The 57,099-nt window shown below is 70.1% G+C and carries 47 protein-coding genes, 1 tRNA gene and 1 pseudogene (1 of these 49 cut by a window edge); 24 read left to right on the forward strand and 25 right to left on the reverse strand.

All coding sequences use genetic code 11. The annotated features are described in order from the left end of the window. Window positions 1-546, reverse strand: partial view of a transcription-repair coupling factor gene (gene mfd, locus ABFX81_RS23720; RefSeq protein WP_346138619.1) — the 5' end (the start) only. The gene continues 3,012 nt to the left of window position 1, outside the view; the window shows 546 of its 3,558 coding nt (coding positions 1-546); it begins with the start codon at window positions 544-546; the stop codon falls past the left edge of the window. A 296-nt stretch (window positions 547-842) separates the two neighbouring features. Here mfd and ABFX81_RS23725 point away from each other — a divergent pair, with 296 nt between their 5' ends. Then, entirely contained in the window at window positions 843-2,279 is a 1,437-nt protein-coding gene (locus tag ABFX81_RS23725) for a DUF2079 domain-containing protein (protein ID WP_086854877.1), read from the forward strand. Window positions 2,280-2,383: 104 nt separating this feature from the next. Here the strand turns inward: ABFX81_RS23725 and ABFX81_RS23730 are convergent, their stop codons facing one another. Together ABFX81_RS23730 and ABFX81_RS23735 are read right to left on the reverse strand one after the other, a co-directional pair. After that, window positions 2,384-4,963: an FtsX-like permease family protein gene (locus ABFX81_RS23730; RefSeq protein ID WP_086854878.1), complete on the reverse strand. Its 2,580-nt coding sequence runs from the start codon at window positions 4,961-4,963 to the stop codon at window positions 2,384-2,386. Then, window positions 4,960-5,748 (reverse strand): ABC transporter ATP-binding protein, encoded by a 789-nt coding sequence (locus ABFX81_RS23735; protein ID WP_086854879.1) that lies wholly within the window; start codon window positions 5,746-5,748, stop codon window positions 4,960-4,962. The genes ABFX81_RS23730 and ABFX81_RS23735 overlap by 4 nt, the downstream gene beginning before the upstream one ends. A 530-nt stretch (window positions 5,749-6,278) precedes the next feature. On the opposite strand from ABFX81_RS23735, the gene ABFX81_RS23740 reads away from it, so the two are divergent. The 4 genes from ABFX81_RS23740 (at window position 6,279) to ABFX81_RS23755 (ending at window position 10,523) form a co-directional block, all read left to right on the forward strand. Then, window positions 6,279-7,772, forward strand: coding sequence for an MFS transporter (locus ABFX81_RS23740; RefSeq protein ID WP_086854880.1), 1,494 nt, complete (start codon window positions 6,279-6,281; stop codon window positions 7,770-7,772). A 20-nt stretch (window positions 7,773-7,792) separates the two neighbouring features. Further along, window positions 7,793-8,314, forward strand: a complete 522-nt coding sequence (locus ABFX81_RS23745; protein ID WP_086854881.1) for a GNAT family N-acetyltransferase — start codon at window positions 7,793-7,795, stop codon at window positions 8,312-8,314. A 152-nt stretch (window positions 8,315-8,466) separates the two neighbouring features. Then, complete coding sequence (locus ABFX81_RS23750; protein ID WP_086854882.1) at window positions 8,467-8,913, forward strand: DUF485 domain-containing protein; 447 nt, start codon at window positions 8,467-8,469, stop codon at window positions 8,911-8,913. After that, on the forward strand, window positions 8,910-10,523 hold the full coding sequence (locus ABFX81_RS23755) for a sodium:solute symporter family transporter (RefSeq protein WP_086854883.1): 1,614 nt from the start codon (window positions 8,910-8,912) through the stop codon (window positions 10,521-10,523). The genes ABFX81_RS23750 and ABFX81_RS23755 overlap by 4 nt, the downstream gene beginning before the upstream one ends. Before the next feature lie 293 nt (window positions 10,524-10,816). Here the strand turns inward: ABFX81_RS23755 and ABFX81_RS23760 are convergent, their stop codons facing one another. The 4 genes from ABFX81_RS23760 to ABFX81_RS23775 all read right to left on the reverse strand — a co-directional run bounded on the left by ABFX81_RS23760 (window position 10,817) and on the right by ABFX81_RS23775 (window position 16,413). Continuing rightward, window positions 10,817-11,704: a cellulose-binding protein gene (locus ABFX81_RS23760; RefSeq protein ID WP_346138620.1), complete on the reverse strand. Its 888-nt coding sequence runs from the start codon at window positions 11,702-11,704 to the stop codon at window positions 10,817-10,819. Window positions 11,705-11,848: 144 nt separating this feature from the next. Next, a complete protein-coding gene (locus ABFX81_RS23765; RefSeq protein WP_086844341.1) occupies window positions 11,849-12,310 on the reverse strand; it encodes a carboxymuconolactone decarboxylase family protein in 462 nt (153 codons plus the stop codon). A gap of 150 nt (window positions 12,311-12,460) precedes the next feature. Continuing rightward, window positions 12,461-15,400 (reverse strand): SUKH-4 family immunity protein, encoded by a 2,940-nt coding sequence (locus ABFX81_RS23770; protein ID WP_346138621.1) that lies wholly within the window; start codon window positions 15,398-15,400, stop codon window positions 12,461-12,463. Window positions 15,401-15,408: 8 nt separating this feature from the next. After that, window positions 15,409-16,413 carry an HNH endonuclease gene (locus ABFX81_RS23775; RefSeq protein WP_086855389.1) on the reverse strand — a complete coding sequence of 335 codons (1,005 nt, stop codon included), beginning with the start codon at window positions 16,411-16,413 and terminating at the stop codon, window positions 15,409-15,411. 378 nt (window positions 16,414-16,791) lie between these two features. Here ABFX81_RS23775 and ABFX81_RS23780 point away from each other — a divergent pair, with 378 nt between their 5' ends. Next, window positions 16,792-17,382: a YwqJ-related putative deaminase gene (locus ABFX81_RS23780; RefSeq protein WP_346138622.1), complete on the forward strand. Its 591-nt coding sequence runs from the start codon at window positions 16,792-16,794 to the stop codon at window positions 17,380-17,382. Window positions 17,383-17,460: 78 nt separating this feature from the next. Then, a complete protein-coding gene (locus ABFX81_RS23785) occupies window positions 17,461-17,955 on the forward strand; it encodes an SUKH-3 domain-containing protein (RefSeq protein ID WP_346138623.1) in 495 nt (164 codons plus the stop codon). 43 nt (window positions 17,956-17,998) lie between these two features. Here the strand turns inward: ABFX81_RS23785 and ABFX81_RS23790 are convergent, their stop codons facing one another. Then, window positions 17,999-19,297 carry a histidine kinase gene (locus ABFX81_RS23790; RefSeq protein ID WP_086853507.1) on the reverse strand — a complete coding sequence of 433 codons (1,299 nt, stop codon included), beginning with the start codon at window positions 19,295-19,297 and terminating at the stop codon, window positions 17,999-18,001. A 168-nt stretch (window positions 19,298-19,465) separates the two neighbouring features. Between ABFX81_RS23790 and ABFX81_RS23795 the strand changes: the two genes are divergently transcribed. The 8 genes from ABFX81_RS23795 to ABFX81_RS23830 all read left to right on the forward strand — a co-directional run bounded on the left by ABFX81_RS23795 (window position 19,466) and on the right by ABFX81_RS23830 (window position 25,979). After that, window positions 19,466-20,338 (forward strand): hypothetical protein, encoded by an 873-nt coding sequence (locus ABFX81_RS23795; RefSeq protein ID WP_086853509.1) that lies wholly within the window; start codon window positions 19,466-19,468, stop codon window positions 20,336-20,338. A 6-nt stretch (window positions 20,339-20,344) separates the two neighbouring features. Beyond that, window positions 20,345-20,415 (forward strand) — tRNA-Gln (locus tag ABFX81_RS23800). Between the two features lie 123 nt (window positions 20,416-20,538). After that, complete coding sequence (gene glmU, locus ABFX81_RS23805) at window positions 20,539-21,984, forward strand: bifunctional UDP-N-acetylglucosamine diphosphorylase/glucosamine-1-phosphate N-acetyltransferase GlmU (protein ID WP_086855299.1); 1,446 nt, start codon at window positions 20,539-20,541, stop codon at window positions 21,982-21,984. 135 nt (window positions 21,985-22,119) lie between these two features. Further along, window positions 22,120-23,100 (forward strand): ribose-phosphate diphosphokinase, encoded by a 981-nt coding sequence (locus tag ABFX81_RS23810; protein WP_059415896.1) that lies wholly within the window; start codon window positions 22,120-22,122, stop codon window positions 23,098-23,100. A 195-nt stretch (window positions 23,101-23,295) separates the two neighbouring features. Further along, entirely contained in the window at window positions 23,296-23,889 is a 594-nt protein-coding gene (locus tag ABFX81_RS23815) for a 50S ribosomal protein L25/general stress protein Ctc (RefSeq protein ID WP_086855298.1), read from the forward strand. A gap of 67 nt (window positions 23,890-23,956) precedes the next feature. Then, window positions 23,957-24,559 (forward strand): aminoacyl-tRNA hydrolase, encoded by a 603-nt coding sequence (gene pth / locus ABFX81_RS23820; RefSeq protein ID WP_086855297.1) that lies wholly within the window; start codon window positions 23,957-23,959, stop codon window positions 24,557-24,559. A gap of 42 nt (window positions 24,560-24,601) precedes the next feature. Beyond that, window positions 24,602-25,105 (forward strand): hypothetical protein, encoded by a 504-nt coding sequence (locus tag ABFX81_RS23825; RefSeq protein ID WP_086855296.1) that lies wholly within the window; start codon window positions 24,602-24,604, stop codon window positions 25,103-25,105. 172 nt (window positions 25,106-25,277) lie between these two features. Further along, window positions 25,278-25,979, forward strand: a complete 702-nt coding sequence (locus tag ABFX81_RS23830; RefSeq protein WP_086855295.1) for an LPXTG cell wall anchor domain-containing protein — start codon at window positions 25,278-25,280, stop codon at window positions 25,977-25,979. 65 nt (window positions 25,980-26,044) lie between these two features. Here ABFX81_RS23830 and ppc read toward each other — a convergent pair whose 3' ends face one another. Beyond that, window positions 26,045-28,777: a phosphoenolpyruvate carboxylase gene (ppc, locus tag ABFX81_RS23835; protein WP_346138624.1), complete on the reverse strand. Its 2,733-nt coding sequence runs from the start codon at window positions 28,775-28,777 to the stop codon at window positions 26,045-26,047. A 318-nt stretch (window positions 28,778-29,095) separates the two neighbouring features. On the opposite strand from ppc, the gene ABFX81_RS23840 reads away from it, so the two are divergent. Then, window positions 29,096-30,112: a fatty acid desaturase gene (locus ABFX81_RS23840; RefSeq protein WP_086849990.1), complete on the forward strand. Its 1,017-nt coding sequence runs from the start codon at window positions 29,096-29,098 to the stop codon at window positions 30,110-30,112. After that, window positions 30,109-30,786: a TetR/AcrR family transcriptional regulator gene (locus ABFX81_RS23845; protein WP_086849988.1), complete on the forward strand. Its 678-nt coding sequence runs from the start codon at window positions 30,109-30,111 to the stop codon at window positions 30,784-30,786. The genes ABFX81_RS23840 and ABFX81_RS23845 overlap by 4 nt, the downstream gene beginning before the upstream one ends. On the opposite strand, the gene ABFX81_RS23850 is transcribed toward ABFX81_RS23845, so the two are convergent. After that, window positions 30,783-31,142: a VOC family protein gene (locus tag ABFX81_RS23850; protein WP_086855668.1), complete on the reverse strand. Its 360-nt coding sequence runs from the start codon at window positions 31,140-31,142 to the stop codon at window positions 30,783-30,785. The two genes, ABFX81_RS23845 and ABFX81_RS23850, sit on opposite strands and share 4 nt — an antisense overlap. Beyond that, complete coding sequence (locus ABFX81_RS23855) at window positions 31,142-31,960, reverse strand: trans-aconitate 2-methyltransferase (protein ID WP_346138625.1); 819 nt, start codon at window positions 31,958-31,960, stop codon at window positions 31,142-31,144. The genes ABFX81_RS23850 and ABFX81_RS23855 overlap by 1 nt, the downstream gene beginning before the upstream one ends. A gap of 157 nt (window positions 31,961-32,117) precedes the next feature. Here ABFX81_RS23855 and tamR point away from each other — a divergent pair, with 157 nt between their 5' ends. Then, window positions 32,118-32,615, forward strand: a complete 498-nt coding sequence (gene tamR, locus ABFX81_RS23860; protein WP_059416014.1) for a MarR family transcriptional regulator TamR — start codon at window positions 32,118-32,120, stop codon at window positions 32,613-32,615. On the opposite strand, the gene ABFX81_RS23865 is transcribed toward tamR, so the two are convergent. Beyond that, window positions 32,574-33,341: a LuxR C-terminal-related transcriptional regulator gene (locus tag ABFX81_RS23865; protein ID WP_086841396.1), complete on the reverse strand. Its 768-nt coding sequence runs from the start codon at window positions 33,339-33,341 to the stop codon at window positions 32,574-32,576. The two genes, tamR and ABFX81_RS23865, sit on opposite strands and share 42 nt — an antisense overlap. Before the next feature lie 305 nt (window positions 33,342-33,646). Here ABFX81_RS23865 and ABFX81_RS23870 point away from each other — a divergent pair, with 305 nt between their 5' ends. The 3 genes from ABFX81_RS23870 (at window position 33,647) to ABFX81_RS23880 (ending at window position 35,967) form a co-directional block, all read left to right on the forward strand. After that, the gene (locus ABFX81_RS23870; RefSeq protein ID WP_086841398.1) at window positions 33,647-34,105 is read left to right on the forward strand and encodes a GNAT family N-acetyltransferase; all 459 of its coding nucleotides are present in this window, start codon (window positions 33,647-33,649) and stop codon (window positions 34,103-34,105) included. Window positions 34,106-34,249: 144 nt separating this feature from the next. Then, the gene (locus ABFX81_RS23875; protein ID WP_086841400.1) at window positions 34,250-34,897 is read left to right on the forward strand and encodes a hypothetical protein; all 648 of its coding nucleotides are present in this window, start codon (window positions 34,250-34,252) and stop codon (window positions 34,895-34,897) included. After that, window positions 34,897-35,967, forward strand: coding sequence for a hypothetical protein (locus tag ABFX81_RS23880; protein ID WP_086841422.1), 1,071 nt, complete (start codon window positions 34,897-34,899; stop codon window positions 35,965-35,967). Before ABFX81_RS23875 ends, ABFX81_RS23880 begins: the two co-directional genes overlap by 1 nt. A 62-nt stretch (window positions 35,968-36,029) precedes the next feature. Here ABFX81_RS23880 and galK read toward each other — a convergent pair whose 3' ends face one another. Genes galK through galT form a run of 3 tightly spaced genes read right to left on the reverse strand, consistent with a single transcriptional unit; the run spans window position 36,030 to window position 39,254 of the window. After that, window positions 36,030-37,205, reverse strand: a complete 1,176-nt coding sequence (gene galK, locus ABFX81_RS23885; protein WP_086841403.1) for a galactokinase — start codon at window positions 37,203-37,205, stop codon at window positions 36,030-36,032. Window positions 37,206-37,233: 28 nt separating this feature from the next. After that, window positions 37,234-38,196, reverse strand: coding sequence for a UDP-glucose 4-epimerase GalE (galE, locus tag ABFX81_RS23890; RefSeq protein WP_086841405.1), 963 nt, complete (start codon window positions 38,194-38,196; stop codon window positions 37,234-37,236). Then, the gene (gene galT, locus ABFX81_RS23895) at window positions 38,193-39,254 is read right to left on the reverse strand and encodes a galactose-1-phosphate uridylyltransferase (protein ID WP_086841407.1); all 1,062 of its coding nucleotides are present in this window, start codon (window positions 39,252-39,254) and stop codon (window positions 38,193-38,195) included. The genes galE and galT overlap by 4 nt, the downstream gene beginning before the upstream one ends. A 164-nt stretch (window positions 39,255-39,418) precedes the next feature. On the opposite strand from galT, the gene ABFX81_RS23900 reads away from it, so the two are divergent. Both ABFX81_RS23900 and ABFX81_RS23905 read left to right on the forward strand, forming a co-directional pair. Further along, entirely contained in the window at window positions 39,419-41,098 is a 1,680-nt protein-coding gene (locus tag ABFX81_RS23900) for a sodium:solute symporter family transporter (RefSeq protein ID WP_086841409.1), read from the forward strand. 18 nt (window positions 41,099-41,116) lie between these two features. After that, window positions 41,117-41,431, forward strand: a complete 315-nt coding sequence (locus ABFX81_RS23905; protein ID WP_086841411.1) for a hypothetical protein — start codon at window positions 41,117-41,119, stop codon at window positions 41,429-41,431. Between the two features lie 58 nt (window positions 41,432-41,489). Here the strand turns inward: ABFX81_RS23905 and ABFX81_RS23910 are convergent, their stop codons facing one another. Next, complete coding sequence (locus ABFX81_RS23910; RefSeq protein WP_346138626.1) at window positions 41,490-42,059, reverse strand: ATP-binding protein; 570 nt, start codon at window positions 42,057-42,059, stop codon at window positions 41,490-41,492. A gap of 63 nt (window positions 42,060-42,122) precedes the next feature. Between ABFX81_RS23910 and ABFX81_RS23915 the strand changes: the two are divergent. Continuing rightward, a pseudogene (locus ABFX81_RS23915) lies at window positions 42,123-42,230 on the forward strand (IS5/IS1182 family transposase); the annotation flags it as partial. On the opposite strand, the gene ABFX81_RS23920 reads toward ABFX81_RS23915, so the two are convergent. The 9 genes from ABFX81_RS23920 to ABFX81_RS23960 form a co-directional block, all read right to left on the reverse strand. Beyond that, window positions 42,229-42,882: an SMI1/KNR4 family protein gene (locus ABFX81_RS23920; RefSeq protein ID WP_086841412.1), complete on the reverse strand. Its 654-nt coding sequence runs from the start codon at window positions 42,880-42,882 to the stop codon at window positions 42,229-42,231. The pseudogene ABFX81_RS23915 and the gene ABFX81_RS23920 sit on opposite strands and share 2 nt — an antisense overlap. Before the next feature lie 56 nt (window positions 42,883-42,938). Next, on the reverse strand, window positions 42,939-43,352 hold the full coding sequence (locus ABFX81_RS23925; protein WP_086841414.1) for a hypothetical protein: 414 nt from the start codon (window positions 43,350-43,352) through the stop codon (window positions 42,939-42,941). A gap of 7 nt (window positions 43,353-43,359) precedes the next feature. Then, window positions 43,360-43,782: a hypothetical protein gene (locus ABFX81_RS23930; protein ID WP_086841416.1), complete on the reverse strand. Its 423-nt coding sequence runs from the start codon at window positions 43,780-43,782 to the stop codon at window positions 43,360-43,362. A 292-nt stretch (window positions 43,783-44,074) separates the two neighbouring features. Further along, window positions 44,075-44,740 (reverse strand): hypothetical protein, encoded by a 666-nt coding sequence (locus ABFX81_RS23935; RefSeq protein ID WP_086841417.1) that lies wholly within the window; start codon window positions 44,738-44,740, stop codon window positions 44,075-44,077. Between the two features lie 2 nt (window positions 44,741-44,742). After that, entirely contained in the window at window positions 44,743-49,677 is a 4,935-nt protein-coding gene (locus ABFX81_RS23940; protein ID WP_086841419.1) for an RICIN domain-containing protein, read from the reverse strand. A 446-nt stretch (window positions 49,678-50,123) separates the two neighbouring features. Further along, complete coding sequence (locus ABFX81_RS23945) at window positions 50,124-50,816, reverse strand: helix-turn-helix transcriptional regulator (RefSeq protein ID WP_346138628.1); 693 nt, start codon at window positions 50,814-50,816, stop codon at window positions 50,124-50,126. Between the two features lie 240 nt (window positions 50,817-51,056). Then, window positions 51,057-53,021, reverse strand: a complete 1,965-nt coding sequence (locus ABFX81_RS23950) for an outer membrane protein assembly factor BamB family protein (protein WP_346138629.1) — start codon at window positions 53,019-53,021, stop codon at window positions 51,057-51,059. A gap of 64 nt (window positions 53,022-53,085) precedes the next feature. Further along, window positions 53,086-54,849 carry an outer membrane protein assembly factor BamB family protein gene (locus ABFX81_RS23955; RefSeq protein ID WP_346138630.1) on the reverse strand — a complete coding sequence of 588 codons (1,764 nt, stop codon included), beginning with the start codon at window positions 54,847-54,849 and terminating at the stop codon, window positions 53,086-53,088. 191 nt (window positions 54,850-55,040) lie between these two features. Next, on the reverse strand, window positions 55,041-56,849 hold the full coding sequence (locus tag ABFX81_RS23960; protein ID WP_346138631.1) for an ABC-F family ATP-binding cassette domain-containing protein: 1,809 nt from the start codon (window positions 56,847-56,849) through the stop codon (window positions 55,041-55,043). Between the last annotated feature and the right edge of the window lie 250 nt (window positions 56,850-57,099).

Consider the following 57,099-nt stretch of genomic DNA (forward strand, 5'->3'; position numbering starts at 1 on the left):
CTCGCCGCGCTTCTCCACGAGCTCCACGCGCGCGTACGCGGCGGCCGCGAGGGCCTCGACGATTTCGCCGAGGTCGGCGGTCTGGCCCGTCCTCAGGGCGACCGGCTCCAGGTCTCCGAGACCCTTGACCTGCGGCTGGAGCACGGACCGGACGGGCGCCACGACGACGGAGACCGGGCCGGTCTCGGGGTCGTCGGGGCGGGGGTGGGCCAGGCGGCGCAGCACGGCCAGGCGGCGGCCGACGGTGTCGCTGCGGGGGCTGAGCCGCTCGTGCGGGAGCGTCTCCCAGGACGGGTACTCCACGATCCCCTCCGGCGGAAGGAGGGAGCGCAGGGCCGCGGCCAGGTCCTCCGCCTCACGGCCGGTCGCCGTCACGGCCAGCACCGGGCGGCCCGTGTCACGGGCCAGGGCGGCGACCGCGAAGGGGCGGGCCGCAGGGGGGCCGACCAGGTCGACGTGCATGCGGTTGCCGTCTGCGGCCGCGTTGATCGCTTCCGCGAGGGCGGCGTCCTTACTTACGGCGTCGAGCAGACCGTGCAGGCTCATTCGGGGTGTTTTCCGTCCAGGGTGGGCAACACGACGGGCCCGACGCGCGTCGCGGGCCGGGGGTCTCCAGCGTACGACGACGCGCGCCCGCGCGCCGGGGCTGTGGATGACGCCCGTTCTCCGCGAGGCCCGCCCGGTCGCCTGCCCCCATGTGCGGCTGGACGAGAGAGTTGCGCCGCCGGACAAGATCGGAACCAGCCGCCCAATCTTCACAAGTTCACCTCCACCCGTTGATTTCGCCACGGCATGATCGATCCGGTCCCCCGAGCGGTACCCCCCACCCGTAAGGCCCGGCCATGCCTGCCCCCGCCCTCCCGGTCGTCTCGAAGGCCCGCATACCGACGCCGGTCGCCCCTTCCGGCGGCGACCGGCACCCGGATCGCGCGCGGTGGGACCCCTGGGTCCTGGCCGCGGCCCTCTTCGCCGCCTACACGGCCGTCTCCGTCGGCCGCTACCGGCACATGACGACCCTCTCCTGGGACCTGGGCATCTTCGAGCAGGCCGTGCGGGCGTACGCGCATCTGCGGGCGCCGGTGTCCGACCTCAAGGGGCCCGGTTTCGCCATCCTGGGTGACCACTTCAGCCCGGTGACGGCGCTGCTCGCGCCGGCGTACCGGCTGTTTCCCTCACCGGTCACACTGCTGGTCGCCCAGGCCGCGCTCTTCGCCCTGTCCGCCGTGCCCGTCACCCGCGCCGCAGCCCGGCTCCTCGGCCGTCGCCGCGGCCTGGCGCTCGGCCTCGCCTACGGCCTGTCCTGGGGTGTCCAGCGCGCCGTCGACTTCGACTTCCACGAGATCTGCTTCGCCGTCCCGCTGATCGCCTTCTCCCTGGAGGCGCTGCTCGCGGACCGCCGCCGCGCGGCCCTGTGCTGGGCGCTTCCCCTGGTGCTGGTGAAGGAGGACCTGGGGCTGACGCTGGCCGCGATCGCGCTCGTGGTCGCCTGGAGGGCGCGCGGGGCGTCACCCCGGACGGTTCCGTACGCGCTCGGTGCCGCTGTGTTCGGCATGGCGGCGGCACTGCTCGTCCTCACGGTGGTCATCCCGTCGTTCAACACCGCCGGTACCTACGACTACTGGAACAAGGTCAGCGAGTCGGGCAGCCCCGTCGACGGCCTCGGCACCAAGCTCCGCACCCTCGCCTGGCTGCTGATCCCCACCACCGGACTGCTCGCCCTGCGTTCCCCGCTGCTGCTGGTGGCCCTGCCGACGCTCGGCTGGCGCTTCCTGTCCGGCGACGACCACTACTGGGGCACCGACTGGCACTACAGCGCGGTCCTGATGCCGGTCGTCTTCCTCGCCCTCGCCGACGCCCTCACGACCGCGCGCCACAGCCCGCGCGCGTGGCTGAGCTCGTACGCCGCCCAGTTGCCGGCCGCCGTCGCCGCGGCGGCCCTGGCGCTGACCACCTCGCTGCCGCTGGCGCAGCTCACGGAGGCCGGGATCTACCGGAAGCCCGCCGCGGTGTCCGGCGTCGAACGGCTCCTGGCGCGGATCCCCGACGGTGCCACCGTCGAGGCCAACATCGGCCCGATCAGCCGTCTGACCTCACGCTGCCGGGTCTTCTGGCTCGGCAACACCCGGGGCATCACCCCCGAGTACATCGCGCTGGAGAACATCGACGGCGAGTACCGCGACCCCGTGGGCTACGCCGGGGACCTGCATCCCGGCGCCGCGTACGCCGTCGCGGGCAAGGCCAACGGGTACGTGGTCCTGGAGCGGCGCACGCCGAGCTGATACCGGGGCACGGCCCCTGCCGTGCAAAGGGCCCGCCCCGGAGGTGGAAACCTCCGGGGCGGGCCCGTCCTCCGCAACCCCCGTGTGCGGTGGTCCTTGCCCCGCTACTCGGTCGCGATGGCGTTCAGGACGTTCATGCGGCCCGCCCGGAAGGCCGGGATGAGTGCCGCGAACAGCCCCACGAACGCAGAGGCGATGAAGACGCCGGTGATCGTCGGCCAGGGGATCTCCAGGACCTCCAGGCCCTCCAGGGCGAGGAGCTGCTGCGCGGTGGCGCCCCAGCCCATGCCCAGTCCGAGGCCCAGGAGGGCGCCGAAGAGGGCGATGACGACCGACTCCATGCGGATCATGCGGCGCAGCTGGCGGCGGGACAGACCGATCGCCCGCATCAGGCCGATCTCCCGGGTGCGCTCCACCACCGACAGGGCCAGGGTGTTCACCACGCCCAGGATGGCGACGATGATCGCCAGGGCCAGCAGGCCGTAGATCATGTTGAGCAGCTGGCCGATCTGGTCCTTCAGGGCCTCCTTGTAGTCGGTCTGGTCGCGCACGGTGTACTGCGGGTAGTCGTGCAGCGCCGACTTCAGGGACTTGTAGGCGGCGTCCTGCTGCCCGTCCTTGGCGCTGGCGAAGAGCATCATGTCCAGCGGCATCTTGTCGGCGGGGACGTACTTGGCCATCGTGGCGATGGACGTGTACATCGCGCCCGCGTCGATCACGACGTCACTGCTGGTGATCGCCCGGACCGTCAGGTCGGCCGTGGCGCCGTCCTTGAAGGCGACCTTGATCTTGGAGCCGAGGCTGACGCCGTGGTCCTTGGCGAACTTCTCGTGCACCGACATCGAGTCGGGCTTGTAGGCGTCGGGGAGCTTGCCGGCGACCGTCTCGGTGCGCAGGTCGGTCGCGTACGACGGGTCCGCCGCCGTGATCGCCGTGTCCTTGAGCGTCTTGCCGTCGGGGGTGGTGAAGTCGGCCTTGCTCCACTTGTACTCGGTGACCCGCTCCACGTCCGGCGCCGCCTTCGCGGCCTTGACCGCCTGCGGGGTGATGAGCTGGCCGCTGTCGGACTGGACTATGAAGTCCGTGCCGACGGTCTTGTCGAGCTGGTCGGTGGCGGACGCCACCATGGAGGAGCCCACCACGGACAGGCACGCCACCAGCGCGAGGCCGATCATCAGCGCGGCGCCCGTGGCGCCGGTGCGGCGCGGGTTGCGCAGGGCGTTGCGCTCGGCCATGCGGCCGACGGGGCCGAACATGCGCAGCAGGACGGCGCCGAGGACGCGGACCACACCGCCGGCGAGCAGCGGGCCGATGACGACGAAGCCGATCAGCGACAGCACCACGCCGAGGCCGAGCCACAGCGAGCCCTCCTGGGCCTTGTCGGCCTCCGTCGCCAGGTAGAGGCCGAAGGCGCCGGCGCCGGTGAGGACCGTGCCGATGACGCCGCGGATCCAGCCGGCGCGAGCGTCCGCGGGGGCCCCCGCGTCGCGCAGTGCGGCCATCGGGGAGATCTTGCCGGCGCGCCGGGCGGGCAGGTAGGCGGCGAGGACGGTGACGACCACGCCGAGGACGAGGCCGACCACCGGGGTCGTCCAGGCCACCGTCAGGTCGTCGGTGGACAGTTCCATGCCCATCTGGCCCATGAGCTTCATCAGGCCGACCGCGAGGCCGACGCCCCCGGCCACGCCGAGCACCGATCCGACGACGCCGAGCAGCAGCGCCTCGGCCAGCACGGAGCGGTTGACCTGCTTGCGGGAGGAGCCGATCGCCCGCATCAGGCCGATCTCCCGGGTGCGCTGGGCGACCAGCATGGAGAAGGTGTTGATGATCAGGAAGATGCCGACGAGGAAGGCGATCCCGGCGAAGCCGAGCATCGCGTACTTCATGACGTTCATGAAGCCCGCGACGTCCTTCTGGTTGGCGTCGGCGGTCTCCTTCGCGGTCTTCACCTGGAAGTCGCCGCCGAGTGCGGCCGTGACGTTCTTCTTCAACTGCGCGTCACTGACGCCGGAGGCCGCGGTGACGTTGACGTTGGTGTAGACGCCGGTCTCGCCGACCAGGGTCTGCTGGGCGGTCTTCGTGTCGAGGTAGAAGATCGCGGCGCCGGGGTTGGTGACGGTGAAGTCGGCGATGCCGGAGATCTTCGCCTTGTGGGTGCCGACCGCGCTGAGCACGCCGATCTCGTCACCGAGCTTCAGGTCGTGCTTGTCGGCGGTGTCGGCGTCGACCATGATCTGGTCGGCGCTCTTGGGAGCCGCACCCGAGGTGATCTTCATGGTGCGGGCTTCGTTGCTGTTCCAGCTTCCGACGATGGTCGGGGCGCCGCTGGAGGGCGACAGGCTGTCCTTGTCGGCGTCCACGACGGTCACGGAGGTGGAGAACACCGCGCCCTCGGCGGACTTCACGCCCTGCGCCTTGCGGACCTCGCCGAGCGCGGAGGCCGGCATGACCGGCGGCTTGCCGTTGTCGGCGGTCGTCTCGCCGCTGTCGGAGGCGCCCTTGGCGCTCACCGTCACGTCCGAGGAGGTGGCCGCGAAGAGCTTGTCGAACGTCGTGGACATGGTGTCCGTGAAGACGAGCGTGCCGCAGACGAAGGCCACCGACAGCAGGACGGCGATCGCGGAGAGCGCCATCCGCCCCTTGTGCGCGAAGAAGTTGCGCAGGGAGGTCTTCATGACGGTCATGACGTACGCCCCCGGGCGTCGAAGTCCTTCATGCGGTCGAGGACGGCCTCCGCGGTCGGCTTGAACATCTCGTCGACGATGCGGCCGTCGGCGAGGTACAGCACACGGTCCGCGTAGCTGGCGGCGACCGGGTCGTGGGTGACCATCACGATGGTCTGGCCCAGCTCGTCCACGGACCGGCGCAGGAAGCCGAGCACCTCGGCGCCGGCGCGCGAGTCGAGGTTTCCGGTCGGCTCGTCCCCGAAGATGATTTCGGGCTGGGCGGCGAGGGCCCGCGCCACGGCGACGCGCTGCTGCTGGCCGCCGGACAGCTGGGTGGGCCGGTGCTTGAGACGGTCGGCGAGCCCGACGGTCTCCACGACGCGCGTCAGCCACTGCTTGTCCGGCTTGCGGCCCGCGATGTCCATGGGCAGCGTGATGTTCTCTATGGCGTTGAGCGTCGGCAGCAGGTTGAACGCCTGGAAGATGAACCCGATCCGGTCCCGGCGCAGCTGCGTGAGCTTCTTGTCCTTCAGGCCGGTGATCTCGGTCTCGTCGAGGTAGATCTGCCCGCCGGTGACGGTGTCGAGCCCGGCGAGGCAGTGCATGAGCGTGGATTTGCCGGACCCCGAGGGGCCCATGATCGCGGTGAACTGGCCGCGTGCGATGTCCACGTCGACGTGGTCGAGGGCGACGACGCGGGTCTCACCGGTCCCGTAGGCCTTCACGACCTGCCGCGCCCGCGCGGCAACGGCCGTACGCCCTCCAGTGCCCCCGTGCCTGGGAATGGTCACAGCCGAAGTCACGGTATGTCTCCTATATCGGTCAGCAGATGGTGAAGGCGGTCGCCTGGTCGACAGCCGCGGTATGCGTTGCCGGACCATTGGGTCCGTCCGACGCGTCTCAGTCTCCCGGCGGGGAGGGGTCCCGCGCCCTGGTGCTCAGCGCAGTCTTTTCCTGTGGAAAACCCCACCCCCGCCGGTGTGCGTAACCGCCCCCCGGCGGCGTAAAGCCAGGTTAAGGACCGGCCCCTGCGCGTCTCGTCCTCCGCCGGTACGAACCCTCCCCAGGTCGTAGTACGGAGGTACCCCTAGGGGCAGTCCACCGAAGGGTGGAGACCGTCTCAGGGTTCGCTCCTCCCCTCGGCCCGGTCAGGCTCCACCCTCCCGCTGCCTGAATCAGACAAGGGTCGCCCGAAGCGCGTCGTTGAGGGGTGGAGGTCGGGTGACGGGCGGGCCAGGTGGGAAGCTGTCCGGCGGCAGGTAGGTGCAAGGGGCAGACAAAGCGACGGTACCCGTGGCGCGGACGCGGCCGGGCGAGGGGGAGGAAACCCGGGGTGGGCAGCACCAGTTCCGCGGCACGCGAGTCCGCACGTCCCGCCACGACAGACCGGCGGGGCGCTGTCGTGGCCGCCCTGATGCTCTCGATGGCACTGGCGGCGCTCGACGCCACCATCGTCTCGACCGCCGTCCCGCAGATCGTCGGGGACCTCGGCGGTTTCTCCGTCTTCTCGTGGCTGTTCTCCGGCTATCTGCTGGCCGTGACCGTCACCCTGCCCGTCTACGGCAAGCTCTCCGACACCTTCGGCCGCAAACCGGTCCTCGTCGTGGGCTCGGTGGTCTTCCTCATCGGCTCGCTGCTGTGCGCGCTGGCCTGGAACATGGGGGCGCTCATCGCGTTCCGCGTCGTGCAGGGCCTGGGCGGCGGCGCTCTCCAGGGCACCGTCCAGACGCTCGCCGCCGACCTCTACCCGCTGAAGGACCGTCCCAGGATCCAGTCGAAGCTGTCCACGGTGTGGGCGGTCTCGGCGGTCGCCGGCCCGGGCCTCGGCGGTGTCCTCGCCGCCTACGCGGACTGGCGCTGGATCTTCCTGGTCAACCTGCCCGTCGGCGCGGTCGCGTTGTGGCTGATCGTCCGTCACCTCCACGAGCCGGAGCGGGAGACCGGCCCGCACGCGCGCGTGGACTGGGCCGGCGCCCTCGCGGTGTTCGCCTGCGGCGGTGTGCTGCTCACGGCCCTGGTGCAGGGCGGGGTGGCGTGGCCGTGGCTGTCGGCGCCCTCACTCGCCCTGTTCGCCGCGGGACTCGCCCTGGTCGTGGTCGTGGTGCTGGTGGAGCGCCGGGCGGCGGAGCCGATCATCCCGGGCTGGGTGTGGCGGCGGCGTACGATCGCCGCGGTCAATCTGGCCCTGGGCGCGCTGGGCCTGCTGATGGTGGCGCCGGCGGTGTTCCTGCCCACCTACGCCCAGTCGGTGCTGGGCCTCGCGCCCGTGGCCGCCGGATTCGTGCTGTCCGTATGGACGTTGAGCTGGCCGGTGTCGGCGGCGCTGAGCCAGCACGTGTACCGCAGGATCGGCTTCCGCAACACGGCGATGCTGGGTATCGGAGCCGCCGCGCTGATCCTGTTCGCCTTCCCGTTCCTGCCGTACCCCGGCCAGGCCTGGCAGCCGACCCTGCTGATGCTGCTGCTCGGGGCCGCCCTGGGCCTGTTCCAGTTGCCGCTGATCGTCGGGGTGCAGTCGACGGTGGGGTGGGCGGAGCGCGGTACGACCACCGCGTCCGTGCTGTTCTGCCGCCAGACCGGCCAGACGATCGGTGCGGCGGTCTTCGGCGCGGTCGCCAACGGCGTGCTGGCCGCCCGGCTCGGCGGCGCGAGCGACCTCGACTCGGTGACCCGGGCCCTCAACTCGGGCACCGCCCCGGAGGCGACCCGGCGGGCGATCGCCGACGCGGTGCACGCGGTCTACCTGGGCGCCGCTTGCGCGGCGGCACTGGCGTTCCTGGTGCTGCTGGTCCTCGCGCCCCGGAAATTCCCGGTGCTCAAGGACTGACCGTACGTATCCTCCCGCCCATGCTGACCTTGGAACCGCTCCGGGCCGACCACGCGGACGCGCTACTGGCCTTCGAGCGGGAGAACCGCGCGTACTTCGCCCGGTCCATACCGGACCGCGGGGACGCCTACTTCACGGCGGCGGGGTTCGCCGAACGCCACCGGGCGCTCCTCGCGGAGCAGCACGCGCGCGTGTGCCGCTTCCATGTCGTCCTGGACGAGGAGGGGAACCTGATCGGCCGGGTGAACCTGATCGACGTGACGGACGGCCGCGCCGAACTCGGCTACCGGGTGGGCGAACGGGCCGCGGGCCGGGGCGTGGCGACGGCGGCCGTGGCTCAGGTGTGCCGCCTGGCCGCCACCGACTACGGGCTGATGTCCCTCACCGCGGTCACGACCCTGGACAACCCGGCCTCCATGACCGTCCTGGCCCGCAGCGGCTTCGCACGCGTCGAGGACACCACCGTGGCCGGCCGCCCCGGAGTCCGCTACGCACGCCGCCTCGGACGACTGGACGTCCCGGAAACAGGCTCAAGCGGGTAACACCCGAGGTCAGCTCAGCAAGCGCGTACCGACCAATCAGTCTGCCCAAAGGCTCGCGTCCACCCGGTACCGCGAAGTAACGTGCGTGGCTCCCACCCCCCACCTCCCTGCGGTCCGCCGCACCGGATCCGACCCGCGCAAGGAGCACCGGGATGTCCTACGACCCGCCGCCACCGTCCTACCCGTACCGGCCGCCGGATTCCTCACCCTCCTACGACACCTATCCCTGGCAGCCGCAGCAGCCCCCCGGGCCACCCGAACCGGCCGGGCGGCGCCCCCAGCACCACGCCGCCCTCGGGCACCACAGCGACCTGCGGGTGCTGCGCAGCGCCTACCGCTGGCAGCGGCGCGTGGCCACGCTCACGGCGCTCGGCTACTTCGTCCTGTTCCTGATCCTGTCGGCGTTCGCACCGTCGTTCATGACGAGCACCGTCACCGACGGCCTGCCCACCGGCCTGCTGCTGGCGCTCGTCCAGGTCCCCGTGACCTGGCTGGCGATCGCCCTGTACGAGCAGACGGCCCGCCGCCGCGTCGACCCCCTCGCGGACCGGATACGCAAGCAGGCCGAACTGGACGCCAGGCGGGAGGAGACGCGGTGACGACCGAGTTCAGCGGCAACGCCCAGTCGATGTCGCTCGTGGGCTTCACGGCTGTGGCCACGATCACCCTGCTGCTGTGCGTGATGACGGGCCCCGACCGGGACGACCTCGACGAGTTCTACACCGGCTACAGCTCGCTGTCCCCCATGCGCAACGGCCTGGCGATCGCCGGCGACTACATCTCCGCCGCGACCGTCCTCGGCACCGGCGGCGTGATCGCCCTGTTCGGCTACGACGGGACCGTACTGGCCCTCAGTACGGCGCTGTCGCTGATGCTGCTGATGTTCCTGCTGGCCGAACCGCTGCGCAACGCGGGCCGGTTCACCATGGGCGACGCGCTGACCCGCCGCATGCCGGGACGCGGTGTCCGGATCGCGGCCTGTGCGGTGACCCTGGCGGCGCTGGTGCCGCTGATGGTGGTGCAGCTGGCGGGCACCGGGCAGCTGATGGCGTTCGTCCTCGGCTTCTCCGGCGAGTCGTTGCAGACGGGCTGCATCATCGGCGTGGGCGCGCTGATGATCAGTTACGCGGCGATCGGCGGAATGAAGGGCACCGCCCTCATCCAGATCCTGAAGATCGTGATGCTGCTCGGCTCCGGCATGGTGGTCGCGGTGCTGATCCTGCACCGGTTCGACTGGGACCCGGGAGCCCTGTTCAACGCGGCCGCCGCGAACAGCGGTGTGGGATCGGCGTTCCTCTCCTCGGGGCTCCAGTTCGCGAGCGGCCCCAGCCCCGACCTGGACATGATCACCGCGCAGCTGACGGTGGTCCTCGGCGGTGGCGTACTGCCGCACGTCACCATGCGCATGTACACCGCCTCCAGTGCCCGGCAGGTGCGGCGTTCCATGTCCTGGGCGGTGTCGGGCGTGGCGCTGTTCGTGCTCGTCATCACGGTCGTCGGGTTCGGCGCGACGGCCCTGGTCGGGCGGGCGGTGATCGCACAGGTGGACCCGCAGGGCAACACGGCCTACCTGCTGGGCTCCCAGGCGGCCTTCGGCCCGGACGTCTCGGCGGCGGAGACGTTCCTGTTCACGACCGTCACCACGGCGGTCTTCCTCACGCTGCTCGCCTCGGTCGCCGGGATGATCCTCGCCTGCGCCAACTCCCTCGCGCACGACGTGTTCGCGGCCCGGGTGCGGGAGATGTCACCGCGCCGCGAGATGACGGTGGCCCGGGTCTCGGCGCTGGCCGTGGGCGTCCCGGCGATCCTCCTGGCCACGCTCGTCCAGCATCGCAGCCTGCAACCCCTGGTGACGCTGTCCTTCTGCCTGGGCGCCTCGGCCATCGCGCCCGCGCTGGTCTACAGCCTCTTCTGGCGCCGCTACACCCGCACGGGCCTGCTCAGCACCCTCATCGGCGGCTCGCTGGCCGTCCTGCTGCTGATGCCGGGCACCAACCTGGTCTCCGGCTCACCCGTCTCCGCCTTCCCCGACGCCGACTTCAACTGGTTCCCGTTCACCACCACGGGCCTGCTCTCCATCCCCCTGGGCTTCGCCTGCGGCTGGCTGGGCACGATGGCCTCCGGCCGCCGCAAGTCGGAGGAACAGCGCCACGAGTACGAGGCGGTGGAGGCCTGGATCCTGGCGGGCGCGGTGCGCAGGGACCGCTGAGGCGGAGGGCCGGCGTCCCGGCGGCCTGGGTTGCGTGCCGCGGGCGGCGGCTGGGCGTGAGGTCACCCGACAGCGAGGCCTGTTGCGGCTGCCGCCTGCGGATTGCGGGCGCAGGCCCCTCGCAGCGGGTGCGACGCCCCGTCAGGTGCGCGCAGAGGCGGCGGCTGACGGGCGGCGAGCAGCGAGCGGCGGTCGGCCGGTGGCCGGCCGCGGTGCCCCGCAGCCGTTGCCACACCGCCGCCACCCGTCCCGCCCTGGCCCTCAACCCATCCCGCCCTGGCCCTTGAGTCCCCTCACTCCGCCGCCACCCGCCCCGCCCACGCCGTCAGGCTGGCGTGTACGCGGTCGATGTGTGCCCGTACGTCGTCCGCGCGCTCGGCGTGCTCACGCAGCACCCGTTCCGTCTCCTGTTCGACGGACTCCGCGTGGGCGTGGGCCTGGGCGAGCAGCTCCTCGGCGCGTGCGGCAGCCTCTTCCTGCCGGTGCCGGGCGGAGTCGTCGGCGTCGGCGAAGGCCTGCTCGGCCTCGGTCAGCGCGCCCTCGGCGCGCGTCACCTCTTCCGCGTGGCGGGCGTCCAGCGCGGCCGCCCGGGCGGCATACCCTTCGTCCGACTCAGCCCACCGCTCGGCGTGCTCCTTGGCCTGCTCGGACGGCATTCCGGAGGTGCGCTGCCGCATCTCCCGCAACGCGGCCAGCGCCTCGCCCCGCTGCTCATTCGCCTCACGGTCGGCCGCGGCCCGGATCTCGTCGGCCTCGGCGTGCGCCGCGAGCAGCCGCTGCCGGACGCGTTCATCGTCGTCGGCGCGTACGTCATCGGCGTACGCCTCCGCGGACTCGCGCACGCCGGCCGCGGACGCGCACGCCCCGTCCACCAACTGCCGCGCCTCCCGCCGCGCCCCCTCCCGCACGGCCGCCGCCTCCTCCTGGGCGAGTTCGAGGAGCCGCCGCGGCCGCTCCCCGAGCGACTCGTAGGTCTGCGGGACCAGTCCCGCGACGGCCTCCCGCAGCCGCTCCAGTTCCGCGTCCATCTGCCGGGCGAGCACCGTCAGCCGGGCGGCCCTCTCCCAGGCCGCGTCACGGTCCTCGGACAGGGCCTCGGCGTACTTGTCGACCTGCTCGGGACGGTAACCGCGTCCCCGCACGGCCTGGAAGCCGTGCGGGGACACCGATGCGCTGCTCATGCTGGGGCCCCTCTCCACCACGCCGACGCGCGATCGAGCACGAAATGGGATGATTCCGCGCACATCTTTGTGGATCGGACGGAAACGTTCCTAACGCGACACTCCGCACAGAGGTCACGGGCCCCCGGCCCGGCCGTACGGCCGTCAGCCCCACGTGGTGCCCGCGGGCTCCTTGATGGTCGTGTTGATGCGGTTGAACAGGTTCGTGACCGCGACGGTGAGGATCAGCGCCGAGATCTCCTTCTCGTCGAAGTGGTCGGCCACCTCGTCCCACAGCACGTCCGGAACCGACTCCTCCGACAGGTCCGAGAGCCGCGTCATCGCCTCCGTCAGCTTCAGCGCGGCGCGCTCGGCGTCCGAGAAGAAGGGCGCGTGCCGCCAAGCGGCGACGTTCGCGATGCGCTCTTCGCTCACCCCGGCCTTGCGGAGGTTGTCGGTGTGCCCGTGCACACAGGCCCCGCAGCCGTTGATCTGACTGGCCCGCAGCCCGACGATCTCCGCCACGTCCTGCCGGAGCCCGCCCTCCCCGATCGCCTGGAAGAGGGTGCCGATGCCCTTCATCGCGCCGGGAAGGACGTACGCCGGGTTGGTCATCCGTGCCTGCATGATCTCTGCCTCCTGCGTCTGCGGTGATGCGCTGTCACCTCACTGACGGAGCGGCGCGGGAATGTGTGACAGCCCGGCATGAGAAAGCCGGGCCCGGCGGCCTCACGACCGACCGGACCCGGCTCCTCAGGACACCTCAGCGGCGGCGCGTCACAGCAGTCCGTCCCACATCTGCTCCAGCAGCACCGACCACCAGCTCTCCGGCGACCCCAGCGCCGCCGGGTCGAGCGCGGCCAACTGCGCCTGGAAATCGACGGTCCAGCGCCCCGCCTGCTCCTGGTTCAGCCCGAACCGCAGCCGCCACATCCGCCCGAGCAGCGCCAGGCAGCGCGCGAACTCCGGCAGCCCGGTGTTCACGAACTGCGGCGGTACGGGCGCCCCGCCCGGCCCCGCCTCCACCGGCACGGCGACGATGTTCGCCGTGCCGTACTGCACGCAGAGCGCCTTGCCGAAGTCGCTGCCCATGACCAGGTAGGAACCCGCGTCCGAGGCCGGCTGCACACCGCGCTCGGCCGCCAGCTCCGCCAGCGTCGGCACGGGCCGGCCCGGCTGCGCCTGCGCCCAGAAGAAGGGACCCATGTCCATCGGCAGACCCGCCGCCACCAGCGTGTGCGCCACGACCGGCGGCACACCCTGCCGGGACACGGCGGCCTGCTCGAACCGGAACACCCCCGGCCCGAACGCGGCGGCCAGCTCCTGCGCGATGGCCTCCGGCGGGACCGGCGGCACCGCCTGCACCGGCGGCAACGGCGCCCGCACCGGAGCCGGACGCGCCGGGCCGTCCGCCACCTGGTGCAACTCGCCCTGGTGGACCAGCAGTTGCCGCATACCCTGCTGCCGGCTCGCGTGGTCCGTACCGTACGGCGCGATGCTCGTGATCCGCGCCTGCGGCCACTGCTCCCGGATCATCCGCGCGCAGTAGGCACCCGGCAGCTCACACGACTCCAGCTCGGTGTGCAGCTCCAGCACCTGGTCCGGGGGCACGTTCATGGCCCGCAGCTCGTGGAAGATCTGCCACTCCGGATGCGGCGTACCCGGCGCCGAACGCCGGATCAGCTGCTGCTCGGAACCGTCCTGCGCGCGGTAGCGCAGCACGGCCTGGTAGCCGGGGCCGACCGTCGGCTGCCCGGCGGGCTGCTGCGGATAGCCGTACGCCGGAGGCTGCCCGGGACCGGGCTGACCGGGCGGCGGCATCGCACCTGGCGGCATGGCGCCGGGCGGCATGGCGCCGGGCGGCATCCCACCAGGCGGCATCGCCCCGGGCGGCATCGGCGGCGCTCCGTGCACGCCAGGAGCGCCCTGGGCGCCCGGGACACCCGGGGCAGCGGGTGGTGCGCCGGGGGCCTGCGGCGGCGGAGGCACTCCGGGGCCGCCCGACGGAGGCGTGGCCAGCATGGTCTCCGCGTGATGCACGGGACCCGGGCCGCCGGGAACACCCGGGGCGCCCGGCGCACCAGGCGGGTTCGGAGCACCCGGAGGCTGCGGAGCACCAGGCGCACCAGGCGCACCGGGCGCACCAGGCGCGCCCGGAGGCCCCGGAGGCTGCGGTGCGCCCGGACCCGGCCGACCGGGGTCGGCCAGCATCGTGGCGGCGTGGTGAACACCCCCGGGCGGCGTACCACCGGGGGCACCGGGCGGGTTCGGAGGACCCGGAGGCTGCGGCGCACCAGGAGGACCCGGCGGCTGCTGGGGAGGCAGCGGAGCACCAGGACCCTCGTTACCCGGGCCACCAGGACCGCCAGGACCCCCGGACCCCTCAGGGCCGAGCGCCGACACCAGCTGCGTAGGCACGTAACCCCCCGCGGGAGTACCCGGCGCACCGGGCCCCGACGGCGGAGGCGGCGTACTGCCCGGCCGGACACCCGGCGTCCCCGGGGCGCCCGGCGGAGGCGGCGTCGTCGGCCCCGCGCCCCGTCCACGACCCGGCGGCGGAGCCGCCTTGCTGGTCGCGGCGTCGGCGATGTCCCCGGCGTTCGGCGCGAGCGGCCGCTCAGGCGCACCCGGCCCGTTCGGCGGCTGCGGAACACCGGCGGGAGCGGCAGGCCCGGAAGCCGCCACACCCCCCGCAGACCCCACAGCCCCACCGTCGGCACCCTGCGGCGGATACCCGTACGGCTGCCCGCCCGGCACAGGCGGAGGCGTACTGCCCCGCGGCACACCACCGGACGGCGTACCCGGCACAGGCGGAGGCGTACTGCCCTGCGGCACACCACCGGGCGGCGTACCCGGCACACCAGGAGCCGGAGCGGCACCCGCCGCCCCCGGCGGATAGCCGTAACCCGGCCCACCAGGCGCAGCCGCAGCCGCGCCCGCACCGCCCTGCGCGTTCGGATCGTCGATCGCCGGTGAGACCGCCGTCGGCGGAAGCTGGCTGCCGCCCGACAGCAGCGCCGTCTGGGCCTCCGGCGTCGTCGTGGGCGGCGGCGTGTCACCGTCGGTCTCGCTCAGCGGCGGCGCGAAGACCGTCGCGGGCAGCGGTACGGAACGGTCGTCACCGGCATCGCCGTTGGTGTCCGTACCCGCCCAGGGCGTCGCCCCGGCAGGCGCACCCGGCGCCTCCTCTCCCCCGCCGTCACTCCCCACCGCGGCAGGCCAGGACGCACCGGAAGCGGAATCACCCCCCGCGGCGCCGGCAGCAGAGCCCGAAGCACCAGCCGGATCAGCAGCGGAAGCCGACGCGGCACCCGCCCCCGAACCCGCACCCCGCCGATCGGGAATCCCCAGCTTGTCGGCCGCGTCCTGCAACCACTCCGGCGGAGTCAGCAGGAAGGACGTCTGGTTCAGATCCACCCGGGCCGCAGGAGCCGGCGCCGGCTCCTGAGCCGTGTCCGGACGGCCGTACTCCTCCTCGTACCGGCGGATCACCTCACCCACCGGCAGCCCGGGCCACAGCGTCGCCTCACCGCTGTCCCGCGCGATCACCAGCCGCTGCGCGCCACCGTCGGAACGCGGCCCGTCCGCCCGGTCCTCGGCCCACACCACGAACCCCAGGTCGAACTCCCGCACCCGCACCTCACGATGCTGGTACGACGGCACGTCCCCGTTGATCCACTCTTCGGCGCGCTCCTGCGCCTGCGCGAAGGTCACCATCGCTGAAGTCACTCCCCCACGGCCGAGGACGACACCGCGCCCACCGGCACCACACGCGCGAACCCGCCGTCCACCATCAAGTTCGCCACCGTCTCCAACTCCGGCGGATCACCGGCCAGCCGCGACAGGAACTCATCGAAGTCGTCCCCGCACGGCAGCAGCAACCGCTCCACCCGCTCCGCCGGCGGCACCGAGGGATCCACGTCCCGCGCGTCGTCGTACGCGCAGAACCACACAGAACCGATCCGGTCGCCCTTGACCTTCACCGCCAGCAGCCCGCCCTGCACGAAGGCGACCCCCAGGTAGTCCTTGGTCAGATGGTCACGCAGACACTTGTTGACGTACACCAGGTCATTGACGGCCGCCTCGTCCCGCACGGTGAAGAACGGCTGGTCGATCAGCAGCCCCAGCTCCGCGTCCAGCGCGGCACCCACCGGCGCACAACCCCCCGCCGCCTTAAGGAACGACCGGTACGGCCCCGGCAGCCGGTAGCCGAGATCCTCCTCGACCCCCTGCACCTGCGACTCCGTCACCGCCACACCCGACTTCGGCAGCCCGAAGTGCGCCGGACGCGTCTCCTGCAACGGCCGCGTGCCCCGCTTGGCATGGTCGACGCCCGACGTCGCCACACCGCCGTGGTGCCGCAGCAACGCCTTCACCTCGACCGGAACCAGCTCCAGCCGCCGCGAGCCCACCGCGTGGTGCCACGTCCAGCCGTGCGGCGTCGCCACCGCCGGCACCGTGTCCCACAACTCGTGCCCCGACGCCGACAGCGCCATGTTCGCCGACACGTAGTCCGTCAGCCGCAACTCGTCGACACCGAAACCCTCCGGCGGCTCCGCGATCTCCGCGGCCGCACGCGCGTAGGGCGAGAAGTCGGGGTAACCACGCTCGTCGACCCGTACCCCTCTCGGGTGACGGGCCGCCCGGACCGGATCCGGGAAATGCACGACCTGCCCGGCGTAGGCCGCGTTCGGCGGCGCGGCTTGCTGCCCGAGCCGACCTGTCGTCATGGCGGTTGCCCCCTGCGGCACTCTGTACGACCCGTATTGACCACCCTTGGCGCACTACGGCCCGTATCGACTGTCACGTCTGTCTGTCTCGACTTCACTGCACTTCCCTGCACCCGCCGACCCCACGGATCACCCTCCGGTTCACTGCATCGATCTCCGAACGGATCACCGCACGGCCCGCGGTGCCGACAGCCTATGCGGTACGACGACACCGGTCACCGGCACCGGTCAGCCGCCCCTTCCGCTTCCGTGACCAGCCGTCACCCCACCGTGACGGCACGCCCCGGAACGGGCGTGTCACCGCTCCCCAGCTTCCGCAGCAGCCACGGCATTTGGCAGTCTGTGACCCCCGGGGGATGCACGGAGGGGAATACGATCATGAACGCGACACAGACGGGACCACACACCGGCAGGTCCGCCGACCCACGAAACGGCGACCCCCGGGGCGGTGCCCCACGAGGCGGCGCCCCACGCACCGGCGACCCCCGAAGCGGCGACCCCCGCATCGGCTGGAGCGCCACCGAAGCGCCCCACGCCCCCGTCCTCCACCACCGCCGCGACGGCATCCTCCCCACCGTCGCCGCCGCCCTCTCCGTCCGCGGCGCCACCCTCACCGGCACCGCCGCCCGCGGCGACACACCCCCCGCCCTGCACCCCCTCGTCCAGGACTTCCTGGACACCCTCACCAGCGCCCAACGCGACCGCTTCACCGGCCGCTGCGCCGAGACCATCCTCATCTCCCGGCACATCACCGCCGCCGACGCCGCCCGCAGCAAACGCGCCGCGCGCAAACCCATGACCAACGGCGAGGCCCGCAAAGCCCTCAAGCAGGCCAAACTCACCGCCCGCCGCATCCGCGAGGACGGCGACCCCCTCCACGGCAGCTTCGCCACCCCCTGCCGCGCCTGCACCGCGCTCAGCGCCCACTTCGGCGTCCGCATAGTCGACCCGGCGGCCACGACCGGCTGACGCCCCCCACGCACACCGGAACAACACCCCCGGCGCGCACCACACGCCGCCCCATGACCTCGACGAGACGAAGGGCAGATGCAGACCGACCGCACCTCCACCACCCGCTTCGCCGTACAAGTCGACGCCGCCCTGCGCACCGCCGGCTGGCAACCCGGACGCTGGGACATCAAGCAGGCCGAGATCTGGGCGGACGCCCTGCGCGACCACGCCTCACCCGCCGGCCACCGCCACACCGTCTTCCCCGCGGCCGTCGAAGCCTGGGCCGAGTTCGGCGGACTCCACATCACCCCCACCGGCCCCGGCCGCCAGGTCGCCCCCGCCACCCTCCACCTCGACCCGCTGCACGGCCTCCACATGGCCCGCACCCTCGGCGACCTCGGCCGCGCCCTCGGCACCGAGGTCTGCCCCCTCGGCGCCGAAACCGACAGCCAGGCCCTCCTCGCCATCGACACCGAAGGCCGCGTCTACACCCTCGACCACACCGGCGACTGGTACCTCGGCGCCGACATCGACCAAGCCCTGTCCACCCTCATCGCCGGCACGGCACCCACACGCCTGACAGCGGGCTGACCAAAGAAACGGGAGACAGCCACCAGCCCCCTGCCCCCGGGGGCTACGACGCCGGAATCACCGCCGACACCCGAAAACCCCCCGCATCCGTCGGCCCGGACACGAACACCCCGCCCAGCGCGGCAACCCGCTCCTTCATCCCCACCAGCCCGTTCCCCCCGGACGGCAACCGCGCCGACGACGCCGCCGCCTCGGGCGGCTCGTTCTCCACCTGCATCGCGATCTCCGACACCCGATGCGCCAGCCGCACATACGTCTTCGCCCCGGCCGCGTGCTTGTGGACGTTCGTCAACGCCTCCTGCACCACCCGATACGCCGTCTGCTCCACCTCCGGCGCATACGACCGGGCATCCCCCTCCACCGTCAGATCGACCACCATCCCCGCGGCGGCCGACTGCCCCACCAGATCCTCGATCTCCGCCAGACACGGCCCCTCGTCATCAGCGGCCCGCGAAGCCGCAGCCGCGGCAGCCACCCCCACCGCCGCCAACGGCATCGACGCGGCACGCTCACGCCGCTCGCCCCCGCCACTGCGCAGCACCCCGAGCATCTCCCGCAACTCGGTCAGCGCCTGCCGCCCCATGTCCCCCACGAGCGCGGCGTTCCTGACGGCCTTCTCGGGATCCTTCCGCGCCACCGCCTGAAGCGCGGCGGCATGCACGACCATCAGACTCACCCGATGCGCGACGACGTCGTGCATCTCCCGGGCGATCCGCGTCCGCTCCTCGTTCCGGGCCCACTCGGCCCGCTCCTCCGCCCGCTCCGCGAGCAGCTGAAGCTCCCGCTCCAGACTGTCCGCACGCTCCCGCAGGCTCTCCATCAGCCGCCGCCGGGCCCCCACGTACAGACCGAGCAGCACCGGGGGCGCCGTGAAACCGAGCGACATCGTGATCGCCGCGAAGGGCACGAACCAGTCCCCCAGGTCCAGATCGCCCCGCACCATGTCCTGCCGCGTCTTCACGAACGTCACGATGAGCGTCGCCACCAGCGACATCCCCGCCAGCGAGCCGATGATCCGCCGGGGCAGCTCGCACGCGGCCAGGGTGTAGAGGCCGACGACACCCATCAGGAAACCCATCTGGGCGGGGGTGATGGCGATCGACACCAGCACGACGGCGATCGGCCAGCGCCGCCGGACGAGCAGGACGGACCCGGCCAACACCCCGAAAACGACCCCCGCGGCCACGGGAATCCCCGCGTCCCTGGCGAACGGATAGCCCTCCGCCCCGCACTCCAGCGCGGACACCACGGCCAGACTCACATCGAACACGGCACTACGCCGTCTGGCCCACCACCACGGCCCTCCCCGGGCCGTCACGTGGTCTTCCCCCGTCTCGGTCATGCCCTCCAGCCTACGGGCGCCCGCAGCCGGTTTTCCGGTGCATTTCCCGGACTTGCCCCCACCACACTCCGTGACCGTTCGGCTGCGATACGGCCCGATATCCCTCGAACTGCTGAATCGCTCACCGTTCGACCCCGGAGGCCTCCATTCCGCCCGGACGGTATGCCTATGACACATGCACCCGGCAAATACGCCGACTTCGAGGGCCTGCGGGAGAGGGCGGTGGCGCTGCGGCGCGCAGGGCTGAGCCGGCGCCAGATCCGCGACCGACTGCACGTCGACAACAACGACATCCTCAACCGCCTGCTGGAGGGCGAGCCCCCGCCGGCCTGGACGAAGCGCCCGAACGCGAAGGACGACCTCCGCGAGAAGGCCCGGGAGCTCCGGCTCCAGGGCTGGACGTACGACCAGATCCAGGTGGAGCTGGGCTGCTCCAAGAGTTCGATCTCGCTGTGGGTACGGGATCTGCCGAAGCCGGAGCGCAAGCGGACCCGCGAGGAAGCCTCTGCCATCGCGAAAAGGGGCTGGGAAGCCACGCTCCGCCTGCGCGAGGAGGAGCGGCAGCGGACCAAGCAGCAGGCCATGCAGGAAGTGAGCAGCCTGACGGACCGCGAGCTTTTCCTGATCGGCGTGGGCCTTTATTGGGCCGAGGGGGCCAAGAGCAAGCCTTACAGCCGCCGGGAGCGCATCACCTTCGTGAACAGCGACCCCGACATGATCAGCGTATTCCTGGCCTGGCTGAACCTGCTCGGCGTGGAACCCTGCACCCTCAGGTTCGCAGTACAGATTCACGAGACCGCGAACGTGGCGGCTGCGGAGGCATTTTGGGCCGCCCACGTCGGCGTCGCGCCAACCGACCTCCTCAAGACAACCCTCAAGCGACACAACCCGAATACCAACCGCAAGAACACCACCGACACCTACAACGGCTGTCTCCGTGTCGACGTGAGAGACGGAGCCGACCTGTACCGTCGCATCGAGGGCTGGTGGTGCGGCATAGTAGGGGCTGCCACCGCATCCGATCTACGAAATCGGACATAGCGGTAATCCCGGGTCGTCTAAGGGCAAGACGTCAGATTTTGGTTCTGATCATGGGGGTTCGAGTCCTCCCCCGGGAGCACACTCTCGGTTCGGGTCCTGGCTGATGAAACCGCGGCCAGGCCCCACACCCCCACTCCCCGAAAAACCCCCCGGTATCCTGCGGATGTCACCCCACCCCATCCACAGCCGAAGGGCATCCCGTGAGCGCCAACCGCCCGGCAGCCGTCGTCGTTCTCGCAGCGGGTGAGGGCACCCGTATGAAGTCGGCCACACCCAAGGTCCTGCACGAGCTCTGCGGCCGCAGTCTCGTGGGACATGTGCTCGCCGCCGCGGGCGAGCTGCACCCCGAGAACCTGGTCGTCGTGGTCGGCCACGCCCGCGAGAAGGTCACCGCCCATCTCGGCGAGATCGCCCCGGACGTCCGCACGGCGGTACAGGCGGAGCAGAACGGCACGGGGCACGCCGTGCGGATGGGGCTGGAAGCGCTCGGCGGGTCCGTCGACGGGACGGTCGTCGTCGTGTGCGGGGACACTCCCCTGCTCACCGGCGAGACGCTGCGGGCGCTCTCCGCGACCCACACGGAAGACGGCAACGCGGTCACCGTGCTGACCGCCGAGGTGCCGGACGCGACGGGCTACGGCCGGATCGTGCGGGACGACTCGGGTGCCGTGACGGCGATCGTGGAGCACAAGGACGCCACCGACGCGCAGCGGTCGATCCGGGAGATCAACTCGGGGGTGTTCGCGTTCGACGGGCAGTTGCTGGCCGACGCGCTGAAGAAGGTGCGGACCGACAACAGCCAGGGTGAGGAGTACCTGACCGACGTGCTCGGGATCCTGCGTGAGGCCGGGCATCGGGTCGGGGCGTCGGTGGCGGGTGACCACCGGGAGATCGCCGGCATCAACAACCGCGTGCAGCTCTCGGAGGCCCGTCGCATCCTCAACGACCGGCTGCTCACCGAAGCGATGCTGTCCGGTGTCACGGTCGTCGATCCGGCGACCACCTGGGTCGATGTGACGGTCACGTTCGAGCAGGACGCCGTCGTGCACCCGGGCACGCAGCTGCACGGTGCGACGCACGTCGGGGAGGGCGCCGAGGTCGGGCCGAACTGCCGGCTGACCGACACCCGGGTGGGTGCGGGCGCGCGGGTCGACAACACCGTCGCCGTGAGCGCTGAGGTGGGTGCGGAGGCGAGCGTGGGGCCGTTCGCGTATCTGCGTCCGGGGACCCGGCTGGGTGCCAAGGGCAAGATCGGGACGTACGTGGAGACGAAGAACGCCTCGATCGGGGAGGGGACGAAGGTGCCTCATCTCTCCTATGTCGGTGACGCGACGATCGGTGATCACACGAACATCGGTGCCGCGAGCGTGTTCGTGAACTACGACGGTCAGGAGAAGCACCACACGACTGTCGGTTCTCATTGCCGTACGGGCTCGGACAACATGTTTGTGGCGCCTGTCACGGTCGGGGACGGCGCGTACACCGCCGCCGGGTCCGTGATCACCAAGGATGTGCCGCCCGGTTCGCTGGCTGTGGCCCGTGGTCAGCAGCGGAATATCGAGGGTTGGGTGGCTCGTAAGCGTCCGGGGAGCGCGGCCGCGAGGGCGGCCGAGGCGGCTTCCCGGGGGTCGGCCGAGGAGGGCTGACCGGAAACCGGTGCCTGAAACACGGCGTACGGTGATAAGTGCACACCCGCACCCCCACCAGCTGAGACGGCCTCTAGCAAGCCGGCTGAGAGGTCTCTCGACACCCAGCTGCGACACCTCTGAGGAGACAGTGCTGTGACCGGGATCAAGACGACCGGCGAGAAGAAGTTGATGTTCTTCTCCGGCCGCGCCCACCCCGAGCTTGCCGAGGAGGTCGCCCAGCAGTTGGGTGTCGGGGTTGTCCCGACGAAGGCCTTCGACTTCGCGAACGGGGAGATCTATGTGCGTTATCAGGAGTCGGCACGTGGTGCGGACTGCTTCCTGATCCAGAGCCACACGGCTCCGATCAACAAGTGGATCATGGAGCAGCTGATCATGATCGACGCGCTGAAGCGTGCGTCGGCCCGCTCCATCACCGTCATCGTGCCGTTCTACGGTTACGCGCGGCAGGACAAGAAGCACCGGGGACGTGAACCGATTTCGGCGCGTCTGATCGCGGACATGATGAAGACCGCGGGTGCGGACCGGCTGCTGACCGTGGATCTGCACACGGACCAGATCCAGGGCTTCTTCGACGGTCCGGTGGACCATCTGTTCGCGCTGCCGCTGCTGGCGGACTACGTGGGCCGGAAGGTGGACCGGAACAAGCTGACGGTCGTGTCTCCGGACGCGGGCCGGGTGCGGGTCGCCGACCGCTGGTGCGACCGTTTGGGTGCGCCGCTGGCGATCGTGCACAAGCGCCGGGACAAGGACGTCGCGAACCAGGTCACCGTCCACGAGGTCGTGGGTGAGGTGAAGGGGCGCGTGTGTGTCCTGGTGGACGACATGATCGACACGGGTGGGACGATCTGTGCCGCGGCGGACGCGCTGTTCGCGCATGGTGCGGAGGACGTCATCGTGACGGCGACGCACGGTGTGCTGTCGGGTCCGGCGGCGGACCGGCTGAAGAACTCGCGGGTGAGTGAGTTCGTGTTCACGAACACGCTGCCGACGCCGGGTGAGCTGAGCGGGGACCTGGACAAGATCTCGGTGCTGTCGATCGCGCCGACGATCGCGAATGCGGTGCGTGAGGTGTTCGAGGACGGTTCGGTGACGAGCCTGTTCGACGACCAGTAGGAGCCCTGGTCGGGCTTCCGATAGATCGTTTTGGGTGCGGCCTCCCTTGCCGAGTAGACTGCTGAAGTTGCTCGGCGAGGGAGGCCGTACCGCTTCTTGAGGAAGCTTGTACGGCGGTCCGTTATCGACGCGCTCTTCGTAGCAGGCCGTTCGTGGCCGGGTGACCACGTCCGTTTCTGACTTCGAGGAGTGAGTATGTCCGAGGTGAAGATCTCCGCCGCGACGCGCACCGAGTTCGGCAAGGGTGCCGCGCGCCGTATCCGTCGTGAGTCCAAGGTTCCGGGTGTCCTGTACGGGCACGGTTCGGACCCGCTGCACCTGACCCTGCCGGGTCACGACCTGCTGATGGCGCTGCGTACGCCGAACGTGCTGATCGCGCTGGACATCGACGGCAAGTCCAACGAGCTGGCGATTCCGAAGGCCGTGCAGCGTGACCCGCTGAAGGGTTTCCTGGAGCACGTGGACCTTCAGCTGGTGAAGCGTGGCGAGCAGGTCAACGTCGAGATCTACGTGCACACCGAGGGTGAGCTGGCCCCGGGCGGCAACCTGCTGGAGCACGTGCTGAACGCGCTGCCGGTGGTGGCCGAGGCGACGCACATCCCGGAGTCCGTGACCGTCTCGGTCGAGGGTCTGACGGCCGGTGACTCCATCCTGGCCAAGGACATCCCGCTGCCGAAGGGCACGACGCTGGACGTCGAGGAGGACACGGTCGTCCTTCAGGTTCTGGCCGCGCAGGCCGAGGAGCCCTCCGAGGGCGAGGAAGAGGGCGGAGAGGCCGCCGAGGCCTGATCCCTCGTCGTCGTTTGGTCGGCCGCTGTTCCCGTGCGGGGCAGCGGCCGACGCGTATGAAGGAGACATGGACGTGACGACCGATGCCGCCGTGCCCTGGCTGATCGTGGGGTTGGGCAATCCGGGGCCGGAGTACGCGGGTAACCGGCACAACGTGGGCTTCATGGTGGCCGATCTGCTGGCGGAGCGGATCGGGGGGAGGTTCAAGCGGGCCGGGAAGGCGCAGGCGCAGGTCGTCGAGGGCCGGATCGGGCCGCCGGGGCCGATGAGCCGGCGGGTGATTCTGGCGAAGCCGATGTCGTACATGAATCTGTCGGGCGGGCCGGTGAACGCGCTGCGGGAGTTCTACAAGGTGCCGGTGGCCCATGTGGTGGCGATTCATGATGAGTTGGACATCGATTACGGTGTGCTGCGGTTGAAGCTGGGTGGCGGCGACAACGGGCACAACGGGCTGAAGTCGATGACGAAGGCGTTCGGGGCGGATTATCACCGGGTGCGGTTCGGTATCGGGCGGCCGCCGGGGCGGATGCCGGTGGCGGATTTCGTGCTGAGGGATTTCTCGTCGGCGGAGCGCAAGGAGCTGGACTACTTCGTGGACCGGGCGTCGGACGCGGTGGAGTGTCTGGTGATCGAGGGGCTGGAGCGGGCGCAGAGTACGTACAACTCCTGACTTGTCGCCCGGAGGAGTTGACCGGCCGTGCGGGTATGGCCAATGATCCCGGCCATGCCTGCCTCTGCTGCCGTCACTCACGAGAGCGCCCATGCCGTGTTGCGGTTCGGGCGGTTCGCGGCGATGGGTGCGGTTGCGGTGCTGATCCTGATCGCGGGTGTGTGGGCGTCGTGGGGTACGGCGCAGCACGTGATGCTGACGAAGGGCCGGGAGCGCGGGACGGTCGAGGTGACGCGGTGCGGGCAGGACACGTGCACGGGTCGGTACTCGCCGTCGTCCGAGGGTTGGCAGCCCCGGTCGAAGGTGGTTCTGGAGAAGTCGGTCGCGGTGCAGAAGGGCCGGACTTACACGGTGGTCGTGAAGCCCGGCAGTGATGACGCGGTGCGCTCGGGCCCGGCCGGGGTGCTGTACGCGTGGATTCCGCTGGGTGGTGCGCTGTTGCTGGCGTCGGTCGTGGTGGCGGGTGGTCTGCTGCGTACGCGGGCGGCGTGGGTGATGGCGTTGTCGGGCGTGGCGTTGCTGACGGCGGCTTTCGTGACTGTCTGAGTGACTGTTTGAGTGACTGTTTGAGTGACCGTCTGAGGGGTTCCGGCGTTCTCCCCTTCTGTGGAGGGGACGTGCGTTGTGCGTTCGTGCTTGACGGGCCCTCGGCGAGGCTGGAAGCTGAGCCGCCCCCTCCACATCTTCCCGGTCACTTCACGAAGATGGACGAACCTCGATGCGAATCCTCATGCGCGCCGGTGCTGTCTGCGCCGCCGCTTCCGCGGTCCTCCTGCTCGCTCCGGCCGCCCATGCGACCCCTCCTGGTGACAACGGCACGGTCAAGATCCACGACGCTTCGACGGACGAGGAACTGCGCCGCAACGAGCCGCACGTGTGCACGTTCTACCTGGACGCTTTCGGTTTTGACGGCGGCCAGGAGGTCGACTGGCGCATCGACGCGATCCCGCCGAGCGAGAACAAGGGGGAGACGGTGAAGTCCGGCGCGCTCGCTCTGGACGCGGAGGGCCACGGCCGTACGGAGGATCTGTCGCTGCCCGACGGGCACTACAAGCTGTTCTGGACCTTCGACGGTGAGAAGGGTGCCGCCAAGCACAAGGTGTTCTGGACGGACTGCGAGGACGAGCAGGAGCCCGGTGGTTCGACGCCGTCCGGGTCGGCTTCGCCGTCGCCTTCGTCCGGGGTGTCCGGGACGCCGTCGGCGGGGCCGGGCTCGTCGGAGTCCCCGGCGTCCCCCAGTGAGCCGGCCGGCGGGGGTGTGGCGGCGTCGCCGTCGCCGTCGCCGCAGGGCGGTGGCGAGGGTGATCTCGCCGAGACGGGCAATGGAGCGCCGGTGGGTGTGCTGTCCGGTGTGGCGGCGGTGCTGGTCGCGGGCGGCGGGTTCCTGGTGTTGCGTCGCCGGGGGCTCGGCCGCGGCTGACGTGGAACGCGCCGTGCCCCCGAGCCTGTACGGGCTCGGGGGCACGGTGGTGTCCGGGGAGCGGTTCAGCCGGTGTTGCGCAGGCCCGCTGCCACGCCGTTGACGGTGAGGAGCAGGGCGCGGGCGAGGAGCGGGTCGGGCTGTTCGCCGGCGGCAACCGCGTCGCGCTGCCGCTTGAGCAGGGCGACCTGGAGGTAGGAGATGGGGTCGAGGTAGGCGTCGCGGATGGCGAAGGTCTGCTTCAGTACGGGTTCGGCGTCGAGGAGTTCCTGTTCGCCGGTGACCCGCAGTACCTCGGCGACGGTCAGTTCGTGTTCGGCCTTGATGGTGTCGAAGACGTGCTTGAGCTCGTCGGGGACGAGGGTGTCGACGTAGTGCTGGGCGATCCGCAGGTCGGTCTTGGCCAGGGTCATCTCGACGTTGGAGATGAAGTTGCGGAAGAAGTGCCACTGGCCGTACATCTCGTCGAGCACGGTGTCCAGGCCCGCCTCGCGCAGGGCCTTGAGGCCGGAGCCGACGCCGAACCAGCCGGGGACGATCTGCCGGGACTGGGTCCAGCCGAACACCCACGGGATGGCGCGCAGGCCGTCGAGCGAGACGCCGGAGCCGGGGCGGCGGGAGGGCCGGGAGCCCAGGTGCAGGTCGGCGAGCTGGTCCACCGGCGTCGACGCGAGGAAGTACGTCGGCAGGTCGGGGTCCTCGACGAGGCGGCGGTAGGCGGCGTGGGCGGCGTCGGAGACGACGTCCATGGCGGCGTCCCAGCGGGCCAGTGCCTCGACGGACTGGCGGGGCGCGGTGTGCAGGGCGGAGGCCTGGAGGGTGGCCGCGACGGTGAGTTCGAGGTTCTCCCGGGCGAGGGACGGGATGAGGTACTTGTCGGAGATGACCTCGCCCTGCTCGGTCACCTTGATCTCGCCCTCCAGGGTGCCCCAGGGCTGGGCGAGGATGGCGTCGTGGGTGGGGCCGCCGCCGCGTCCGACGGTGCCGCCGCGGCCGTGGAAGAGGCGCAGGCGGACGCCGTAGCGGTGGGCGACGTCGCGCAGGCGGCGCTGGGCGCGGTGGATCTCCCACTGGCTGGTGGTGATGCCGCCGAACTTGGAGGAGTCGGAGTAGCCGAGCATGACCTCCTGGACGTCGCCCCTGAGCGCGACGAGGCGCCGGTAGGACGGGTCGGAGAGCATGTCCTCGAGGATGGTGTCGGCGGCCTTGAGCTCGTCGGTGGTCTCCAGCAGGGGCACGATGCCGATCTTGGCCCAGCCGGCGTGCAGGTCGATCAGGCCGGCTTCGCGGGCGAGGACGGCGGCGGCGAAGACGTCGTCGGCGCCCTGGCACATGGAGATGATGTACGACTCGATGACCTCGGGCCCGAAGACCTCCAGGGCCTTCTTCACGGTCTGGAAGACGCCGAGGGTCTTCTCGCCGGGGGCGTCCACGGGCGCCGGGGTGGGTGCGAGGGGGCGGCGGGAGCGCAGTTCCTTGGCGAGCAGCTTGGTGCGGTAGTCGCGGGGCATGTCCGCGTACCGCCAGGACTCCTCGCCGAGCCGGTCGAAGAGCTGGCCGAGGGCGTGGTGGTGGGCGTCCGCGTGTTCGCGTACGTCCATGGTGGCGAGCTGGAGGCCGAAGGCGGCGAGGGTGCGGATGGTGCGGGAGAGGCGGCCGTCGGCGAAGAGGCCGCCGCGGTGCTCGCGCAGGGAGGTCTGGATGATCCGCAGGTCGCTGATCAGCTCGCTGGTGCCGAGGTAGTCGCGGCCCGGCACGTGTGCGGTGCCCTTGGCGAGGCGCTGCTTGGTGTTCTCCAGCTTCTGCCGGATGCAGGTGGCCTTGAGCCGGTAGGGCTCCTCGGCGTTGAGGCGCTTGTAGCGGGGGCTGATCTCGGGGAGGTTCTCCAGGTCGGTCTGGAGGGAGCTCAGCAGTTCCTCGGTGGCGCCGGCGTAGCGGATGGAGTTGGACAGGAAGCCGCGCAGTTCGTCGATCGTGTCCAGCGCGTCGTTGATGCCGTGCTCGTGCTGGAGGATGAGGACGTCCCAGGTGACCTGGGGGGTGACGTTGGGGTTGCCGTCGCGGTCGCCGCCGATCCAGGTGCCGAAGGTGAGGGGGCGGGTGTCGTCGGGGAGCTTGACCCCGGCGCGCTCCAGCTCCGCCGTGAGGTCCTCCAGGACGTCGCCGACGGCGCCCGCATGCAGTTCGTCGAGGTAGTAGATGGCGTTGCGGGCCTCGTCGGCGGGCTCGGGGCGCACGACGCGCAGTTCGTCGGTCTGCCAGACGAGGTCGATGTTCTCGGCCAGCCGGGTGTCGAGGCGGCGGCGGTCCGACTCGATGACCGGGGTCTCCAGGAGCGCGGCGACGCGCCGGAGCTTGTTCAGGACCGACCGGCGCGCGGCCTCGGTGGGGTGGGCGGTGAACACGGGGCGGACGTTGAGGTGGCGGACCGTCTCGCGCAGGTGCTCGGGGTCGGCGTCCTTGAGCCGGTCGGCCGTACGGGCGAGCAGTCCGCCCTCGGCGGCGCGCCGGGCGCGCAGCTCGCGGCCGCGGTGCACCTGCTCGGTGACGTTGGCCAGGTGGAAGTAGGTGGAGAAGGCGCGGACCAGCTTGGCCGCGGTGTCGAGTTCGGTGCCGCGCAGCAGCTCGGCGGCGGCCTCGCCGTCCTCACGAGTGAGGCGGCGGACCTTCTCGACGAGTTCCAGGAGCTCGGGGCCCTCCTGCCGGACGAGGGTCTCTCCGAGGAGGTCACCCAGTCGGCGGATGTCGGCACGCAGCTCACTGCTCGTCGTCGTGGTCTGGTCGTCGGCACTGCTCACAGGTGCGGCTCCTTGCAGTGTTGAAGCTCGTCTGGGAGGGGGTACCCGGACGGCGTCTCGCGCGGCGGGCGCCGCATACGGGCCGGACATCCGGGAAGAAAACAGAGCGGACCGCGCTGTCCGACCGACTCCAGGATAGGTGTCGGCCGGGACGCGCAGGCTCTCGGGCTCTTGCCGCCGGGCGACGCGCTGCCATACTTACGAAGCCGTAGGTTACGGAACCGTAGGAAGCACTGCGGGGTTCCCGTGACCCGGCGACTGCCGGGTCTCTGTGACCCGGCACCCTCTCCACATCCACATACCCCCCAGGGGACGCGTATGACCAGTAGTTCCGACGTGATCGAAAACGCCCCGAAGGCGTCCGGTCAGGCCTCCGACGAAGCTCCCGCCGCCACGCTGGGCGGCGAGCGGAAGCGGTCCATCGAGCAGATCGCCCTCCTCCTCTTCATCACCGTCCCGTTCCTCGCGCTGCTGGCGGCCGTGCCGCTGGCCTGGGGCTGGGGGGTGAGCTGGCTGGACCTCGGTCTGCTGGTGTTCTTCTACTTCCTGGGGTGCCACGGCATCACGATCGGTTTCCACCGTCACTTCACCCACGGTTCCTTCAAGGCCAAGCGGCCGCTGAAGATCGCGCTGGCCGTCGCCGGGTCCATGGCGGTCGAGGGTCCGCTGGTCCGCTGGGTGGCCGATCACCGCAAGCACCACAAGTTCTCCGACGCGGAGGGCGACCCGCACTCGCCGTGGCGGTTCGGCGAGACGCTTCCGGCCCTTATGAAGGGCCTGTGGTGGGCGCACATCGGATGGATGTTCGACGAAGAGCAGACATCGCAGGAGAAGTACGCCCCTGACCTGATCAAGGACAAGACTCTCCGCGCGATCTCCCGCCAGTTCGTCCTGTGGACGGTGGTGTCCCTGGGCCTCCCGGCGCTGATCGGCGGGCTGGTCACGATGTCCTGGTGGGGCGCGTTCACGGCGTTCTTCTGGGGCTCGCTCGTCCGGGTGGCCCTGCTGCACCACGTGACGTGGTCGATCAACTCGATCTGCCACGCGGTGGGCAAGCGCCCCTTCAAGTCGCGCGACCGCTCGGGCAACGTGTGGTGGCTGGCGGTCCTGTCCTGCGGCGAGTCCTGGCACAACCTGCACCACGCCGACCCCACCTCGGCGCGGCACGGTGTGATGCGCGGCCAGCTGGACTCCTCCGCCCGGCTGATCCGCTGGTTCGAGATGCTCGGCTGGGCGTACGACGTGCGCTGGCCGTCACGCTCGCGTATCGATTCGCGCCGTGACACCGGGGAAGGCGGCTCCCCGCGCGGGAAGGAGCCCGTCAAGGCGGCATGATGGTCGCTGTGGCGACCGACTCGAGCAGCAACCCCAGCAACGACAAGCCGCGGCGAGTGCGTCGCACCCGGATGACCGGTGCCGAGCGCCGCCAGCAGCTGCTGGAGATCGGTCGCACGCTCTTCGCCGCCAAGGGTTTCGAGGGCACGTCGGTGGAGGAGATCGCGGCGAAGGCCGGGGTCTCCAAGCCGGTGGTGTACGAGCACTTCGGCGGCAAGGAAGGGCTGTACGCGGTGGTCGTGGACCGCGAGATGCGGCGCCTGCTGGACATGGTGACCAGCTCCCTGACCGCCGGCCACCCGCGTGAACTGTGCGAGCAGGCGGCCTTCGCCCTGCTGGACTACATCGAGGAGTACACGGACGGTTTCCGCATCCTGGTCCGTGACTCCCCCATCCCCCAGTCGACGGGTTCCTTCGCCTCGCTCATCTCGGACATCGCCACCCAGGTGGAGGACATCCTGGGCCGCGAGTTCAAGAGCCGCGGCTTTGACCCCAAGCTGGCCCCGCTGTACGCCCAGGCCCTGGTCGGCATGGTCGCCCTGACCGGCCAGTGGTGGCTGGACGTACGCAAGCCGAAGAAGGCGGAGGTGGCCGCGCACCTGGTGAACCTGGCGTGGCACGGGCTGGACGGACTGGAGGCGAAGCCGCACCTGATAGGGCGCCGCAAGGCCTAGAGGGGTTCGAGGAACTCCAGGCGGTTGCCGACGGGGTCGTGCGAGTAGAAGCGCTTGCGGCCCGGCAGGGCGGGGTCCCAGGTGACGGGCGCCCCGTGGGCTGCCAGCCGGGCGGCGTACGCGTCGATGCCCGTCACCCGCAGCCCGGGATGGGCCTTCTTCGCCGCCCGGAAGTCCTCCTCGGTCCCCAGGTGCAGTTGCACGGCACCGGCCTGGAACCAGCATCCGCCGCGCCGGGCGAGCAGAGGCGGCTTCGGGATCTCGGTCATGCCGAGGACGCCGGCGTAGTAGGCCCGCAGCCGCTCCTCGCTGCCGGGCGGGGCGGCGAGCTGGACGTGGTCGAGGGCGACGATCATCAGTGCTCCTTCCGGGCCACCGCGAACACCCTGCGGAACGGGAACGGCGTGCCGTGCGGCCCCGCCGGGTACGCCTCGCGCAGGGTGGCCCGGTACTCGGCGAGGAAACCGTCCCGCGCCTCGGGATCGTCGGCGAGGGCGGTCAGCACGGGCCGCAGGCCGGTCCCCTTCACCCAGTCGAGCACGGGGTCCTCGCCCTGGAGCAGATGGATGTACGTCGTCTCCCACACGTCGGCGGTGCAGCCGAGCGAGGTGAGCCGTTCCAGGTAGGCCTCGGGGGTGAGGACGGCGTCGCCGTGGCGCAGGGTGCCCGCGAGCCGGTCGCGCCAGCGCGGTGCGTGCGCGAGTTCCCGCATGAGGCGGTGGCTGGGGGCGTCGAAGTTCCCGGGCACCTGGAAGGCGAAGGTCCCGCCGGTTTTCAGCGCGGCCACCCAGTCGGCGAACCGGTCGGGGTGCCCCGGCACCCACTGGAGCGTGGCGTTGCTGACGATCAGGTCGCAGGGCTCTCCCGGCGTCCACGTACGGACGTCGGCGTGGGCGAAGTCGAGACGGCCGCCGCCCGGGGTGGGCCCCTCGTGATCGACGTGGGCCTTGTCGAGCATCGCGGGCGAGTTGTCGTAGCCGGTGATCCGGGCGGTGGGCCAGCGTACGGCGAGCAGCGCGGTGACATTGCCGGGGCCGCAGCCGAGGTCGGCGATGCGGGGAGGGTCGCCGGGGAGGTCGGGGACGCGGGCCAGGAGGTCGGTGAAGGGGCGGGCGCGGTGTCCGGCGTGGCGGAGGTACTGGGCGGGGTCCCAGGCGGGGGCGGCCGCGGGCATGGATCCTCCTGGTGTCCTGGTGTCCTGGTGGCGTTCTGGTGGTTTCCTGGTGGTGACGGCAAGGGGCGCACACACAGCGTGACATCGCATTTATCTCGACGTCAAGAAAATGGACATCAAGAGACTCTACGTCGACACAACCACTACACTGATCGCCATGGAGGACGAGGTCGACCGGCTGGTCGCAGCATGGCGCCGGGAGCGCCCGGACCTCGACGTCGAACCGCTCGAGGTGCTCAGCCGCGTGAGCAGACTGGCCCGGCATCTGGACCGGGCACGCCGGCTGGCCTTCTCGGAACACGGCCTGGAGCCGTGGGAGTTCGACGTCCTGACGGCGCTGCGCCGCGCGGGCACGCCGTACCAGCTCTCGCCGGGACAGCTCCTCACCCAGACCCTGGTCACGTCGGGCACGATGACGAACCGCATCGACCGCCTGGCGAAGAAGGGCCTGGTGGAACGCCTCCCCGACCCCAGCGACCGCCGCGGCGTCCTGGTCCGGCTGACGGACGAGGGCCGGGACCGCGCCGACCAGGCCCTGGCGGGCCTGCTGGACCAGGAGCGCGCGATCCTCGCGGAGCTCACCCGGGCCCAGCGCGGCGAACTGGCGGGGCTGCTACGCCAGTTGACCGCCCCGTTCGACAACATCCCCGGCTAGGTCGACCGGCCCGACCCCGGCCCGCCGGGCCAGGGCGACGGCGGCGAGCGTGGAATGCACTCCCAGCTTGCCCAGCACGTTCTGCATGTGCGTACGCACCGTGTGCGGCGACAGATACAGGCGCTCGGCGACGGCCTTGCGCCCCAGCCCCGCCACCATGCACCGCAGCACTTCCCGCTCACGCGGAGTGAGGGACTCCACCAGCCGCTCGCTCTCGGTGCGGTGCTTGCGGGCGGCGGTCAACTCCCGCAGGACGCCGGTCAGCAGGGCGGGCGGCAGATGCGTCTCGTCCCGCAGCACGCCCCGGATGACGGTGAGCAGCCGGGACAGCGAACAGTCCTTGGCGACCCACCCGGAGGCCCCGGCCTGGAGGGCCAGCGCGGCCCGGCGCGGGTCGTCCTTCTCGGCGAGCACGACGATCCGTACGTTCGGCTGCGCGGACCGCACCCCCGTGACGAGGGAGATCCCGTCGACGAGTCCGTCCTCGTTGCCCTCCTGCACGGGTACGGCCGGGCGGGTGCCCGGCACCTTGCCGCCCAGATCGGCGTCGACGAGCAGCACGTCGAACCGCCGCCCCTCGGCGACCGCACGCTCCAGACAGCGCAGCGCGGCGGGGCCGCTGCCGGCCGCGGAGACGTCGACATCGGGCTCGGCGGCAAGGGCCGCCGCGAGTGACTCGGCGAAGATGCGATGGTCGTCGACGACCAGGACTCGGATGCGAACCACGTAACCCCCTTCCCCAGGCTCCTGAAGAGCAGGGGATACCCCATCGTCGGAAGACGGCACCGCGCGGGTACGACACCGGGGTGTCCGGGTCTGCTGCATCTGTCCGTCCGTCCTCGCAGCAGCCTGGCCGGGTCGCCGCAGCCGCACGGCCGCCGCCGTGCAGAAACCGCTACCCCCACCCCGGGCGTCGTACCCGGCTGTCTCGCCCCCTGATCGGCACCGGCCCCCACCGGTGCTGTTCATCAGAGTACGGCCGGGGGCCCGGAGCGGAAGGTTATTTGCAGAACTGACTGTCCTGCGCGTTTATGGTGTGCCGCATGTTCCGTCTTGAGACAGAAGTCGACAAGGCCCGACGTGATCTGCTCCGCACGCGCCTGCGGGAAACGAACACAGCCGCCTCTCCGGTCCTGCGCGCCCTGCTCGGAACGCCGGACGAAAGGGACATCCCATTGCACGTGTGGGCTGTGAACGACAGGACCGACGACCTGGCGGGCGGCCTCGTCGGCTACACCTGGGCGACCTGGCTCCACGTCACCTACCTGTGGGTCGACGAACGCCACCGCGGGGTGGGCCTCGGGGCCGGGTTGCTCCGGCAGGCGGAACGCATCGCGTCCGACAAGCGCGGGTGCCGCGCGTCCCGCCTGGAGACGTGGGACTTCCAGGCGCCGCGCTTCTACGAGAAGCAGGGGTACGAGGTGGCGTGCGTGGTGCCGGATTATCCGCCGGGGATCACGGAGTACCTGCTGATGAAGCGGCTGGGTTGACGGTCGGTCAGGTCCGTCGGACAGCGAAGCCTGCGTTGGCAAAGGGGCGACGCGGAGGGTGTGCGAGACCTCGCTGTCACCGTGCTCGTACCCACCGATAGCGTTGGTTCGCTTGAGTTACCTTCACCTCAACGGGAGACCTGAGTGAATCGCCCCGCCCGGCTCACAACAGCCGCGCTCACCGCGTCGATGGCCCTGCTCGTGACCGCATGCGGTTCGGGAGGAGGAGACCCGTCCTCCGACACGATCAAGGGTGCGGGAGCCGGGGACGCGAAGACGTCGGCCGGCCCCTCCGCCTCGGCCTCGCCGGGCAGCGTCAAACGCCCGAAGATCACGCTGCCCAAGGAGTTCCAAGCAGACTTCGAGAGCTGGTCGAACAGTGACCCGAAGCTTCAGGCGATCCTGAACGACGGCCGTGAGGAGCTGCGGTCGAAGTACGCGGCGATCATCGAGGCCGACCCGGAATCGGACGCGGTCGCGTTCTACAACTCGGAGACCACCCAGGCGACTGCCCGCAAGTGGATCAAGCAGTTCACGGACGACGGCGACAGCATTATCGGCAAGGTCAGGGTCTTCGATCCCCAGGTCCACATCAGCGACACCGGTTCGGGTGTGCTCTTCTACTGCGTCGACGAGCGCCAGGCGTCCACGAAGAACCGCAAGACCAAGAAGATCGTCAACACTCCGGACAAACCCGAGTCACTCATCCAGTACCGCCTCCGGCTGGACCAGACGTCCCAGGGCGTGTGGAAGACCACCTCGCTGACCACCGTCCCGGGGGCGTGCAACTGATGCGACTCGCGGCGAAGGCAGGCGCTGCCCTCGCAGCCTCAGCCTCCACTTTTGTCCTGTCGTGCACGGCTGCCTACGCCATCGGTGACGACGAGTCCCAGGCGCCGCCCTCGGGCGGGGCCGGCGGCGCGTCCGGGGGCACGCTGACGGCATCGGCCGCCACCACCCGTATCAAGGTGACGCAGGAAAGCGGCGGCACGGGCAGCTCCACCCGGTCGCTCGCCCCGGTGGATCCCAACTGGGAGCCGCCGGCGTGCTGGTACGAGCCCGTGGCGACGCCCCAGCAGCTCAAGGAAGCCGTGGACCGGCTCAAGAAGAACCCCAACGGCGATCTGGTTCCCGTCACCCCCAGTCTCAGCTGGGGCGAGGAGCTCATGGTGGACCACTACGAGAAGGGACAGGACAACACCGACAGCGGGTTCAGCTACAAGAATTACAACCTCGGCAAAGACGGGATGTTCTGGCGCGGAGTAATCAACAAGAACCGGGAGAACGACGCCGAGTCCTACGACTGCGAACGCACCCTGTTCTGGCAGAACGCCAACACTCTCCCTGACGACGACCACGCTCCCACCCCTGACATCCTCGCCGGCTACGCCTACGACAAGATCAACGTGCCGCAGACCGAGGTCGACCTGAAGCCCGCAACCAGGTCGACAGTGAACCTGCCGACCTGGGTGTGGCTTGACAAGGCGACCTTCAAGGAGGTCAAGGTCCGCGCCGAACTGCCGGACGCCGGCGTGTGGGCGGAGACCACCGCCAAGCCGATCGCCCTGCACCTGGACGCCGGTACGGAGGACGCGGAGACGTACCCGGCCTCCGGCAACTGCGCGATCAATGAAGACGGCTCCATCGGCACCCCGTACACCAAGGGCGACGCCGACCGGATCCCGCCGTGCGGCGTCCGCTACCTCCGCGCCACGAACGGCACGCCGTACCAGCTCAAGGCGTCGATCACGTGGCAGATCTCCTGGGAGGGCTCCGGCGGTGCGCAGGGCGACCTGCCGGACGGGACGTTCGAGACCACGCAGAACATGACGGTCCAGGAGATCCAGTCCGTCAACCGCTGACCGCAGAATGCCCGGGCGCCCTCGTCCTCAGGACAAGGGCGCTCAGCACCACGTGCGGAGTCTCAGCGCAGGCGACGTGCCCCCGCCGAAGGCACCGCCTCGAAGACCCGCGGTGCCGTGAAGCCCGCCGCCGAGAAGGCCTCCGTCACCGCCTTGGTGATCGCGTCCACGTCCGTCTCCTCCGCGAGGACGATCGCCGAGCCGCCGAAGCCGCCGCCGGTCATGCGGGCGCCCAGGGCGCCGGAGATGAGGGCCGTGTCGACGACCAGGTCCAGTTCGGGGCAGGAGATGCGGAAGTCGTCGCGCAGGGAGGCGTGGCCCTGGATCAGGATCGGGCCGATCGCGCGCGTGTCGCCCGACTCCAGCAGGGACACCACCCGTTCGACGCGCTCGTTCTCCGTGACGATGTGGCGGACCAGGCGGCGGACCTCCTCCTCGTCGCCGAGGCGGGCCAGGGCCGCGTCGAGTTCCGCGTACGGCACGTCCCGCAGGGCGTCGACGCCGAGCAGTGCCGCGCCCTTCTCGCAGCCGGCGCGGCGCTTGCCGTACTCGCCCTCGCTGTGCGAGTGCTTGACCTGGGTGTCGACCACGAGGAGGCGCATGCCCTCGGCCGCCAGGTCGAAGGGGATCTGGCGCTGGGAGAGGTCGCGGGTGTCGAGGAACAGGGCGTGGCCCGCCTCGCAGCACGCTGACGCGGTCTGGTCCATGATGCCGACCGGGGCGCCCACGTAGACGTTCTCCGCCCGCTGGCACAGGCGGGCCAGTTGCCAGCCCCGGAGGCCGAGGGAGAAGAGGTCGTTCAGGGCCAGCGCCACGACCACCTCCAGCGCCGCCGAGGACGACAGGCCCGCGCCCGAAGGGACCGTGGAGGACAGGTGGATGTCCGCGCCGGTCACCGCGTGGCCGGCCTCGCGCAGGGCCCACACCACGCCCGCCGGGTACGCCGTCCAGTTCTTGTCCGAGTCGGGGGACAGGTCGTCCAGGCGGAGTTCGGTCACCCCGCCCTCGACGTCCGCCGAGTGGAGGCGGAGCACGCCGTCGTCGCGGCGCGAGACCGCCGCAACCGCCTTGTGCGGCAGGGCGAACGGCATGACGAAGCCGTCGTTGTAGTCGGTGTGCTCGCCGATGAGGTTGACGCGGCCCGGCGCCGCCCAGACCCCGTGCGGCTCGGCGCCGTAAAGCTCCGTGAACCGTTCGGCGACCGCTCCGGCGACCGTGTCGGCAACAGCCTCGCTCATGCCTGACCCCTGACCCTTCGTTCCTGTTCTAGTTGCCGCGCCGCTGCGCGAAGTCCCACGCGTCCGCGACGATTCCGTCGAGGTCCGCGCGGGACGGGTTCCAGCCCAGCTTCTCGCGGGCCGTGGCGGCCGATGCCACCAGGACCGCCGGGTCGCCGCCCCGGCGGGGGGCCACGACCTCGGGGATCGGGTGGCCCGTCACCCGGCGGACCGTCTCGATGACCTCGCGGACGGAGAAGCCGTTGCCGTTGCCGAGGTTGCAGATGAGGTGCTCGCCGGGGGCAGCGGCCTTCAGGGCCAGCAGGTGGGCCTCGGCCAGGTCCGCGACGTGGATGTAGTCGCGCACGCAGGTGCCGTCCGGCGTCGGGTAGTCGTCGCCGAAGACGAAGATGGCGTCGCGCTTGCCCTGCGCGACCTGGAGGACGAGCGGGATCAGGTGGGATTCGGGGTCGTGGCGCTCGCCGTGCTCGCCGTACGCGCCCGCCACGTTGAAGTAGCGCAGCGACACCGCGCCCAGTCCGTGGGCCGCCGCCTCGCCGGTGATCATGTGGTCGACGGCGAGCTTCGAGGCGCCGTAGGGGTTGGTCGGGGAAGTCGGCGCCGACTCGACGATCGGGACCTGCTCCGGCTCGCCGTACGTCGCCGCCGTCGAGGAGAAGACGAGCTTGCGGACGTCCGCCTCGCGCATCGCCGCCAGCAGGGCCATGGTGCCGCCGACGTTGTTGTCCCAGTACTTCTCCGGCTTCGCGACCGACTCACCGACCTGTGAGGACGCGGCGAAGTGCAGAACACCGTCGAACGAGGAGTCCAGCCATTTGGCGGCATCGCGGATGTCGCCCTCCACGAACGTCGCCCCGGCGGGGACGCCCTCGCGGAAGCCGGTCGACAGGTTGTCGAGGACGAGGACCTCGTGACCGGCCTCCAGCAGGTGCTGTGCGACCACGCCGCCGATGTAGCCCGCGCCGCCTGTCACCAGGTACTTCCCGCTCATGAACTCGCTACCTCTCGCAGTCGCTCGGCCGCGCGCTCCGGCGGCACGTCGTTGATGAACACGTTCATACCGGACTCGGAACCCGCGAGGAACTTCAGCTTGCCGGAAGTGCGGCGGATGGTGAAAAGCTCGAGATGAAGCGCGAAATCCTCCCGGACGACCCCGTCGAACTCCTCCAGCGCGCCGAACGGGGCCTGGTGCCAGGCCGCGATATAGGGGGTCGGAGGCTCGCCCGCACCGAAGATCCGGTCGAAGCGCCTCAAGAGTTCCAGGTAAACCTTGGGGAACTCTGTGCGCGCGGCCTCGTCCAGCCCGAGCAGGTCGGGCACGCGGCGCTTGGGGTAGAGGTGGACCTCGTACGGCCAGTGCGCCGCGTACGGCACGAAGGCCACCCAGTGCTCACCCTCCAGGACGACCCGTTCCTCGGCGAGTTCACGCTCCAGGACGGCGTCGAAGAGGTTCTCCCCGCCCGTCATCTCCTTGTGGGCCGCGACCGAGCGGAGCATCGTCGCGGTGCGCGGGGTGGTGAAGGGGTAGGCGTAGATCTGCCCGTGCGGGTGCTGGAGGGTCACGCCGATCTCGGCACCCCGGTTCTCGAAGCAGAACACCTGCTCGACGGAGGGGAGATGGGACAGCTCGGACGTACGGTCCGTCCAGGCCTCCAGCACCAGGCCGGCCTGCTCCTCACTGAGGTCGGCGAAGGCCGCGTTGTGGTCGGACGTGAAGCACACCACCTCACACCGGCCCGAGTCGCCGGCCAGCGAGGGGAAGCGGTTCTCGAAGACGACGACGTCGTAGGACGAGTCCGGGATCTCGCTCAGCCGGTCACCCTCGGAGGGGCACAGGGGGCATTCGTCGGCGGGCGGATGGTAGGTGCGGCCCTGGCGGTGCGAGGCGACGGCGACGGAGTCACCGAGCAGGGGGTCGCGGCGGATCTCGGACGTGGTGACGGTGCGGTCCAGCGGGCGGCGGTCGGCCGCGTCCCGCACGCTGTCGTCACGCAGGTCGTAGTAGATGAGCTCGCGACCGTCGGCCAGCCGGGTCGAGGTCTTCTTCACGCCGCACTCCTCATCCTTCAAACATAACCCAACACACCAAAACACGACCCTCCCCAATTGTCAACATCACAATCAAACAAAGAGCATCAGCAGATGTGTTCAATCCCTGAAGACGGAGGCGTAGATTCCGCGAGGTATCGGTTCACGCAACGAAGCGAGGGCTCATGCATCCCCCCACCACCCTGGCAGCCGAGCTGCGACTCCCCACGAACTGGCTCGACTACACGATCCTCGGCATCTACTTCGTCGTCGTCCTCGGCATCGGGTTCGCCGCCCGCCGCTCGGTGAAGACCAGCCTCGACTTCTTCCTCTCCGGCCGTTCCCTGCCCGCCTGGGTCACCGGGCTCGCGTTCATCGCCGCCAACCTGGGCGCCACCGAGATCCTCGGCATGGCCGCCAACAGCGCGCAGTACGGCGTCTACACCACGCACTGGTACTGGATCGGCGCCATCCCGGCCATGGTCTTCCTCGGCCTGGTGATGATGCCCTTCTACTACGGCTCCAAGGTCCGCTCGGTCCCGGAATTCCTGCTGCTGCGCTTCGACAAGGCGGCGCACCTGCTCAGCTCGGGCCTCTTCGCCTGCGCCGCCATCCTCATCGCCGGCGTCAACCTCTACGCCCTCGCGATCGTGGTCGAGGCGCTGCTGGACTGGCCGCAGTGGGTGGCGATCGTCGTCGCCGGCTTCTTCGTACTCGCCTACATCACCCTCGGCGGCCTGTCCTCGGCGATCTACAACGAGGTCCTCCAGTTCTTCGTGATCCTCGCCGCGCTCATCCCCATCTCGGTCCTCGGCCTGAGGAAGGTGGGCGGCTGGGACGGCCTGTCCGACTCCCTCACCGAGTCCCGCGGCGCCGACTTCATGACCTCCTGGGGCGGCACGGGCATCGGAAGCGACAACCCGCTGGGCGCGAACTGGCTGACGATCGTCCTGGGTCTCGGCTTCGTCCTCTCCTTCGGCTACTGGACGACGAACTTCGCCGAGGTGCAGCGCGCCCTGTCCGCGAAGAACCTCTCGGCGGCCCAGCGCACCCCGCTGATCGCCGCGTTCCCGAAGATCTTCATCGTCTTCCTGGTGATGATCCCGGGCCTGGTCGCCGCGGTCCTGGTCCCGAAGATCGGCACCGCCGGCTCCGACCTCCAGTACAACGACGCGATTCCCTACCTGATGGAACAGCTGCTGCCGAACGGTGTGCTGGGCATCGCCGTGACGGGTCTCCTCGCGGCCTTCATGGCGGGCATGGCGGCGAACGTGTCGTCGTTCAACACGGTGTTCACGACCGACATCTGGGCGAAGTACGTCGTGAAGGGGCGGGAGGACGAGTACTACGTCCGCTTCGGCCGCCTGATCACCGCGATCGGCGTCCTGGCCTCCATCGGCACGGCGTTCCTGGCGTCGTCCTTCTCCAACATCATGAGCTACCTCCAGACGCTGTTCTCCTTCTTCAACGTGCCGATGTTCGTCGTCTTCATCATCGGCATGTTCTGGAGGCGGACGTCGATGAAGTCGGGCTTCTGGGGCCTGCTCGCCGGCACCACGGCCGCGATGGTCAACTACTTCGTCATCTACAAGCAGGGCATCATCGACATCCCCTCCGACCAGGGGGCCAACTTCGTCTCGGCCATCGCGGGGTTCGTCGCGGGCGCGGTCGTCATGGTGGCGGTGTCGCTCTTCACCGCGCCGAAGCCGGCCGAGGAACTCCAGGGCCTGGTCTACGGCACGACCTCACCCGGCATGGCGGAACCGCCGGCGCCCGGGGACGAGGCCTGGTACCGCAAGCCGGCACTCCTGGGCTGGGGCGCGGTGATCCTGGCCGCCGCCTGCTACATCCCGTTCTCGTTCTGACCGAGGGAGGATCGAAAGATGTCCGAGTTCTACTCAGAGAAGGACGTGCAGCGGGAAGTCACCGAGCTGCAGGGCAAGTCGGCGACGGCTGCGCGGTTGTTCGACATCCGGCGGATCATCGGTGGGCTGTTCGTGGTCTACGGGGTCATCGTCACGATCGCGGGCTTCACCGCGTCCGACGCCGACATCGACAAGGCGGAGGGCGTCAACATCAACCTGTGGACCGGGGTGGGGATGCTCGCGCTGGGGGTGTTCTTCCTGGTGTGGCTGAAGTTGAGGCCTGTGGCTCCGCCGCCGCCGGATGTTGGGGCGGGGGATGAAACGAGGGAGTGACGGCGGGCGCCCGGTTGCACGACGGGGGCTTCTGTCTGTGCCGGGGTGAGAGCGACGGTCAGGCGCTACTGCCGGACGTACCGAGGTAAACCTCGGCCCAGACGGTCAGGCTGTCGCCACCATGCCGGGTGCCCCAGCGGGCGGCGAGGGCGTCGGTGAGCAACAAGCCGCGACCTCGTTCCTTCTCCGGGCTCGGGACGCGGGGTGGCGCGGTGAGGGGGTCCGCAGGGCAGCCGCCCTCGTCGGTCACGCTGATCCTGACCGTCTCGGCGTCGATGGCCCAGGCGACGGTGACCGTGTGGCCGTCGCCGTGCTCCAGGGCGTTCGCGACGAGTTCGCCGGTGATCGACTCCAGGTCGTCCGCCGCGCCCTGGGGCAGGCCCCATGCCCGCGCCGCGTCTCGCATGTGGCGCCGGGCGGCGGGCGCGGAGGCGAGGTCGTGGCCGGGGAGGGTGAGCAGGCCGTGAGCCCGGAGTCGGGGCGAGCGGTACGTCAGTACGTCGCGGATCTCCCCCGAGGACGCCGGCACCGCGAGCACTCCGTCGGCCAGGTCGGGTCCGTCCGCCCCCAGTCGAGCGCCTCGCGACCTGGCGACGTCCAGGTCCTGCCGTTCAGCGCGGGTACACACGCCGCTGGCGCCCGGCACTTCGTGATCCTCGGGCGGGACGACGAACGGGAGCCTCTCAACTCAATCGAGCGGACCTTCGCCTGGCTCCATGACTGTCGACGCCTGCGCATTTGCTGGGGACGGCGGGCCGACCTTCACGAAGCATTCCTTGAACTCGCCTGCTACCTCGTCACCCATCGACAGCTCGGCTCATCGCGTCAGCCGTTTTTAGAGCTTGTCGGCACTCCGCGAGTGCGAAGGATCCAAAATCGTCCGCAACCTTCTCCATTAACCCACCGTCAAGGACCCCTGGATTCCATGCATACACCGGAAATTCTCTGTTCTTGTCCGGCAGTGAAGTGTCGAGGACGACCACATCCCACACGTCATCATGCATGATCACCATTAGATGGTGCGGCAGTCCCAACGCTACGCGGTCGCCCAACGTGTCGGCGACCGTGCCCAGAAGGGCATCCCTTCTGGCTGGCGTCTGATAGACGCCGAGGAACTCTTTGGCGCCTATTTCCCATGTGCCGAACTCTTCGAGTAGGCGCAGGTAAGACGGCGGGAAAGCGAGCCCCAGCTCTCGCTCGGCTCTCTCAATCATCGCCGGGGTGCAGCCATCGGCATGGTTCGCGAAGCCTTCGTTCTCCCGCACCAGCCGAATCACCTGCTCGCTCGCTTCGATTGCGCTCGTTGTCATTACTCGAAGTCCTTTGCCTTTTCTTCCGGTATGTGGCGGAGGTTCAGAGACTTGTCCTGACCGATCCTCCCCGGGCCCATCGGCGCCGGGCCCGTGGCGTGCTCGGCAGCGGCCAGCCTCTAGGTGTAGCAGCCGTCTCATGACCGGAGGGGGCGCGGCGCCGGGCGATTCGGTGCGAGCTCACGGGGCGGCGGCCGTCACCGCGGCGCCCGGTAAGTCGCCCCTGAGAGGGCGGCCTCAAGGGCATCGCCCGTCATATCGATGACGATTGCCTCCTCCTGCAGGCTTGCGGGAAGTTGCGCTCGCTCCTCAGTACGGCACACGGCCCTGCCGGTACTCGGGTCGATGATCACAGCTTCCAGCTTGGCGACAAGTTCAGCGACGATGGCGAATACGCCGCCAGCGTCCGGGCGCTCCACCAAGATGCCGGTTTCGTCGGCGGAGATCTCGGCTTCGCTGCCGTCGGATGCCCGGATCCAGAACTCGGCGGTTTGGGATACGTGGTGAAGGATGTTTCCCTCGGGGCGGAAGCGGAGCCGGCGCTGTGGTACGGACACACCCGGCAGGCCCTGCCGAAGCCGGTAGATCTTGGCTTCGGCAGGGCCTGGCATGCGGGGGTCAGGTCCGGAGGCCCTTTACGTGGACCATGCTCCCGTGCCCGTGTCGGTCTGGTTCTTCGACTTCGAATCCCGCCGAGGTGAGAATTCCAAAGAGGGCGGCTTGTATGTGCTGAAGCACCGTGTTGTGGTGACTGACGATCGGCGGCGGATTCGAGTAGTCGATTCCTTGCGCGAAGAGATCGAGAGCTTCATCCCCCAGCTCCGCGTCCACGCTCCAGTCGACGTACACCCCGCCTTCGATGAACGGCGCCACATGCACGTCCGCGCCGGGTCGGCCGTGCGGACCGCCGCTGAGGTCACCGCGGTGTACAGGAAGACCAGCTCGACGCAGTTCCCGGCATACCCGCTCGGCTAGCGCTTGGCGTTCAGCGATGACCTCCGGTGTGGCTGTTGGGTGCATGTCGAAGACGGGTTCAGACATGGGCCTCTCGTTAGTGTGAGGGCATGCAGGCCGACACTCTGTGTCAGGTGAGGGACCAGATTTGCCGTACTGGATGACCCAAGGCATGACCGATCCTCGCGAAGTCCCATGCCCGCCTCACTGGTGGTGTCCTCAGTGAAGGAAGGCTCATGCGAATGAAGCGGCCTGTCAGGCGAAGGTTTGAGGGACGGGGTGGAGCGGAGAGGGGTGGCTCCCTCTCCGCTCCGGCGGCCTCATTCAGCAGCCCGTTACGTGGCGGGAGGGCGGCACGCACCCATCCGCCACGCAGCGGTCATGCCCGGTGATTGAGGCCCTCTGTCACCAGGGCCCGAGGGTGGTCGAACCGGTTTCCGAGCGCGACGAACATGTCGAGAGTCTCTGTGTCGACAGCCACGTAGTTCGCCTTGAGAGCGCACAGGACCAGTCGGTACCCGAGGTCCGCGCAAGCCCGGACAGTTACCTGCTCCAAGGCCGGGACGAGACCCGGCAATGGGAGCGGATAGATCCGGTTCACGACGGTGCCCGTCAGGTCACCCGAGACGCGCCCGATGGCTTGGAGAACGTCCCGCCGTAGTCGGTCGTCCGTCTTCGGAGCGGCCGTAATGGAGACGAACGCAGGGTCGTTGCGGTGCTCGGCTTTGAGCCATGCCTGTTCCATCTTCCGCAGCCAGGTGCGGGCGCTGATGCCGTCCTTGGCCGGGTCGAAGACATGGTCCGTCGCACCTAGCCACACCGTACGGATCGTCGCGTCAGGCAGCGAGGACTCCAGCAGACACCGTACATCCTGCCCCAGCCGTACCGCCGCCGGATGAGGCAGCGCCGTCACCGACCTCTCCGCGACACGGAGCATGGCTTCGACCGGCCCACGCTCGGCGAGGCAGTCGAGTTCCTCCACGGGGAGGTTCTCCAGGTCGTCGCACTGTGCGGCCACCCAGGACAACCCCATCTCTTCCGTCATGGTCAGCTTTCCAGGTAGGCGGTGTAGACGACGTATTTGCTGGGCTTGTGCTGCTTGCCCACGTATTTCAGCTTGATGATCACTGTCGTGCCGGCAGCCACTCCCTGCGGGCCGTTCCTCACCCACTTCTTTCCGAGTGAGGGGCCCATGTCCCGGATCGTCCACTTGATCGTCTTCAGGTCCCGGTCCGGCACGAAGCCGATCTTCTTGCCGATTCGCTGGGCCTGTTGGATTTTCCAGTCGTCCAACTCCTTCGCCTTGCCGGCCTGCTTGATCCACTCCGTCATGGCCTTGTCGACGGCCTCAGCGGCGATCGCCTCGCTGGTCCACCGCGTCGCGATGCCGTTCTTCGACTTCTCCGCCTTCTGTGCCATCGCATTGTCGTTGGGGCGTACGTGTTCCCTCAGTGTGTGGGCTTCCTCGAGCCCCTCGTCGGCCACGATGTTCGTGCAGTTATGGGCGAGGACGTCCTGGGGACGCGTCCCTGCGGTGCCGACGTAGAAAGTGTGCAACCTGTCGACCGTCAGGTCGTATACCTCGCGGGGAGCGAGACCGGACCGGTCCCGGATGTCGGTGATCGTCCGGAGTTCGCCCTCAGGTGTGCGCAGCCGGTCGCCCAGGCGCAGGTCGGAGACCACGGTCCAGCCACGCCCCTCGACGTGGAAGAGATGACCCGCCGTGCTGGTCAGCATCCCGTCGGCCACGGTGATGTCCACCAGGCGACGGGTGTCGTGCCGGAACGTGTCGGTCACTGGCTGAGCGGCCGACCGACCGGATTCCGGATCCGCCGCGAGTACAAGGTCGCCGACGCGTACGTCGCGGATCGCCTTCCGCGAGCCGTCTGCCATGAGCACCCGCGTGTCACCGGGAAAGCTGTTGACCCTGCAGGCGGTGACCACGTCCTCGTAGCCGTTGACCATGCTCTCGATCTTGGCGAGGGATGCCGGGTCCAGATCCAGGGCCTTCAGCGCCTTGTACGCATCGCTGACTCCGACTCCGGTTTGCATCGCGGCATCCAGTGCTCGGATCGCCTCGGCGACCTTGCCGAACGCCTTGCCGGGGACGAAGTTACTCGCGGCCCAGGCGCAGCCACTCACGCTGCCGTGCCAGCAATCGACGAAATCCTGGACCAGGACGGCTTTGAGGATCTTGTAGACGACGGTCTGCTGGATGAGATCCAGCTTGCTGAACGACTGAGTGACCTCCTTCTTCAGGCCTTTGAAAGGCCGCGTGTCCAACAGCACCATGTCCGAGGCGGGGCAGCCGGAGGCGGTGGAGGGCACCTCGGGGTTGGTGCACAGGAAGAAGTCCACCGTGGCGTTGAACGTCACCAGGAACGTGACGGTGCAGCCTTCGAAACCGATCTCGATGACGCATGGGTTCTGCTGCTTGGCGTCAGTGACCTCCACGCTGTCCTCGTTGACGACGTAGAACACGCCCCCGATACCAGTTCCGGCGCCCGTGGAGACCTGCTTGTTGGCTTCCTTCTGTTCGGCTCGTGTCGCTGCTTCCTGGGCTTCCTTGGCGTACTTCTCCGCGTCCTTGGCCGCTTCTTCGGCCTCGGTCGCCGCAGCGTCGGCGCGGTTGGCCGCTGCGCGGGCCTCCTTGGCGGCCTCTTCGGCCTCCGAGGCGGCGGTGCGGGCGGCTTCGGCGTCGAGGGCTGCCTGGTCGGCGGAGTCGCGGGCGTCCTTGGCGTGGTTCTCGGCGCGGCCGGCTGCCTTGTCGGCGGCTTCGGCGTCCTCGGTGGCCTGGCGGTTGTACTCGACGGTGCGGGCCAGTGACGCCGTGGCCTTGGACGCGGCCTTGGCGGCGTCGGCCGCGTAGCCGAGGGCCTCCTTGGCGTAGGTGCGGGCGGTCGAGGCGTGTCCGGCGGCGTTGGCCGCGTGCTGGTAGGCGGCCTTGGCGTCGCCCTGCGCTTGGTCGGCGAGGTTCTTGGCGGCTGAGGCCTCTGCCGCCGCGTTCTTGGCGTGGGCGTCGGCGACGGCCTTCTGCTGTTCGGCGATCGTCTTGGACGCCTGGCCGGTGAGCACCACCAGGCCGGCGGCCGAGTCGGTGTCGACGTACGGGGAGCCGAGCTGGATGGCGTCGTTGGCGGGCTTGGCGACCTGGGCGGCGGCGTTGCCGGCGTCCACGGCGGCCTGGGCGGTGACGTGGGCGAAGCCCGCGGCCTTGGCGGAGGCGGCCAGGGCCTTCCCCGCTTCCTTGCTCGCCGTGTCCGCGTGCGCCTTGGCGGTCTTGGCCTGTTTCTCCGCCTCGTCGGCCATCTCGACGGCCGTCTTGGCCTCGGCGGAGGCGTGCTGGGATGCCTTGATGGCGTCGGCCGCGGCGCTCGTCGCGGTCTTCACCGCGGCGTCGGACTTCAGCTTCGCGGCCTGGGCGTCGTCCGCGTGCGCGCGGGAGCGCTTGGCCGCCGCCTCCGCGCGCGTGGCTGCCGCATCGGCGTCCGCTGCTGCCTTCGTCGCCGCGTCCGCTTCGGAACGGGCCCTCGTGGCGGCTGCCTCGGCGTCGTCGGCGTGCTGGTCCGCCGCGTTGGCCGCGGTGCGGGCGGCGTCGGCTGCTTCGCCGGCCTCCAGGGAGTCGGCGTAAGCGGCCTTGGCGTCGGACTTGGCGCGGGCGGCGTCGGCCTTCTGCTCGGCTTCCCATGCGTCGTCCCGCTTGGCCTTGGCGTTGTCACGGGCCTTGACCGCGTCGTTCTTCTTCTCGACCGCCGTGCCCTCGGCCGCTTCGGCCTTGTCCTTGGCGTCCTTGGCGTTCGTCGCCTCCGCCTCGGCGTTCTTCTTGTGCCGGGCGGCCTCGGCCTGCTTGGCAGCGGCCGTCTTCTTCTCCGCCTCGGCCGTCTTCTCCTCGGCCTCGGCGGCCAGGCGCTTGGCGTGGGCCTCGGCGGCGGCCGCCTTGGCGTCTCCCTCAGCCTTGAGCGCCTCGGCGAGCTTGGCCTCCGCGGTCTCCTTGTCCTTCTTGGCGTTGTCGCGGTGCAGCTTCGCGGCGTCGGCCGCGGCCTTCGCCTGGGACTCGGCCATCGCTGCGGCGGCCTTGCGGAACTCCGCCTTCGACTGGGCCGCCTGGGCCAGGGCGCGCTGCGCGATGGTCGCACTGTCACCGGCGGAGGCGCGGGTGGCGGCCTCGGCGGTCGTACCGGCCTTCACCATCGCTTCGAGCGCCGCTGCCGCGCCGCTGGTGACCTGGGCCTTCTGCTGGCCGACCAGCAGACCACGGCCACGGGGGGCACCGGCCTCGTCGGCGATGGCGTACGCGGCCTTCTGGGCCATGTCACTGGCGGTAGCGGACATCCGCACTGCGGCCAGCTGATCCTTGAGGGCGTCGAGTTGCTTCTTCGCCTGAGTCTGTGCCGCCGCGATGTTCTTCTTGGCCTGGTCGAACTGCGCCTTGTCCGGGTAGAACTGGCTGTCCGTGCCGTTGTGACCCTTGGGGACGATCCGGAACTTCTGCGGGTTCGTGCCGTTGCACCCCCACAGCCAGGAGTCGTGGCTGTTCTCGAACTTGTTCAGGTCCAGGCACTTGTCCGTGGCGACGTTGCGCAACTCGCCGGCAGCGCGGATGTCGAACTTCCACTGCTGCGCCTTGCTGCCGTTGCACGACCAGATCTGGATCTTCGTGCCGTTGTCAGGATTGCTGTTCTCGACGTCCAGACACTTGTCGGCCTTGACGTTGACGAGGTTGTAGCTGTCGCCGGAAGCCTCACGCAGCCGCCACTGCTGCCCCGAGGCGTTGTTGCAGGTGTAGATCTGCACCGGGGTGCCGGAGGTCGTATTGCCGCCCTGCGCGTCCAGGCACTTGCCCTTGGCCGCCTCGACCTGGATGACAGCCGGGGAGTCGCCGATCCAGCCCGCACCGCCGGGAGCCCAGTAGTCCTGCCAACGGACCAGACGGTCGGCGACCCACGAGTGCCCCAGCAGGTTCCCCAACGCCTTCGCACCACTGGCGAGGGCCTTGGTGGCGTCCTTGCTGGACTTCAGGATCTGGTTGCGCTGGACCGCCTGCGAGCTGATTTCCCGCTGCCACTCCGTAGCGGCCGTGTCGGCCATGCCGTCCAGGACCTTGTTCGGGTCGATCGGATCCCGCCAGGCGCACGACGCGTACCTGGTCTTCAGGTCCTCGACCGCGATCCGGTGTTCCGCTGTACCCGGCTCGGGGGCGGTGCGGGGAAACCCGCCGGAGGACAGGAACAGGCGGGCGTCATCGGCGCCCTTGCCGTTGAAGGTGTCGAACAGCCCTTCAAAAGCCCGTTGTTCCTCGTACTGCCTCTGCCACTCACCAGGAGGCAGATCGGGATCGTAGGGCTTGTCGCCGTAGAGGGGGGTCCCCAGATCGGTGACGGCCTTCATGGTCTTCGCGTCGGCCTTGGGGGTGGGGTCCTCGTAGAAGTCACCTTCGCGCTTCCAGAACCTGTCGGCGACCCAAGAGGTCAGTCCCGTCTGCGTATAGAAGTCGTCCTCCTCGCTGCCGGTCGAGCCGGGCGGGTCTCGCCAGTCGGCCAACGAGTCGAAGCCGCCCGGTTGCTCCAGCCCGTCGAGTGGCTTGCCCCACTCCCCGAGCCGACTGTTGAGGGCGTCGAGCTCCTTCCAGGCCGCGTCCTTGTCCCGCTCGTACGCCAAAGCCAGCGGGGTGTCCTCCCAGTGCTCCGGGTTGGCCAGCGCGTGCAGCTTGTCCGGCGGCTGGTTGAGTCCGTCCTGCGCGGTCGCGGCCATGGACGGCCCGCCCAGGCGGAGCACATCCGCCATCAGGCACTGGTCCTGCCGGAGCTGCTCGGCCGCCGTGTCGTCGGACCAGTCGGACGAGTCACTCGCCGGGGCAGCCGCCTCCGTGCCGGTGAGCCGATCCAGCACGTCGGGCTGGACGGCCACGCCGGCCAGTACGGCCACGGCCGCCGCGGATGTGACGGCAGAGGTCAGGAACCGGGGTCTGCCCGGTCTGGACATGAAACGGGTCCTGGGCAGGAAGGGCCCTGGTCTTGGGCGCAAGGAAGCATCCCCCTCGTAACAAAGGAAGGCTGCCAGGGGTGCCCGTCAGGAGGAGCGGAGGAGATGCGTGAAGAGCCGGTGTCCCGGCATGACGGTGTGCCCCTCCCCGCGGCGACGGTGTCCCCCCGGTCGCCGGTTGACGCGCGCTGTGGCGGATTGGTCAGCTCCGCCGGGCGCGACGATCACTTTAGGTACAAGGGTTCGAATCGACCAGGGCATTTCTTGGAGGTCGGAGCAGGGTGGCGCGAAAGGAGCCATGGGACTTCACTCGCCCGGCGAGCACAAGTCCCCGTGGCACCTGTGGGTTTACTGTGCGCATCTTGTGAACACCCTGTTGAGTCGAGTGCCTCGGAGGGCTGAGATCGACCGGAACCCACCCATGCCATACCGTTCGATACGGCTGGTCAGGCCTCCGGCCCCGGGTCCCGGGCCACCGGGCCCGCCCGGTCCAGCAACCCCGTCCGAGCCGCCAGCGCCGCCGCCTCCAGGCGGGAACCGACGCCCAGTTTCATCAGCACCCGCTGGACGTGCGTGCGCGCCGTCGACGGGGCGATGCCCATGCCCGCCGCGATCAGCCGCGTGTCCTCGCCGTCGGCGACGCGGACCAGGACCTCGACCTCCCGGGGCGTGAGCATCGACAGCAACCGCTGGCCCTCGTCGTCCGGTTGGGCCGCCGGGTTGAGCAGCTCGCTGAACGCGGCTTGCAGCAGTTGGGGCGCCACCGCCGCCTCGCCCGCCCGGGCCTTCATGATCGCCCGCTCGACACCCTCTATGCGCTCGTCGTGACGTACGTACCCGGACGCCCCCGCGGCGAAGGCGGCCGCGATGCCGCGCGGGTTGGGCACCGGGCCCAGGACCAGGACCGCCACCTGCGGGCGCTCCCGCTTGATCCGCACCACCGGGTCGAAGATCCCCGGCTCCGCCGGCGTGGCCGTCCCCAGCAGGCACACCTCGGGCGCCCGCGTGATCACCAGCTCCGCCGCCCCCGCGGCCGGTGCCGCCGCGGCCAGCACCCGGTGCCCCCGCAGCTTCAACGCCGAGGCCAGTGCCTCGGCCAGCAGTCGGTGGTCGTCGACCACCATCAGCCGCACTCCCATCGAGCAACCCCCCAGTCACCCCGGTCCCCCCAGATGGAAGCCCCCCGGCTCCCCCGCCTTCATGCCCCCGGAAGCTACACGCTTGTTCGACGTTGCGCTCCCCCTACCCGCGAGAATCGCCCCGGATCGCCGAAATTCCTCTCATTCGAGGTTGACTGAGCCAAACGCGAACGGTCCCGCCCCTGAGCAGGGACGGGACCGTACCGGCACCGAGTCGATCACCAAGTGGCCATCGATCGATCAGCTCGTACCGAAGCCGACCGCCAGGTACTCCTTCTCGCTCGTGCTGCCGCTCCGCTTGCTGGCGTACACCTTGGACATGAACAGGTGCCCGTCGCCGTACAGCAGCTCGGAGTACTCCGGCGACATGCCGGCCTCCACGTCGCGCACCGAGTCCGTCGCCGGGTTCTCCAGCAGCTTCGTCTGCTTGAAGCTGCCCCCGTCGATGCTCACGATCTGACCGCCCTTGTCGTAGGGCGGCCGCTTGTACGCGATCAGGCTGCCGCCGTCCATGCGCAGCGGCGAGATCGTGTAGCCGTCGCCCGCGTCGGCCCGCTGCCCGGTCTGCTTGCCGGTGGAGAGGTCGAAGGCGACGATCTCGTTGGTCTGGCTGTACTCGCCGCTGCCGTCGTGCTCCTCGGTCGGCAGGTACAGCCGGTCGTTGCCGACGGCCAGCTGGTTGCAGTACTCGATGCGGGTGACCCCCTCGCAGCGGGCCGCGAACTGCTCGCCCGGCGCGGAGATGCGCGTGCGCAGCTTGCCGGTCTTGTTGTCGATGGAGAAGAAGTCGGAGATGCCGCTGCCGTCGCCCGCGGAGTCGCCGACGTCGGCGGCCACGACGAGCGGGTTGGTCGACACGACACTCGCGTACTCGATGCCCTGGGTCATCTTGTACTCCGAGATCACCTTCCCGGATTTCGGGTCGATGGTCTGGATGTGCAGCTGCCGCTGCCCGTACGTGCCGCACTTGCGCACCGCGACCAGCTTCTCGCCGCCGCCGTACCCGGCGTCGTAGCAGGAGTCGGTCGGCTTCGGGCTCCACAGGAGCTTGCCGGAGACGTCGAAGGCGCCGCCGCCGCTGGTGCTGCCGACGGCGACGGTGTCGCCGCTGATCGTGACGTTGTCGAAACTGATCAGCTGGTCACCGGTCTTGAGGGTCTTGGTCCACAGCTTCTTGCCGGCGTCGAGGTCGATCAGGGCGATCTGACTGCACCCGTGCGACGGGTCGGCCTTGGTCGGCATCGCCGGCTGGTAGAGGACCGCCGTCATGTTGTCGTCGGTGACGTGACGGCTCGCCTGGCAGACCGGGCCGGCCAGCGGGATCGTCCACTGCTCGCCGCCCTTGTCGCGGTCGTAGCCGACGATCTCGGCGATCCCGCTCTTGGCGTACGTCTTGTCGGTGAGCCACGACCCGGAGACGACGACCGTGCTGTCGTTCTTCACCTCGGGCATCGGGACCTGGAAGAGGACCTTGGCGCTCGGGTCCGCCGGGGCCTTCTCCTTGCCACCGGAGGTGGTGCCGCCGTTGCCGCCCTTCCCGTCGTCCGTGCCGCCGGTGCCGCCGCCGGAGCTCGCGGTGTCGTCCTTCTTGCCGTCGTCCTTGGACGTGGAGTACCAGACGCCGCCGCCGACGATCAGGGCGATCGCCACGACCGCGGCGACGATGATGGCCAGCTGCGCGTTGAACTTCCCGCCCCCGCCCGGCTGTCCGGGCTGCGGCTGGAGCGGCATGGTCGGCTGCGGATAGGCGTAACCGGGCTGCCCGTACCCGGGCTGGCCCGGCTGCCCTGGCTGGCCCGGCTGCCCGTACGGCGGCTGCGGCGGCTGCCCGTACGCCCCCGGCTGCTGACCGGGATAGCCGTAGCCGGGCGGAACCTGCGGAGCCTGCGGCGGCTGGGGCGCCTGCGGAGCCCCCTGCGGATAGCCGTACCCGGGCTGCGGCTGCTGCGCGGGCGGCGGGGGCGGCGTCTGCGGGGCCGCGGGCGGAGGCGTCTGCGGGGCCTGCGGGGCCTGCGGGGCCTGCGGGGCCTGCGGGGCCTGCGGGGCCTGCGGGGCCTGCGGGGCCTGCGGATAGCCGTATCCCGGCTGCGAGGCCTTGTCGAGGTTCGGCCCACCCGCGGGCGGGCCCTGCGGGGGCTGGTCCGGGGGCGGCCCGAAGCCTCCCCCGGGCGGGGGCTGCTGGGGCGGCGGAGGCGGCTGGGTCATGGCGTGAGTACCTCGGGGAAGGGGACGGACGACGAAGAAGAAGGCGGATCCGAAGGGGGAAGAGTCACTTGCCGTAGGCGAGCATCAACTTCTCCTTCGTGTCGTCGTTTCCGCTCAGCCGCGTGGTCGAGATGTAGAAGCGCCCGTCGACCCAGTCGGTGTCCTTGGAGAAGAAGCCGTTCTCGATGTCCGCGGCGCCCTGCGGGTTCTGGAGCAGCTTGACCGGCTTGTGGTCGCTGCCGCCGGTCGGGATGGACACGATCTGGCCGCCCGCGTCGTACGACGGCTGCACATAGGCGATGAGCTTGCCGCCGTCGACCTTCATGGGCAGCATCGACTCGTCGGCCGGGGACTTCACCCGCCACTTCTCCTTGCCGTCGGCGAGGTTGACCGCGACGATCTCGTTGGCGCCGGTGGTCGCCTCCGTCGGGAGGTAGAGCGTGGTGTCGTCGACGGCGACGCCCTGGCAGCCCTGGAGGTCGCGTTCGAGGATGGCCCAGCCGCACTCGGGGGCGAAGTCCTCGTCGAAGCCGACCTGCGAGCGGAACTTGCCGCCGGAGGTGAAGGTGGAGATGTTCCAGGCCTTCTTGTCCTTGTTGGTGCTGTAGACGACCAGCGGGCTGACCGAGTAGGTGCGCGCGACCCGCCAGCCCTTGTCGAACGGCTGGGTCCACTTCGCCTTGCCGGTCTTCGGGTCGAGCTCCTGCACCTCGTCGTGCTCCTTGTCGGTGCCCGCACCGCAGGAGGAGACGGCGATCAGCTTCTCGCCGCCGGCGAACGCGGACGGGAAGCAGGCGCTGCCGTACTTCTTCTTGTCGAAGAGCTTGTCGCCGTTGGTGACGTCGTAGGCCGTGCCGGACTGGGAGCGGCCCACCATCAGCGTCTTGCCGGTGACGGACAGTTCGACGGAGAGCGTGGAGTCGAACAGGGCGCCGTCGCCGACCTCCTGCTTCCAGCCCTTCTCCCCCGTGTTGAGGTCGATCTCCTGGAGCTGGTTGCACTTGGCGCGGTCGCTGCTGCCGCTCATGTACGCGACGACGATCTTGTCGTCGGACGTCTTCTGCGGGGTGGTCGCGCAGATCTTCTGCGGGAAGGTGATGGCGTCCCAGGTCGGCTTGCCGTCACCGACGTTGTAGGCGAAGAGCTGCTTGTACGCCGCCTTCACCGCCGCCTTGTCGGTGATCCACATGCCGGGGGCGTCGGCGCCGGAACCGGGGGCGTCGGGCGCCTCCTTGTACCAGAGGACCTTCGCCTCGCCTGCCTGGCGGCCCTCGTTGAGGTTCTCCGGGTCCTCGCCGCCGTCGCCGCTGCCGTCACCGGGGTTGACCGGGGCGGAGGAGTTGGGCTTGCCGTCGTCGGTCGGCTGGGCGACCGGCTTCTTCTTGCCCTTGCCGTCGTCGCCGCCGGTGACCGCCCACATGGTGCCGCCGACCACGAGCAGCGCGGCCACCGCGGCGCCGATGATCAGGGCGGGCTTGCCCTTGAAGGGATTGCCCGAGCCGCCCCCGGGCGGGGTGCCGGGCGCGCCGGGGTACTGCGGCTGCTGCGGGTAGCCGTAGCCGGGCTGGCCGTACGGGCCCGGCTGCTGCGGCTGGCCGTAGGGGCCGGAGTTGTACGGCCCCGGCTGCCCGTACGGCCCGGGCTGCTGCGGAGGCTGCTGGGGGTAGCCGTATCCAGGCTGCGGCGGCCCCTGCGGGGGCGGCGGTGTCTGGGGCGGTCCCTGGGGCGGCGGCGGGGTCTGCGGTGCCCCGAAGCCACCACCCTGCGGCGGCTGGTTCTGCGGTGCTCCGAAGCCACCGTGCGGCGGCTGACTGGGCGGCTGAGTCATCAGCGGCTCCCCCGTTCGATCACTGATTTTTAGCCACGCCCTGAGATACGAAATGGGCTCAGAGTCGCTTCATAAAGTTCTAAGACGACTCTTTGTATCACCAGGTTCCGACAGCGACCGGGCCGTCTCACCCCCTGTTCCCAAGGGCGGACCGGCCCGTGATGCCGTCGTTATGCGCCTTCACGCACCCTTCACGCGTCCTCGGCGAGTTCCAGCCAGCGCATCTCCAGCTCCTCGCGCTGACCGGCCAACTCGCGCAGCTCGGCGTCCAGTTCCGCCACCTTCGAGAAGTCCGTGGCGTTTTCGGCGATCTGCGCGTGCAGCTTGGTCTCCTTCTCGGAGACCTTGTCGAGCTGCCGCTCGATCTTCTGGAGTTCCTTCTTGGCGGCGCGCTGGTCGGCGGAGCTCTTCTCCGGGGCGGCGGTCTGCGGCACCGCGGCGGGCGTCGAGGCGGCCGCGGCCTCCTCCATGCGCTGCCGCCGCTCCAGGTACTCGTCGATGCCGCGCGGCAGCATCCGGAGGGCGCCGTCGCCGAGCAGCGCGAACACCCGGTCGGTGGTGCGCTCGATGAAGAACCGGTCGTGGGAGATGACGATCATCGAGCCGGGCCAGCCGTCGAGCACGTCCTCCAGCTGCGTCAGCGTCTCGATGTCGAGGTCGTTGGTGGGCTCGTCGAGGAAGAGGACGTTGGGCTCGTCCATGAGTAGCCGCAGCAGCTGGAGCCGCCGCCGCTCACCGCCGGACAGGTCCCCGACCGGCGTCCACTGCTTCTCCTTGGTGAAGCCGAACGTCTCGCACAACTGCCCTGCGGTCATCTCCCGCCCCTTGCCCAGGTCGACGCGCTCGCGCACCTGCTGCACGGCCTCCAGCACGCGCGTGGCCGGGTCGAGTTCGGCGACCTCCTGCGAGAGGTAGGCGAGCTTGACGGTCTTGCCGACGCGGATGCGCCCGCCCACCGGCTGGGTCTCGCCGTCGGTCCGGGCCGCCTCGGCCATGGCCCGCAGCAGTGACGTCTTCCCGGCGCCGTTGACGCCGACGAGACCGATCCGGTCCCCCGGCCCGAGCTGCCAGGTGACGTGCTTGAGGAGGACCTTGGGGCCCGCCTGGACGGTGATGTCCTCCAGGTCGAACACGGACTTGCCGAGCCGCGTGGACGCGAACCGCATCAGTTCGCTGCTGTCCCGGGGCGGCGGTACGTCCTTGATGAGCTCGTTGGCGGCCTCGACGCGGAAGCGCGGCTTGGACGTCCGGGCGGGCGCGCCGCGCCGCAGCCAGGCCAGCTCCTTGCGGACGAGGTTCTGCCGCTTGACCTCCTCGGTGGCGGCGATGCGTTCGCGCTCGGCACGGGCGAAGACGTAGTCGGAGTAGCCGCCCTCGTACTCGTAGACGTCTCCGCGCTGGACGTCCCACATGCGTGTGCACACCTGGTCCAGGAACCAGCGGTCGTGGGTGACGCAGACGAGCGCGGACCGGCGGTTCTGGAGGTGCCGGGCGAGCCAGGCGATGCCCTCGACGTCGAGGTGGTTGGTGGGCTCGTCGAGGACGAGCAGGTCCTGCTCCTCGATGAGCAGCTTGGCGAGCGCGATACGGCGCCGCTCACCGCCGGACAGCGGGCCGATGACGGTGTCGAGCCCCTTGGGGAACCCCGGCAGGTCGAGCCCGCCGAACAGGCCGGTCAGGACGTCCCTGACCTTGGCGACGCCCGCCCACTCGTGGTCGGCCATGTCGCCGATGACCTCGTGGCGGACGGTGGCCTCGGGGTCGAGGGAGTCGTGCTGCGTGAGCACGCCGATGCGCAGACCGCCGGAGTGCGTGACGCGCCCGGTGTCGGCCTCCTCCAGCCTGGCGAGCATCCGGATCAGCGTGGTCTTCCCGTCGCCGTTGCGGCCGACGACGCCGATGCGTTCCCCTTCGGAGACGCCGAGGGAGACGCCGTCGAGCAGGGCGCGGGTGCCGTACACCTTGCTGACGTTCTCGACATTGACCAGGTTGACGGCCATTTCTCTCCTGACGAGGGGGGTGGATCGACCCTCCAGGGTAGTCGGGCGGCGGGGTGCTCCGGCCGGGGTGTTCAGGAGTGCTCGGCGGCCTCCCGGCGGCGCCACTCGGACCGCCACGTCGCCCTGGCGCCCAGTCGTCGTACCACGGGCCGTCCGGGTCGACGGGTCCGATCCGCCGGTCGCCCTCCACGCAGCGCGGGTCGTCGCGTTCGGCCAGGCCCCGCACTGCATGGGCGCGGACCACCTGGGA

The organism is Streptomyces coeruleofuscus (assembly GCF_039532725.1).
GTDB lineage: Bacteria > Actinomycetota > Actinomycetes > Streptomycetales > Streptomycetaceae > Streptomyces > Streptomyces coeruleofuscus.

Coding starts and splice junctions, on each gene's coding strand:
- ABFX81_RS23725 (WP_086854877.1), top strand. CDS start 843: ATGCCTGCCCCCGCCCTCCCGGTCGTCTCGAAGGCCCGCATACCGACG.
- ABFX81_RS23730 (WP_086854878.1), bottom strand. CDS start 4,963: ATGACCGTCATGAAGACCTCCCTGCGCAACTTCTTCGCGCACAAGGGG.
- ABFX81_RS23745 (WP_086854881.1), top strand. CDS start 7,793: ATGCTGACCTTGGAACCGCTCCGGGCCGACCACGCGGACGCGCTACTG.
- ABFX81_RS23750 (WP_086854882.1), top strand. CDS start 8,467: ATGTCCTACGACCCGCCGCCACCGTCCTACCCGTACCGGCCGCCGGAT.
- ABFX81_RS23760 (WP_346138620.1), bottom strand. CDS start 11,704: ATGAGCAGCGCATCGGTGTCCCCGCACGGCTTCCAGGCCGTGCGGGGA.
- ABFX81_RS23765 (WP_086844341.1), bottom strand. CDS start 12,310: ATGCAGGCACGGATGACCAACCCGGCGTACGTCCTTCCCGGCGCGATG.
- ABFX81_RS23770 (WP_346138621.1), bottom strand. CDS start 15,400: ATGGTGACCTTCGCGCAGGCGCAGGAGCGCGCCGAAGAGTGGATCAAC.
- ABFX81_RS23775 (WP_086855389.1), bottom strand. CDS start 16,413: ATGACGACAGGTCGGCTCGGGCAGCAAGCCGCGCCGCCGAACGCGGCC.
- ABFX81_RS23780 (WP_346138622.1), top strand. CDS start 16,792: ATGAACGCGACACAGACGGGACCACACACCGGCAGGTCCGCCGACCCA.
- ABFX81_RS23785 (WP_346138623.1), top strand. CDS start 17,461: ATGCAGACCGACCGCACCTCCACCACCCGCTTCGCCGTACAAGTCGAC.
- ABFX81_RS23790 (WP_086853507.1), bottom strand. CDS start 19,297: ATGACCGAGACGGGGGAAGACCACGTGACGGCCCGGGGAGGGCCGTGG.
- ABFX81_RS23795 (WP_086853509.1), top strand. CDS start 19,466: ATGACACATGCACCCGGCAAATACGCCGACTTCGAGGGCCTGCGGGAG.
- ABFX81_RS23815 (WP_086855298.1), top strand. CDS start 23,296: ATGTCCGAGGTGAAGATCTCCGCCGCGACGCGCACCGAGTTCGGCAAG.
- pth (WP_086855297.1), top strand. CDS start 23,957: ATGGACGTGACGACCGATGCCGCCGTGCCCTGGCTGATCGTGGGGTTG.
- ABFX81_RS23825 (WP_086855296.1), top strand. CDS start 24,602: ATGATCCCGGCCATGCCTGCCTCTGCTGCCGTCACTCACGAGAGCGCC.
- ABFX81_RS23830 (WP_086855295.1), top strand. CDS start 25,278: ATGCGAATCCTCATGCGCGCCGGTGCTGTCTGCGCCGCCGCTTCCGCG.
- ABFX81_RS23840 (WP_086849990.1), top strand. CDS start 29,096: ATGACCAGTAGTTCCGACGTGATCGAAAACGCCCCGAAGGCGTCCGGT.
- ABFX81_RS23845 (WP_086849988.1), top strand. CDS start 30,109: ATGATGGTCGCTGTGGCGACCGACTCGAGCAGCAACCCCAGCAACGAC.
- ABFX81_RS23850 (WP_086855668.1), bottom strand. CDS start 31,142: ATGATCGTCGCCCTCGACCACGTCCAGCTCGCCGCCCCGCCCGGCAGC.
- ABFX81_RS23855 (WP_346138625.1), bottom strand. CDS start 31,960: ATGCCCGCGGCCGCCCCCGCCTGGGACCCCGCCCAGTACCTCCGCCAC.
- tamR (WP_059416014.1), top strand. CDS start 32,118: ATGGAGGACGAGGTCGACCGGCTGGTCGCAGCATGGCGCCGGGAGCGC.
- ABFX81_RS23870 (WP_086841398.1), top strand. CDS start 33,647: ATGGTGTGCCGCATGTTCCGTCTTGAGACAGAAGTCGACAAGGCCCGA.
- ABFX81_RS23880 (WP_086841422.1), top strand. CDS start 34,897: ATGCGACTCGCGGCGAAGGCAGGCGCTGCCCTCGCAGCCTCAGCCTCC.
- galK (WP_086841403.1), bottom strand. CDS start 37,205: ATGAGCGAGGCTGTTGCCGACACGGTCGCCGGAGCGGTCGCCGAACGG.
- galE (WP_086841405.1), bottom strand. CDS start 38,196: ATGAGCGGGAAGTACCTGGTGACAGGCGGCGCGGGCTACATCGGCGGC.
- ABFX81_RS23900 (WP_086841409.1), top strand. CDS start 39,419: ATGCATCCCCCCACCACCCTGGCAGCCGAGCTGCGACTCCCCACGAAC.
- ABFX81_RS23905 (WP_086841411.1), top strand. CDS start 41,117: ATGTCCGAGTTCTACTCAGAGAAGGACGTGCAGCGGGAAGTCACCGAG.
- ABFX81_RS23920 (WP_086841412.1), bottom strand. CDS start 42,882: ATGAGACGGCTGCTACACCTAGAGGCTGGCCGCTGCCGAGCACGCCAC.
- ABFX81_RS23925 (WP_086841414.1), bottom strand. CDS start 43,352: ATGCCAGGCCCTGCCGAAGCCAAGATCTACCGGCTTCGGCAGGGCCTG.
- ABFX81_RS23930 (WP_086841416.1), bottom strand. CDS start 43,782: ATGTCTGAACCCGTCTTCGACATGCACCCAACAGCCACACCGGAGGTC.
- ABFX81_RS23935 (WP_086841417.1), bottom strand. CDS start 44,740: ATGACGGAAGAGATGGGGTTGTCCTGGGTGGCCGCACAGTGCGACGAC.
- ABFX81_RS23940 (WP_086841419.1), bottom strand. CDS start 49,677: ATGTCCAGACCGGGCAGACCCCGGTTCCTGACCTCTGCCGTCACATCC.
- ABFX81_RS23945 (WP_346138628.1), bottom strand. CDS start 50,816: ATGGGAGTGCGGCTGATGGTGGTCGACGACCACCGACTGCTGGCCGAG.
- ABFX81_RS23950 (WP_346138629.1), bottom strand. CDS start 53,021: ATGACCCAGCCGCCTCCGCCGCCCCAGCAGCCCCCGCCCGGGGGAGGC.
- ABFX81_RS23955 (WP_346138630.1), bottom strand. CDS start 54,849: ATGACTCAGCCGCCCAGTCAGCCGCCGCACGGTGGCTTCGGAGCACCG.
- ABFX81_RS23960 (WP_346138631.1), bottom strand. CDS start 56,849: ATGGCCGTCAACCTGGTCAATGTCGAGAACGTCAGCAAGGTGTACGGC.